This is a genomic window from Bacillota bacterium (genome assembly GCA_030705925.1).
Lineage (GTDB): Bacteria > Bacillota > Clostridia > Oscillospirales > Feifaniaceae > JAUZPM01.
Genome location: JAUZPM010000004.1, coordinates 1 through 57671, shown reverse-complemented (window position 1 = coordinate 57671; position 57671 = coordinate 1). Strand labels below are relative to the sequence as shown.

Genomic DNA, 57671 nt, shown 5'->3' with positions numbered 1-57671 from the left:
TTTGTAGATTCAAGATTAAGAACTACAGTTCTTTTATCATTGAGATGATCCGCAATACTAACAGCGTCATCAAAGCGCTCTGGTTTAACAAGCACTACCTGAAGCTGTGCTGTAGTATGTATGTTTAATACTTTACCGCTCTTCTTTTCGTTTGAATTGTATATAGCCTTATCGTCAAAACTTTTTTGTTTATCTTTCTTGTCTTCTGTTTTAGCAATAATATCCATATCGTCCTGTTCAAGTTCATAACTTTCGTCATCTGATCCAATAAATTCTTTGATTTTCCCTAATAATCCCATATTATGACCTCCGATCTTATATATATATTCTTTCTCCAAACAGTCTGGTCCCGATGCGAACCATGGTGGCGCCCGCTTCAATAGCAAGCGGGAAATCAGCACTCATGCCCATGGATAAATGCTTTATATCTGTGCCTGGAATATTGCGTTCACGAAGAACATCAAACATTTTTCTCATTCTTCTAAAGTAGTCACAAAGCTCGTCTTGTGTTGCATTAAGTGGCGGAATTGCCATAAGCCCGCAAAGGCGTATATTTTTAAGAAAGGAAATATCGGATATCAGCTTGTCCAGCCCGTCCGGAGAGATACCGCTTTTCGACTCTTCTCCTCCAATATTTACCTCTATTAGTATATCCATTATACGACCGATTTTTGCGGACTGCCTGTCAATTTCCTTTGCGAGCGCAATATTGTCAACAGACTGAATCAAAGAAACTTTATCAACAATATATTTTACCTTATTTCTTTGCAAATGTCCAATAAAATGAAAATTTATTTTATTAGTATTACTTATTTTAGGATATTTATCGCAAAATTCCTGCACATAATTTTCACCTATATCAGTAATCCCTAGATTTACAGCTTCATCGATAAGCTCTGCCGGTTTCGTCTTTGACACGCCGACGATCGTAATATCCTCTTTTTTTCTTCCGCTCTTTTTCGCCGCTTTCTCGATTTCACCCATTATTTCATCTATTTTTTCCTGCACGCTAGTTTACCACCTTGCCGTCATATAAATTCTTACCTGCAACTATAACCTGATCATATAATTTTACACCGTTGTTAGAGTCATCAGCTTTTATTATGATGTATTGGTCCTTGTTTACCAAAATATCAACAGGCTCAAACTGTATCACTGAACCGCGCCGGACGAATACACCAGTTTTATTATTTTGCACTCGCAAGGCTCCGCCAGGTACACGCAGCCCATCATATGAACTTTTTACGATTTGGACGGTTTGATTACGAATAGTATTAATCTCGTTTAGTACATATGAACTGCTTATTATAACGAGACATTTGTCCCCGTCTTCCGAAACCGATTTTATAGTAGCGGGAACAAGTATATCAAGTGCGAATGGGAAGCGCAGATTGACTGCACTTCCCTCTTTCAAATCGCCTAAATCCTTTTTATTCAGAACAGTTGCAAAATACCATTCATATCCAACGACAAGTTTGCCTATAACTGAAGATGTATCCTCTTTTTTAAATTGAAGTTTTGGAAGTGCTTCAATATCATTTACAGTCAGCTTGTCTACGACATCAGGAGTAAGCTTGTCCTCAAGTCCGTCAACAGTATTTACAAAGCATCCGGGTTCAGAAGCATATATCGCGCTTACAGTTCCAGAAAGAGCCAACTTTTTTTTGTCGTATTCAGCTTGAAGACTATTAAGTGCAGCCTTCACCGTATCTTCATTGCCTGTAATTGCTTGCTTTCTGTTAAGATACATAGAAAGGTCGCTTTCTTCATTATATATTTTCATGCCGTCTCCGTCAGATGCCTGAGAAGATATGTTTTTATACATATCATTTATTTTTTGATCAATCTCCGCAATTTCCGACGTGCCATATGAAAGATTATCCAGACTTCTCTGGTAAATATCTATTTTTTCAGCAAGCTTATTAACCTCAAGCCTTTTTTCAAGTTCTTCTTCGCTGCTGTAAACAGATGCAATACGGCCTCCCTTTGCTACTCTTTCTCCGCTGGCCCTGTCAACTGCAAGCACTCCCTTATATGATTGCTTGAGCACCATTTCATCACGAATAATATAACCGTTCGCAGAAATATCATCATAGGCAGTTCCCATGTACGCCGTCTGGACAGTATAATCAGGCTGAAAGAAACCGCTGAGCTGAAAGATAAAATACGCGGTCACTAAAACCACCGACACCACACCTATTAACCTTACCGCGCGTTTTTCCACCTAATTCACCGCCATTTTTAATCTAAGCCGTCTCCTGCTCTCCTATCCCTCCACCTGTAAGTATATTAACCGCACGGGCTGGGATTATAGTTGAGATAGCATGTTTATATACAGCATTCTGCATTCCGCAGTTCTCGACAATAACTAAAAAACTATCAAATCCGCGTACTGTTCCGACAATTTTAACGCCGTTCATCAAATACATAGTAACCGGGATTTTTTCTTTTCTTACCTGATTTAAAAAAATGTCCTGTAAATTTAAATTTGTTTTCATATTTTTTATTCCTCCTTTTATGTTGTCAACAGTATATCACATTAAGAAGGAATTTTCTACCATTATTTTACTTTTACTATAAATTTCTTCAAAGTTTTCCTTATCTGTAAAAAACCAGTGTATCTTATCGTTTCTTCTAAACCATGTAAGCTGACGTTTTGCATATCTGCGTGATTCCATTTTTACGATCTCAACTGCTTCAGTAATACTGCCGCCAGTTTTAAGTGCGATTGCGATCTCTTTATATCCTATAGCCTGCATGGCCGTCGTGTCAAGAGGAATACCTTTATTTAAAAGATTTTTTACCTCATCCACAAGCCCCTGTTCTATCATTGTGTCAACTCTGATATTTATCCGGTCATATAATAATTGCCTGTTTTCGCAGGTTAATCCTATATAAAGCGGCTCATATGGGCTTTCATTGACTGAACGCCGCTCCCACTCACTCATAGTTACACCTGTGGTAAAATAAATCTCAAGTGCCCGTATCAGTCGTTTCTTGTCGTTTTCATGAAGTCTGTCCGCCACGGCGGGATCTATTTTTAAAAGCTTCTCTTTAAGTTCCAAGCCGCTAAACTCTGAAAGCTCGCCCCGGATTTTTTCATCATATTTAATCTCACCAAAACGTGTACCTGAAACAAGTGTATCAATATATAACCCTGTCCCTCCGGCAAGAATCGGAATCTTACCTTTTTGTGCTATATCAGATATGACTTGCCCCGCTTTACTGACATAATCCGAAACGCTGTATCGCCTATCGGGATATACTATATCGATCATATAATGTGGAATGCCGTTCATTTCATTCTCAGTCGGTTTAGCTGTCCCAATGTCCATCCCTTTATATATCTGCATCGAGTCTGCCGAAACAACCGCGGTATCAAAAGCCTTCGCAAGCATCACCGCAAGTTTGGTTTTCCCCGAAGCAGTAGGTCCGCAAACAACTATAAGCGGTATTTTATTACTCATTGCTGCCTCTTAAACTGTTTTTCAAAATAAGACTTTGTAAGCTCTAAAACCACAGGCCTTCCATGCGGGCAATGCTTGATATCGGGCTGAGCCAACAGCTCTTTTACTAGATTCAAAATATCTTCATATGCGTTATGCTGACCGCCCTTTATGGCGGCTTTGCAAGCTATCGAGTGGAGTATGTCGTCGTAAACCTCTGGTCGTGGGTCGCGTTTTCCACTCTGAAGCTGTGAAGCTATATCAATTATAAGGCCATTGATATCAGCCCAGCTGAGTTCTGTCGGCACCCCTCTTACCAAAAGCTCGTTTGTTCCGAATATTTCAGCCTCGAAACCGAGTTTCTCTAAAAACTTCATATTTTCTGCTATTTGTGCAAGCTCGTTTGGCGTAAGGCTTACAACTACTGGTTGAAGCAACGCTTGTGTCGAAGCGGTATGCTCTCTAGTTTTTAGCTTTTCATAAAGCATACGTTCCTGAGCTGCGTGTTTATCTATAAATAATACTTTATCATCAAATTCCGCTATTATATATGTATTAAAAAGCTCTCCTGCAATCCTGAATTTTTCTTCTTCTGCAAGAGTCTCCTGCTTGATCTCATTTTCGCAAAACGTTACTTCTTCATTTTCCTGTGTATTATCGGCCTCTATTCTTCCCTGTTCTTCCTGCTTTCCTGTTTCTGCTGGATCAGGAATTACAGGTTTAAGCGTTTTGCCTACTTCCGACGAATAATTAAGCATAAATTTTGCGGCGTCGGCTGGCTCTGATGCGCAAACTTTTAGGCTGCCCGAAATATCCGGATAACTCCAATCTGCAGCGCTGATATCGATGTTGGCAGACGGCTTACTTATTTTTGGTGCTGTTTCTTGAACAAATTCATTCTTCGGATTCTGAATATCCACCGTTTTTTCATCTGATGTCTTTATCGGAAGGCGCATTTCTTGCCTTTTATTATCATTTGCCAATGTCTCTCTTACCGCAAAGAATATAGCGTCATACATAGATCGCTCGTCAGAAAATTTGACCTCAATCTTTGACGGGTGCACATTGACGTCTACAGCACCAAAATCTATTTCAGCATTTAAAACACAGATTGGATATTTTCCAACCATTATGCTGTGTTTCATTGATTCTTCAAGTGCAATTGAAAGCACGCGAGATTTTACCATACGGGAGTTGACTGAAAAATGCTGCATATTGCGATTGGGTCTAGCCGTTTCGGGTTTCCCTACAAATCCTGTTACATGGATACCTTCACTGCTGAAATCGACCGGAAGCATCAATGATGATGTTTCCTTGCCAAAGCATGCGTAAACAGCCGCTGACAGTCCCGTTCCTGGTGAAAACAAGGTTTCCCTTCCATCTCTGATAAATCTGATTTGTATAAAAGGATTACAAAGCGCAATATTTTGAACAAGGCCGGCAATAGAAGCCGATTCGGTAACATCTTTTTTTAGAAACTTCCTGCGTGCAGGCGTATTGAAAAACAAGTCTCTAACTATTATAGTTGTCCCGGCGGGTGCGCCCGTTTCCTCTGTAATTTTTAGCTCTCCGCCTTCAACCACAACGCGTGTGCCGGATGTTGAATCTTTTTCACAGGTAATAAGTTCAGTCTTTGATACAGATGCTATAGCCGCAAGCGCTTCTCCCCGAAATCCCAGCGTCTTTATTGCAGAGAGATCCTCGGCTCTTGAAATCTTGCTTGTGGCATGTCTTAAAAAAGCCTTTGCCGCGTCTTCGCTGTTCATGCCGCAGCCGTCATCCGTAATCCTGATGTAAGTTGAACCGCCATTCTTAATTTCAATAGTGACCGATTTGCTTCCCGCGTCGATTGCATTCTCGATCAGTTCCTTGACAACAGAGGAAGGGCGGTCAACAACTTCTCCCGCGGCGATAAGATTAGCAACCTGTTTGCTTAAAAGCTGTATCCTGTTCAACATATCACCTCTTATCTAGCACACAATTATTTTCTCTGCTCTCTTTTTTAATTCATAGAGTTTGTTCATACCCTCGATAGGCGTTAGAGTATTGAGATCAATATCAATGATTTCCTTAAGAAGCGCATTTTGAGATTCCCCGGTTATATTAAGCTGAAAATCATCTTCAGCTTCGCTTTGTACAATGTTTTTTCTTGTAAACGTTTCTTTTCCGCCGTCAAGATCTTTAAGAATATGCTTTGCACGTTCAATAACAGTATCCGGCACGCCCGCAAGCTTCGCAACCTCGATGCCATAGCTTTCGTCGGCGCCTCCCCTTACAATTCTCCGTAAAAACGTTATATCGTCTCCCCGTTTTTTAACAGCGATATTGTAATTTTTAACGCCTTCAAACTGACCCTCAAGTTCAGTAAGCTCATGATAATGAGTTGCAAAAAGTGTTTTTGCCCCAAGTTTCTTTTTATCTGCTGCAAATTCCAACACAGCACGTGCAATGCTCATACCATCGAATGTGCTTGTCCCACGTCCGATCTCGTCAAATATGATCAGACTGTTTTTTGTCGCATTTTTAAGTATGTATGCAACCTCGCTCATTTCAACCATAAAGGTTGATCGGCCTGTTGATAAATCATCAGAGGCTCCCACACGGGTAAAAATCTTATCCGCAACTGGAATTTTGGCGCTTTTTGCGGGAACAAAGCTGCCAACCTGAGCCATAAGCACGATTATCGCAACCTGGCGCATATAAGTCGATTTGCCCGCCATATTCGGCCCCGTAATTATTGCAAGCCTGTTATCTCCGCAATCGAGCAGTGTATCGTTAGGGACGAACATCGTATCATTAAGCATATCTTCCACAACAGGATGACGTCCCTCCTTTATGTCTATTGCCCCGGAGGTTATTATTTCAGGCATTGTATACCTATTTTTTCTAGCAGCCTCGGCAAAACCACAAAGCACATCAAGCGCAGCAAGAGATTGAGCCGCACTCTGGATTCTGTCGGAAGCCGCCATTACTTTATCGCGGACGGAAAGAAACAGCTCATACTCAAGTGTTTTTACATGCTCGCTAGCACTTAAAACCTTTTCCTCGATAGTTTTGAGTTCTTCCGTTATAAACCGCTCACAGTTAGTAAGCGTCTGTTTTCTTATGTATCTTTCAGGAACCATCGAAAGGTATGAATTTGTAACTTCAATAAAATATCCAAAGACTTTATTATAGGCTATGCGCAAGTTTTTAATGCCTGTTTCTTCACGTTCCCTGTTTTCGATCCCAGCAAGCAGGGAACGGCTGTCAGTCATCAGCATTCTAAGCTCATCTACGGTTTCATTATAGCCTTTTTTAATAAGTCCTCCCTCACGCACTGAAAACGGCGGCTCATCTTCAATTGCCTTGGCAATAAGCTGCCTAATATCATCAAGATCATCTATTTCGTCGGCAAGACGCGTAAGATAACCGTTTTGAGCCTCAAGCGCCGCGGCTTTTACCGCCGGAAGCTTAGAAAGCGTTGCTTCAAGAGATTTCAGGTCACGGCAGTTTGCCGTTCCGAAAACAACTCTCGAAATAATACGTTCAATATCATATACGCCCTTTAGATTTTCTGAAAGCGTATCACGCACTGCATCTTTGGCATATAGAGCATCAACAGCGGTTAGCCTGTTATTTATATGTACTGCGCTGCACAGCGGCTGTTCTATCCATCTTCTTAATAGTCTGCCGCCCATTGACGTTTTTGTCCTGTCAAGGACGCCTAAAAGCGAACCTCTTTTCTCTCCCTTACGCATTGTCTCAGTAAGTTCGAGATTGCGCCTTGTTGCGGCGTCAAGCTCCATATACTCGCTCTGCTTATAAAACTCAATACTGCTTATGTTTATAAGATTTTTTTTTTGAGTATCCAGTAAATAATTGATAAGAGCTCCTGATGCGGATACTACAAGCTTGAAATCCAAAATTTCGCGTGAAATATCCTTTGGAAACTTATTATTAATTATTTCAAGACACTCATCATAATCAAAATGACGCTGCTCATACGGTGTCAGCAGCGCCTCAAGTTTTTCGCTTATAAATGCCATAAGCTCACGGCTTACATTTGCGTCACCGTTTAAAAGTATCTCACGCGGATTAAATTTCGCAAGCTCATTTATCAGCCTTTGGGTCAGATTCCCGCCGCTGTCAAGCATAGTTGCGGATAGCGCACCTGTAGATACATCTGCAAAAGCTATGCCCGCAACTTCACCCTCAGCACATATGGAAGCAATATAATTATTTTTACGCTCGTCGAGCATACTGTTGTCAGTCACCGTTCCAGGAGTTATTATGCGGACTATATCACGTTTAACAAGACCTTTTGCAAGTTTCGGGTCTTCCATCTGCTCGCATATTGCAACCTTATATCCTCTGCTTACAAGCCTTGCAATATAGCTTTCACAGCTGTGATAAGGGACGCCGCACATCGGCGCCCTTTCTTCCTGCCCGCAGTCACGGCCAGTAAGTGTCAAATCCAACTCTTTAGAGGCTAATTTTGCATCGTCATAAAACATCTCATAGAAATCGCCAAGCCGATAGAATAATATACAGTCCTCAGTTTGCTTTTTTATCTCGAAGTACTGCTGCATCATTGGTGTTGTCTCTGCCACTTTCTCACCCCTTCCATGCTGTCTCTTTTTTAATGGCAGCCACTACAGCCGCTGCACTTATCGGGAGAACAGCCGCCTTCCTCTCCGGTTATATAAAAGTCAATGATAGAATTAACTTCATTCATAAGCTTTTCCATCTCATTTTTAGCGTTTAAAAAGGACAGCATATTTTCATTTTTGATTATTTGGTCATAAAGAACCTGCATCGCATTTGATAAATTTTCAAGCTTAGCATTATCCTTAATACCTTTCTGATTTTCTGTAACAAGATCATTTCTAATTGTGTCATAACGAACAAGCATTGCCTGAAGTTCCTCATCGTTATCATGAATTAAGCGGGCTTTTTCGTAGGAAATATATCTTTCGTCCTCTATAATTGCCTGTCCAAGTTCTTTTGCTTTATCTTCTACGCTCATCTTTGTGCTCCTTTAATATTTATTTCATAAGCTCGCCCGTTGTTGACCATGCGCGTGCTTCAATGATCTTAACATTTGCGAATGTTCCAGTCAGATCCTCATCTGTCTTAAAATGTACAAGTCGCCCCCCGCTGGTTCTTCCCGTCATAAAATCGCTGTCTGTCTTGCTGACGCCTTCAACCAGCACCCTCTGTATAGAACCTAAAAGGTGTTCGCCACGAGCCTTGGATATTTCATTTTGGGTTTCCATAAGTCTGCTAAGTCTGTCCTGTTTTTCCTTTTGAGGCACCTGCCCTTCCATTTCAGCCGCCGGTGTGCGGCGTCTTTTGGAATAAATAAATGTGAAAAGTCCGTCGTATTCAACCTCTTTGATAAGTGAAACGGTATCCATAAAGTCTTCTTCAGTTTCACCGGGAAATCCGACAATTATATCACTTGTAAAAGCGATATCCGGCATTACTGAACGTGCATATTTTACAAGTTCCAAATATTGTTCTCTTGTATATCTTCTGTTCATTGCCTTAAGAATCCGGTTGCTTCCCGATTGAATCGGCAGATGAAGGTGATTTTCAACTTTTTCACAGGATGCCATTGTATCCATAAGCTTTTTAGTCGCATCTTTCGGATGACTCGTCATAAATCTGATAATAAAATCCCCAGGAAGAGCGTTTAGGGCAGTCAGCAGGTCCGAAAAATCTTTTCCTTCGTCAAGATCCTTGCCGTAAGAATTTACATTCTGTCCAAGAAGGGTAATTTCTTTATACCCCTGACTGGCAAGAGTTTTCACTTCTTCCACAATGCTGTCAAAATGTCTGCTTCGTTCCCTTCCGCGGACATATGGCACAACGCAGTATGAGCAAAAATTGTTGCAGCCATACATTACAGTAACCCAAGCCTGAAAAGAGCTTTCACGTCTTACCGGCATATCCTCTATTATTGGCGTTGCGGTTTCAGTTATTTCAACATGGCGATCCCTGTTTGTTAATACATCATAAAGCATCTCTGGCAGCTTATAGAATGTGTGCGTCCCGAAAACCATATCTATATGCGGATACTTTTTCATGATTTCATCAATTCTATGTTGCTGCTGCATCATACATCCGCATAGCACGATCACAAGCTCAGGGCGTTTGTTTTTCAAATGTTTCAAAGCGCCGATGTTGCCGAATACCTTTAGTTCCGCATGTTCTCTGACCGCACATGTATTAAACAGAATAACGTCAGCTTTTTCCCGCTCGTCCGTCATTTCAAAACCCATATTTGTAAGCATGCCGCGCATCCTGTCACTGTCAGCTTCATTTTGCTGGCAGCCATAAGTCTGTATCATAGCAAACCTGGTTTCACCGGCACTTAACGCTTTGACCTTTTCAATAAATTGATGCTGTTTTCCAAGTTCTTCCTCTGTAATATTGTGCAGGACCTCTCTCATTTATCTTCTCCGGAAAGTAATATTTTTAAACCCTTCCTAAAGAAAGGCTCTATATAACGTGGTACTTCTTTGAGTTATATAGATTTAATTATACTTCCGCGGCAGGCTCATGTCAATTCTGGAAATTTATTTGCAGGTTTTATCGTGGTTCAACAGTCTCCGGTTTTCTTGCTATAAAAGTAAGTGTTTTTCTCGGCTGTTTTAACGCAAGTGATAATAGCTTAGATGCTTCTGCCCTTGACAAGGCAATTTGTGGCCTGAAAGTACCGTTAGGGTATCCGCCTATAACGCTTGCAATCGAAAGTCTGACTATCGCGCTTGATGACCAAATGTTAGAAGACACATCACTATAAAATGTTTGGTTATAATCTACAGTGGTTGGAAGATTTAAAATTCTGTCAAGCATAACGGCAAATTGCTCTCTAGAAGTTGGTGCATCTGGCTTAAAAGTACCGTCAGGGAAACCATCTATAATACCATAAGCAGCAGCGGTTCTAATATATTCTTCAGCCCAGTGCCCTGGGGTATCTTTAAATCCTTCAGATTGAACATTTATTGAAAGACCTAATGCCCTTACAAGCATAGCCGCAGCCTGACCGCGCGTAAGCTGCCCATCAGGGTTGAATGTGTCATCTTCTACGCCTTTTAAAACCCCTGCGCTGTTAAGTTCGATTATATACTGCTGCGCCCAATGTCTTGATATATCCCAGAACGGAAGTCCTGTAAGCCATTCACGGTATACTTCCCAAATAGTCTGTGATTCCTGCCCGAGCGCCCAGCTTCCGACACCTGCTAAGCCGTATGCTTTAACAAGCGAAACTTTTTTTCTAAGTGATCTCTCATTTTCATACCAAATATCATAAGTGCCGGCTTTAAGCTGTTTGCCGCCCCATAAACCCATACTTACATTGGTCTGAGAAATATAGATTGTTGCCCTTGCGCACTCATTTTTCAGATCATACCATTTAGCAGTACCATACTCTGAAACAAGGCCCTCAATATCAGACATTGTAAGTGCCTTTCCCGCAACACTTCCGTCTTTTGACCAATATCGTCCGTAAAAAGGTATCCCTAAAACTACTTTTTCTGGAGGAACATATAGAAGTGCATATTTTATAGACCCCTCGACAAATGAGATTCCCGCAACTGGTCCCGCAATGCCTCCACTGTAATGTTCATCGTAAGCCATTACAAATATTCTGTCTGCATACTGCGAAAGAGCGCCGTAATCATAAGCGCCCTGCCAGCCAGTGCTAAGGCTCCAGGGATTAGGCGCGACACAAACAGACAGAATTGATCCTGTTGGCAAATCAGTTGCAAGCAGCTTAATAAAATCAGTAAAATTGTCTCTGTCACTTTCATTTATATTTTCAATATCTATATTTACACCATCATACCCATACTGTATAACAGCTGTTGCTATTTCGGCTGCCAGATTTTTTCTGTTTGTAAGTCCCGCTCTTGCAATATCCCTATCCCAGTGGTTGCTGAGAAAGGGAAGGACCTTTATATTACTGGCTTTCATTTCATCAACAAAAGTAGTGTCTGCTGAAGAACTGATTTTAAGGCGCCCGTCTGTATCAAGATCGAAATAATCCGGACACACTACATTAAGATTTCCGTTTGTTCTTTTCACGTTGTTAGAGTATACAGCCGTGTTACCGGCATATAAAAAGCCGATACTGTCATAACCGGGATCCTGAACTGAGGATGAAGAAAGCGATGCAGCAATGCTTGCAGCCAGCAAAGCTGCAATAGACCTTAACATATTGGAAAAAAATGCGTTGAACATCGCTTTCATGATATCACTCCAAATCACAATTATTTTCTGCTTTTTAAAAAGAATATAAAACAGGAAAACAAAAATAAAAAAGGTGCTTTCAACCTGTGAAAGCACCTTCATACTTTTTTAACTTTATTTAACAGTTTCCTTAAGATTTTTTAGAGTAAAGAACAAAAATCCTCCTGTTGTAAGCGCCGCACTGATATCCGCAAATGGCGCAGCGTAAACAATACCGTCCAGTCCAAATAAATAACCCAGTATCAAAATTGCCGGTATAAGGAATATAATTTGTCTTGTCATACTAAGCAGAATAGCTGTTTTTGCCTTTCCGACTGTTTGAAAAAAGTTCGAACCAACAATCTGAAAGCCAACTACCGGAAGAGCAATAAACCAGCATACTAAAGCATGTGACCCTAATTTTACAAGATCCGGATCGCTGTTGAACATTTTTATCATAGCTTCCGGGAAAAGTCTTGTTATAATATAACCAACTAAAACAACACAAGTTGCGAATATAATGCCCCCCGCAAGAGTCTTTTTTACCCGGTCATATTTACGGGCACCATAATTATATCCAACTATCGGCTGAATCCCCTGAGCTATGCCAACTTCAGGCATTATCATTAACGTTGCAATACTGTTTACTGTTCCCATAGCTGCAATTGCCAGATCCCCGCCATATTTTACAAGGCTGACGTTTAAAACCAGATTCATTATTCCGTTCGCAACCTGAATAATAAAAGATGGGAAACCGAAAGATGCAATCATAATCAGAAACTTAAAAGTGATTTTAATCTTTTTAAAATCTATCGGAACAGAGCATCTCTTGCCTGTAAAATGAAGAACAATCCATACTGCGCTTGCAGATTGCCCTAAAATTGTGGCGAGGGCGGCCCCAGCCATACCCCAATGAAACCAGTATAAGAAAATAGGTGCAAGGACAATATTTATTGCAACTCCTATCATTAAAGTAGTCATTGCAATTTTAGGATGTCCGTCTGCTCTGACAAGATTATTGAGTCCTAGACTCATGCTTTGAAAAATTGAGCCAAGGAGAAAAACCTGCAGATATTGGCGGGCAAATGGCAGGACTGTTCCGGTTGCACCGAAAATTTTAAGCAATGGGTCTGTGAATACCAAACCTAATGTCATGCTTATAATTCCGCTCGTAAGTAACACGATAAAAATAGAAGATAAAATCTCCTGTGCATCTTCCCGCTTTTTTTCTCCAAGCTTGATCGAGAAAAGGATAGTGCCTCCCTGTCCAAATAAGAAAAATATAGCCATTAAAACGATTATGACAGGGAAAGCAACTGTAATCCCTGCAATTCCATCTTTACCAAGTTCGGGGCAGTTTCCGATAAAAATCCTGTCTATTATATTATAGACTGAGCTTATGATCATTCCAGTAATTGCGGGAATAGAATAAGCAAAAATAAGTTTTGAGATTTTCTGTGTTTCAAGTTCCTTTGTTCTATCCATTTTTTATTCCTTTATCTAAATCTGAACTTATATTTTATCAAAAGCTCAATATAATGTCAAATTAATTAACGCTCAATAAAATAGTCAATTGTTTTTGGAAATTATGTGTAGTATAATACAGTAAAAATTTATCGGAGGCTGCCATGTCAATTCGTCCATCAAGTGAAAACTATCTTGAAGTTATTTATAACCTTTCTGACAACACGGATAAAACTGTTCGCTCGGTGGATATTGCTCGGAAGCTGAATATCAGCAGGGCAAGCGTAAATAAAGCAATAGGTGTTCTAAAGGCTCAGGGTCTGGTAGATCATGAGCACTATGGTGATATAAGGCTGACTGAAAACGGTCTTGAAAGCGCAAAAAAAGTGCTTTCAAGACATAAATTACTTAAAAGCTTTTTAATTAACGTCCTCCATGTTGCCGAAGGAACCGCTGAAAACGATGCATGTCTGATGGAACACGTCTTAAGTGAAGAAACGATATCTAAATGGGAAAATTATATGAAACAATTTGATAATAACCATCAATAAGAGGAGGAGCCAATGCTCCTCCTCTATACAAATCTATCTTTATTCGTTCATCAACTATTTGGGCTGGCTTTTTGCCTTGTCAATCATATTCTTAACCATTCTGCCTCCAACAGCACCTGCATCCTTTGCTTTGATGTTATCATCATTCAAATCGACACCAACCTGTTTTGCGGCTTCGGCTTTATATTGGTTAAGCGTATTTTTTTGTTTAATGTTCGACTTGTTGTTTGCCATTTTAAGACCCCCCATTTGCTGTGAACTTGGATCAAAAGTGATCCGATTTTATTTTATAGCAAAGACTATTTATTATGTATTCCAATTTGTGATCAAAATTATATTAAAAATTGTATTGATTAATGTTATCATAATTCTGTAAAAAAGGATTTTTGAAAGGTGAATATTATGTTTTCAAAAGAAATGTATGAACTAGGGAATACACGCTCCGCTATTAGAGAGCTGTTCGAATATGGCAAACTGCGTGCAGATATAGTCGGAAAAGAAAATGTTTTTGATTTTAGTATCGGTAATCCCTCAGTACCTGCCCCTGAATGTATACACGGTGCAATAGAAGAAATATTTCAAAATGAAGATTCCTGTTCTATCCATGGCTATACTTCAGCGCAAGGAGATTTGTCTGTTCGTCAGGGGCTTGCAGACTATATGAGCAGTAAATATTCAGTACAGCTTAGAGCAGATAATTTTTATATGACTTGTGGCGCCGCGGCATCACTTAGCATCTGCTTTCGCGCCCTGACTGAAAGCAAAAAAGATGAATTTATCTCGATAGCCCCTTATTTTCCTGAATATAAAGTATTTGTTGAGGCTGCGGGAGCAGGCTTTAGAGTAGTGCCACCAGATATGCGGCAATTCCAAATCAATTTTTCAGAGCTCGAAAAAACAATTAATGAAAACACAAAAGCTATAATTATTAATTCACCGAATAATCCGTCCGGTGCTGTTTACTCAGCGGCAACAATTCAAAATCTCTGTGATTTACTCAAATTAAAATCAAGTGAATACAAGCATCCTATATTCATAATCTCCGATGAACCATACAGGGAAATAGTGTATGACAGAGTTGTCGTCCCATTTATCCCGAAATATTATGACAATACTATCGTCTGTTATTCCTACAGTAAAGCGCTGTCCCTGCCTGGTGAGCGCATAGGTTATATATTAGTTCCGGACAAAGCTGAAAAAAGCCGTGAAATTTACTTAGCTGTCTGCGGTGCCGGGCGGGCGTTAGGCTACGTATGCGCGCCAAGCTTATTCCAAAAGGTTATATTAAAGTGTATTGGTAAAACATCGAATATGGATGTTTACAGGACAAACCGGGATCTATTATATAATAAGCTTACTTCGCTTGGATATGACTGTGTAAAACCTGAGGGTGCTTTTTATCTGTTTGTTAAAGCGTTAGAATCCGATGCAGTGGCATTTTGCGAAAAAGCAAAACAGCTTGATCTCCTACTAGTGCCAGGCGATGGCTTCGGCTGTCCCGGCTATGTCCGCATCTCATACTGCGTCGCAAAAGCCATGATCGAACGTTCATTTAAGGCATTTGAAAAATTGAAGGACGCGTATATAAAAGAATAATATAGCAAAAAGCGGAGAGGAAATTGATGAACTGAACAGTACCAATAAAAACGGGTATTGAAATAAAAAGCCTCTTGGAGGAGTCAGCGTAAATAAGTCATTTTCTCCAATTGGCTTTTATTTTTTTGCGTCTATTGTCCTTGGTGCGACTATTCAACCATGAATACTCAAAGACTTCTGATGGGACTACTCTGAGTGCAGATTTTGAATTTTTATTACTCAGTTAACATATCGTAAAATACTCTCTCTGAAATTATTTCAATATCCATTCCGGATAATTTTAACTGTTCAGCTTTCTTTTGTTTATTGCTTTTACCATCTTTAATCGAAGTACAATACTCATTATTTGCTAGTATAAGATAATTTGTTTTTTTATTAACGTTATCTTCGCAAAAGCCTCCTTTGTTAACAACCAGTTGCATTGCTTCCCTTCTGGTCATTCGCTCTAATGCCCCGGTAAAAACAAAAGTTTTCCCGAAAATAGGACTACTTTCATCAAAAGCTCCAGCTGTTGCGCATATATCTCTTGCTAACAAATTGCTTCTATGAGGATACAATAAATTAATATCGATTGAATTAGCTGTTATGTAATTAAGCATATACTGATAGCACTCATGTGTTTGATGAGCATCATTTAAAGCGCGATGCTCAATTGTTGGGCCAATACCGAAGCGCATAACTAAATCGGACAAGCGATGATGCGTTTCCTTTTTAAATAGCCTTCGGCTTAGCCTCATAGTATCTATAAAATTGTTTTTAAACAGCATATCAAAATTTCTACTGCAATTATCATAAAGAAAATTTATATCAAAATTGGCATTATGTCCAACAACAATTGAGTCACCAATAAAATCTATAAATTGCTTCAATACGTCTTGAATATGAGGTGCTTTTGAAAGCATTTCATTTGTTATACCTGTCAAATTTGAAATAAATTCACTAATTTTATAACCTGGATTTACAAGGCTTTGATATTGTCCTACAATTTCGTTATTTTCAATCCGCAAAGCCGCAACTTCAATAATATCATCATAACTTGGGTCAAGTCCGGTAGTTTCTAAATCTAATACTACATAATTTTCGCATACTTCTAGTAAACTTATTCCCTTTTTAGAACGGCTTTCAGTTTTTATATCGTTTCCAATTAAAATTGTAATCATCGTTATGGCTCCTTATTGTATAACGCTTAATTAATTTATTTACTAATTTTTTATAACTTCTCATCAGGGTACCCAAAGACTTCAACTAAAGCTTTACTTCTAACAGCCTCGTATTTAATATCTGTTACGTCAAAAATAGTTGAGGAATCAGCAAACCAATCATTTATATTAAACAGCGCTAAGTTGATTCCAGATTTTATACTCTATTCCATCAAAGTTTGCATTTTTCAAATATTCAGCAATAACTTGGGTCGGTAAATACTCAATATCATTTTGACCATTTAAAGGCAATGAAAATAAGGCCCCAATAAAAATAACCATTCTATTTTCAAATAGGCTTTGACCACTCCAAGGTTCTCCAGTAAAAGAGGCAACTGTTACATCTCTGGACAATACGCCTTTTCCTATTGCAACTGTGCAGCCAATGGGAGGCCGTGCTTCTGCTAAAGCGCAACGCCGTGTTTTTGCAAGATATAAATATGGCACCCCCTTGGGGTTGATTCGTCCATCTTTGGCTTTATATTTTGGGGGTGCTCCCAATTCATCTTTTGAATAAGCTTCAAAAGGCCCATCTTGAAAAGAATATTGATTTATTATCCCGTCATCTATTCGTGCACGATAAAATATTTCACCTGATTTATGATTTGTTTTTAGATAAGGCAATATCTTATCTAATTCTTTTAAGAAGGGTGCTACATCCAGATTATCATGGCCAAAGAAAAAACGGCCATTTTGCTCATATATTTCTCAAATCCATAATAATAACCTATTACATCATAATCTGCTTCTTCTTCAGGCATTAGCTCGGGGTTTCTTTTTTTTTTTCATATGACACATCCTTTATATCTCTTTGGACAAATTCAACTTGCTATTTTCTTACATAATAATCCCATTTTTTACATTCGTCAATTATTAGTTGATTGTTATATTTAATTCCAAACACCAAAAAGCGGGGATTTCTCCCCGCTGTTGCTATTCGATTCCTTTAGTATGCTGCCTTACGTTTGTTTTTTGGCTGGCGCCCGGTTTGGGTTCTGTCTTTGCCCCTGTTTTGGGTTGTTTTTCTGTGCCCGTATCAGGCTGTGAATTCGTCTGTCCTGTACTTGGCATCGGAGTTTTTGTCTAACTCTGAAACGGTGAGCGCCATCTTTATTTTATTCTTATTTCTAGCTGTTGTTTTGATACATTCAATCAAATCGCTATTTCACTTTAATTTCCAGTAAGTATATGATATAATAGTTAAAAATTGAGACTTGGATGTGATGTTATGAATACAGAGGAACTACTGCCGGTAGACATCCTTAATAAAGCTTTTAAGCCTGGGCTTGAATACGCTTGGAAATTCGAGGATATTCCTTCTGTAGTAGCGGAATGTGAAAAGCTTGGTTTAGCAGTAACAGGCGGTGAGGTTCAATTCTTTGTGCAAAAATCGACTTGTGATTTATATTGGCTTAGTGCAGGCCCTAAAGACAAAACTCCGGAAGAAAACTGGGCAACATTCTGCAAACGTAGTTATCGAGAGTTTTTGGAGTCTTTCAATGACATCATCACTAATACTGATTTTGAGCAGGAAGGGATTAAGTCATTTCATATCCTTTATGATTTAAAGCGTGAAGGTGTTGATATCTGCCAATACCTTTGCTTTACTTTGCGCGCTATTACGGAGAATGAATATTATAAATTAAAGGCAGAGTATGCCGCATACTTAAGCCGCCATAAAAATGATTAATTAAATACTTAAAGTAAAAAAAACGGCTCACCGTTCCGCTTCCGAAACAATGAGCCGCCATCATTATTATTCTTTTTTATTCCCATGCTCTTCGATTAAGGTCTTTCTCGGTCCTGTGTTCCTTATTTGGGATATACTCAATCAAATCTCCCAAAGGCAGCCCAGCGCTTCGCATTTTCTTCTAGGTGTTCAAGGCTAACCCTTTCCGGATTTCATAGTACCATTCATTTAAAGTTTCTGTCGCGGTGCCAAATGGAATATGGCTCATTTTAGTCAATTATTGCTATGTTAGCCGCTGCTTAAAGAAAAAATAAAAGCTTCAGCCGTAATTAAGTCTTACGGCTAAAGCTTTTTTTATAAGTTTTATCGACAGGTCATCAGAATTTAAATGCATTTAGTTTGCTGTCTCACATTTGTCTTTTGACTGATATCTGATTCAGTTTCTTTCTTTGCCGATAAATCTGATTGTGATTTCTTATCCGCATTTTTTTGCGGAGAAACTGCATCCTTTTCAGAATCAGCTTGATTTTCAGTTTTTGTCTGCTTTTCATCAGACTGATCTTTTTTAGTCTCAGACGAAGCTGTGCCAGTTTGACCGGCAGCGGGGGCTTTCTGGAACTGCTCGCCGGCATGATCGATGTCGTAATTGTCCTTATATATTAAATCGGATATTTTGACAAATTGGTACCCCTCGCTCTGCAGCTTTTCGAGAATGGCGGGCAATGCCGCAGGAGTATTTATTGCAGCGTTGTGGAACAGCACAATCGAGCCGCCCTTGACCTTTGATGTTACTCTTGCAACAATATCAGAGGAAGGGGGATTCTTCCAATCGAGACTGTCAACATCCCATTGGATCGTGTACATTCCAATCTCTTTCATTGTGTCTACAGTTAAATTGCTATAATCCCCAAATGGAGGTCTGAATAATATCGGACGAACCCCTGTGACCTTTTCTATCTTGTCATTACAATTTTGCACCTCAGAAATCATTTTATCTTTAGAAAGCTGCGGCATATGAGGATGGGTACTAGAATGATTCATTACGTCGTGTCCGGCATCATGCAGAGCTTTCACGCTTTCAGGATACTTATCTACCCAGCTGCCCACAACGAAAAACGTTGCCTTTACATTATATTTTCCTAGAATATCAATCAAAGTCTGTGTGTCTTCATTTCCCCATGCTGCATCAAAGCTAATTGCTATTCTTTTATCATTAGTCCGAACCCTATAAATTGGCAAACTGCGATGTACAGATCCGGTGCTAACAAAAGTTGCAACATTGTCAAAATTAACCCCGATAAGCAAAATGGCAAAGACCAGACATAAAATAATTGCGTAAACATTCTTCTTTGTTAGAACATACATCCTCATGGCAAATGCTCCTTTCCCACAATAATATCCTATTCTTGGCCAGATTGTCCCTATTCATGTATAATGTGGTTTTTTTGTCTAAAACAGCTTGCTTTTTTCAAATTATGCATTTAATATATATATGATATATTATTTTTGAGGTGGCAAATGGTTAGTAAACAATATCTTTCTGAGAAATTTGAAAATGTATTTGGCAAAGGCAGCGGCGAACTTCGCTTTTTTTTTCGCGCCTGCACGTGTTAACCTGATTGGTGAACATATAGATTATAACGGCGGACATGTTTTCCCTGCTGCACTTACCCTTATGAATGTTGTCGCTGTTCGTAAGCGCGGCGACCGTATAATACGTCTTGCTGCAGATGATTTAGCAGGACTTTTAGTTACAGCTTCACTTGACAATCTTGATAAATATAAAGGCAAAGAATGGGGATCATACCAGCTAGGCGTTGCTGATGAACTAATTAAAGCCGGTTATAATGTTCCTGGCTGTGATATGTTGTTCTGGGGAAACGTTCCGTTTGGTTCCGGTCTGTCCTCGTCAGCGTCTATAGAGGTCGCAACTGCAGTGGCTCTCTCAACGTTAGGGCTTGAGGAACAAGGCAATGCAGTAAATCTTGATATGACAGAAATGGCCGTTATTTCACAGCGTGCCGAAAACAATTACGTCGGGGTCAATTGCGGTGTTATGGATCAGTTCGCTTCAGCGAACGGTAAGAAAGACCACGCGATCTTTCTTGATTGCCGTTCACTTGACTTTTCACTTGTCCCAATAAAAATGGAAGGTTGCTCAATAGTTATTTCAAATACAAAAAAGCCGCGTTCTCTTGCCGACAGTAAGTATAACGAAAGGCGCGCTCAGTGTGAACAAGGACTGGCTTTACTCAAGCCTGCGCTTCCGGGGATAAATTATCTCTGCGAAATAACACCTGAACAGCTTGAGGAAAATATTCACCTAATAAAAGATGAAGTGATCGCAAAGAGAGTTCGTCACTGCGTATATGAAGAGGATCGTGTAAGAAAGTCAATGGAAGTTCTGCATAGTGGAGATATCGAAGCATTTGGGAAGCTTCTTTGCGCATCTCATGATTCTTTGCGTGATTTATATGAAGTAACCGGAAAAGAACTTGATACGTTGGTTGAGGCGGCATTGAAAGTCGACGGAACTCTTGGGTCTCGTATGACAGGCGCAGGATTCGGCGGATGCACAGTAAGCATTGTTAAAAATGAAGCACTTGAGACCTTTAGAAGTAAAGTTTCTACATACTACACCTCGAAAACAGGACTTTTCCCTGAGTTTTATGTTAGTGAGATTGGTGACGGAGCAGGAATTTTTTAATTATTATTGACTTATGTTATAACTTAAAATATACATAAAGTGAGGAGTATAGCAATGAAACGAAGCGAAGCAAAGGAAGTAAAAAAACCAAAGTTAAGTCTAAAAACTCTGATGGTTTCTTATTTCACTCTAATCATGATGGTAATATGCATTCTGTTATCGATTGTTATTTACAATTTATCACTTTCGGCTTTGGGAAGTTCGGCAGATGCTTCTGTAAAACAGGCGCTTTCCGGAAATATGACAACTGGACTAATAATAGTAAATATTGTTATGTTCTTTGTAAGTATTTTGGTTGCCTTTGTCTTTTCAACTTTTTATACTAGCCCCATTAAAAAAATTACAGAGTTTACAAAAAGCGCATCCAACGGTAATCTAAAAGTTCAGCTCGATTTTTATAACAAATCAAAAGAAGTCGGTGAATTAGTCAGTGCTATAATAGCCTTAAAAGATCATGTCAATGAACTTGTTGTAAGCATTAGCTCAGCGACCGGACAAGTTTCAAAAGAATCAAAGCAAGTTGCGACAACAAGTGAAGAATTGTCAAGAGGTGCGTCTGATCAATCCAGTGCTGTTGAAGAATTAACTTCATCAGTTGAAGAAATTTACTCGCAGACAACTCAAAGCGCCGAAAATGCGTCTTCTGCAAACGCGCTTATTGAACAGTCACGTGAGAGTGCAGAAACCAGCCGTTTGCGCATGAATGATTCTGTCGAAACAATGGAAGAAATTAAAGTATCATCAGATAATATTGCAAAGATTATAAAACTAATAGATGAAATTGCAATGCAGACGAACTTGCTTTCTATAAATGCTTCCGTTGAAGCCGCAAGGGCCGGTGAGTACGGAAGAGGATTCTCTGTTGTTGCTGAGGAAATAAGAGAGCTTTCGACCAAAGTATCGTCAGCCGCTAAAGAGACTTCTATTCTGGTTAAAAACTCGCTCGATAAGGTTCGTAAAGGCAGTAAGGCTGTAAATGAAAGTTCAGACGCTTTAAACGACATTATTGATAAAGTTGAACAAACTACATTATTGCTTAACAATATAGCAGAGTCTTCAAAAGAACAGGAACTTGGCATTGCGCAAATCCGTCAGGGACTCATTCAAGTTTCAAACATTGTACAAACAAATGTCTCTGCTGCTGAGAAAAACTCCACTTCTAGTCAGCGCATGTCATCTCAGATAGAGTCTTTAAAACTTCAAATTAATCAATACTCAGCATAATTGTTTTATAAAAATGCGTCTTTAAACGAAGACAAAGTATCAAAAATGGTACTTTGTCTTTTTTAATTAAAAATCACCGTCTGAATTTTGAAACCCAGACGGTGATTTATCTACATAATTAAACTTCCTACTTAGCAGCTTTAAATGCCTGCTCCATATCCGCAATTATATCGTCAACATTTTCAATTCCCACAGAGAACCGTATAAACCCTGGATTAATGCCGGCTGCAATAAGCTGTTCGTCAGAAAGCTGACGATGAGTTGTACTTGCAGGATGTAATACTCCTGTTCTCACATCGGCAACATGAACAACAATAGCAGCCAGTTTTAGGCTGTCCATAAATTTCATTGCCTTTTCCCTGCCGTCTTTCATTGTAAATGAAACCACTCCGCTTGCTCCAAGAGGAAGGTATTTATCAGCCAAATCCTTATAAGTATCACCGTCTAATTTAGGATAACGAACTTCAGAAACTTCAGGCTTTGTCTTTAAATACTCCGCCACTTTCAAAGCATTGGAAGAATGCCTGTCCATACGCAGTGCAAGTGTTTCCATGCCTAGATTTAAAAGAAACGCACCGTTTGGAGTCTGAATAGCACCTGTATCACGGATAAGCTGAACTCTTAATTTCGTAATATAAGCTGATCTACCAAATGTATTTGAATAAATAATACCATGGTAAGATTCGTCTGGTTCTGTAAATTCATTAAACTTTCCGTTTGTCCAATCGAAAGTTCCACCATCAACAATCGCACCGCCAAGCTGAACTGCATGACCATCCAAATATTTTGTTGTTGAATGAACTACTATATCAGCGCCGTGTTCAAGCGGGCGACAAAGATATGGAGTTGCAAAGGTATTATCAATAATAAGTGGAACACCATTTCTATGAGCGATTTTTGCTATCTTTTCAATATCCATCACTGCAAGTGATGGATTTGCTATTGTCTCACCGAAAAACGCCTTTGTATTTGGTTTAAAGGCCTTTTGTATTGTTTCCTCATCGTCGCCCGGGTTGACAAACGAAACTTCAATCCCAAATTTTTTAAGCGTAACGGCAAATAGATTAAGCGTTCCGCCGTAAATTGCAGACATGCTTACGAAATGATCGCCAGAGCCCATTATATTTAATAATGAAAGCATAGATGCCGTTTGTCCGGAAGAAACCAGCGCCGCGCCAACGCCGCCTTCCAGCATTGCAAGTTTTTCTTCAACAATAGCAACTGTGGGATTAGCTAGACGAGTGTAAAAGAACCCATCCTTTTCAAGATCGAAAAGCTTTCCAACTTCTTCACTTGAATCATATTTGTATGTAGTGCTCTGTACAATTGGCAGAACCCGAGGTTCGCCATTTTTGGGCTTGTACGCGCCCTGAACGCATTTTGTTTCAATCTTCATTTCTATCACCCTCATTTATTCAAAAATTTTTTCATCTATATTATAAAAAGCCAGTCTTGTATATTTTGCAAAAGAATCCTTCATAGATGGTATTTCATTTTGACAAGCCTTGACAATAAATTCTGGATTAAGGTTTTCAGAACTTCCGGCAGCCAAAACCGTTGAAATAATAACCCCGTTGCCGCCATCCTGCGCATAAAAAGCGTGGATTAGCGGAACAATATTCACTTTTTTTACTCCTGCTTTTCCTTTTTTGTCTAGTTCTATTGTATCTCTCGAAAATAACTGCTTGATTTCTTCTGCAGATGTCTCTGTTTCTATATCTATCCGATACTTTGCCATTGCAATTTCGCTCTGCCGCATGATCTGCTCAGTAACCGCACGCACCCAAAGTCCCTTCGGCATAACGGCATTGAGCCTATCTTTGATTTCGTTTGCTTCAATATCATCTTTGATTTCAGCATCACATAATTCACAAACGCTTTCATGCCCAAGTGACAGAGGATTTCCAAAAACCAGGTGAGGATGAGGATTAAATCCCTCTGTATATTTAACGCTAATTCCTGCTCTTCTAAGTGCGCGCATCATTGTCCTCATAAGGTCAAGATGTGATATATAGCGTGCATTGCCGGTTTTTTCAAACCTTATTCTAATTTTTTGCATCGCAAAATCCTCCGCAAAGGCGGTTCGCCCCGCACCCTCTGCAGTTCGTTCTGCAGTCGGGAGTCGTTATTACTTCTTCTGCCCTTTCAGCCTCTAGGCGCAGATGCTTTTCTGTTACGCCAATATCGATAAACGACCACGGAAGTATCTCCTCATAAGGGCGCTTTCGATTTGCATAAAACTCAGGAGATAAACCATGGATTTTTAACGCATCCATCCATACATCAAATTTCAGGTGCTCGTCCCAATTGTCAAATTTCGCGCCGTTTTCATAGGCTGTTTCAATTACATCTGCAAGACGGCGGTCACCCCTTGCGAACACAGCTTCAAGAAAGCTGATTTTCCGTTCATGCCAGGAAAGCGAAATGTGTTTGTTTTTAATTGAAGATCTAAGTTCCTGCTGCTTTTCCTCAAGGAGTTCCATAGTATCCTGGGCCGCCCACTGAAACGGCGTAAACGGCTTTGGAACAAATGAAGAAACACTGACAGTTACCTTTATTCCTCTAGCTCCTTTACGGTACTCGCCAAGCCTGATACCTTCAAAATAATTATCAATAACACGCTCGGCAAGACTGGCAATACCTTCAACATCTTCCATTGTTTCATGTGGGAGACCGATCATAAAATAAAGCTTGATTGTATGCCATCCGCCGCTGAAAGCAATGCGGCAGGTATGCATCAGCTGTTCCTCAGTTACATTTTTATTAACAATGTCGCGCATTCGCTGGGTACCAGCTTCAGGGGCAAAAGTAAGTCCAGTTTTTCGAACTTTCTGAGCCCTTTCCATAAGCTCTGTTGAAAAATTATCAACACGAAGCGAAGGAAGCGACAGGCTTATCATATCCTGTTCACACCAGTCGAGAAGCGTGTCAGTTAAAGGTTCTAATTTAGTATAATCACTAGTGCTCAGTGAAGTCAGTGATATTTCGTCATAGCCCGAACTTGAAATAAGCTTTTTAGCCTGTTCATTCAAAACCTCAGGGCTTTTTTCACGAATTGGCCGGTAAATGTTTCCGGCCTGGCAAAAGCGGCAGCCGCGAATACACCCTCTAAATACCTCGAGCATTATGCGGTCGTGTATGATTTCACCGAAAGGTACAATAAAACTTTCAGGATAAAACATTGTATTGAGGTCTTTTACAACACGCTTTTGAACAACAGCAGGTATTCCTTCTTGAGTAACACGGCGGTTTTTTATTGTGCCATCCTCGTTATAATCAACTTCATAAAATTTAGGGACATAAATTCCGCCTATTTGCGCTGCTTCTTTCAAAAGCTTGTCCTTAGTCCATCCCTCTCGTTTTGAGAGGATAACAAGATCCGCAAGCTCTAATAAGACTTCTTCACCTTCGCCAAGCACGAATAAGTCAAAAAAGCTGTAAAGCGGCTCTGGATTATATGCGCAAGGGCCGCCTGCTATAATCAAAGGATAATCCTCATTCCTATCGGTACTTTTAAGAGGAATATTAGATAAACGCAGCATATGAAGTATATTAGTATAAGATAATTCAGTTTGAAGCGTAAAACCTAAAATATCAAAATAAGAAAGAGAATCACGGCTTTCAAGTCCATAAAGCGGCAATCCCGCTTTTTTCATCTCTTCTTCCATATCCTCATACGGGCAAAAGGCCCGTTCGCACCAAACGTCGGGCCTGGAATTTAAAAGACTGTATATTATTTTCATGCCAAGATGGGACATCCCGACCTCATAAACATCAGGAAAACAAAACGCAAATCGTAGAGAAATATCCTCTTTATTTTTTACAACACTGTTCAGTTCTCCACCCGTATATCTGGATGGCTTTTGGACATTGAACAATATCTTTTCAAAAACTGTCAATCAAAACTCCCTTTCAAAAATGATCATAATATATTATTATAACGTTTTTATCTAATAAATTCAATTTGATTTTATAACAAGGCAAATCAGCAGGTAAAAACCGATTATTAAAAGTGAAAAATTATGGCCAGTTTTATATAAAAGAATGCCCCCAATGTATAAAATGGGCGTTAGACACGCTATTGAAATAAGAAAACATATCTTATCAGCAGTCGACGGTTCTAATTTCATTAAAAGAAGATTTTTGATGATACGCCCACCATCAAGCTGATATATCGGAAGCATGTTTACACCCGCCAGAGCGAAATTTATCAGTGAAATAAACATACCTGCTTCAGAATAATATATGAACTTATTTATTAATAAAAAAATGGTGGCAACCGCAAGATTTACCAAGGGACCCGCTAAAGAAATAAGTATTTCTCTTTTATAGGATAAAATATGATCTTCTTTTAATATTATGTTAACGCCAAACGGTTTCATATCTATTGATTTAACGCCTTCCCCGCTGCGTTTAATCATCCAAATATGAGCCGCCTCATGAAGCAGTGCCGACAAAATTATGTAAACAATATATATCGTTCCGTCTGCAAGTATATAGAACCCCGTAATGCCAAAAAAAAGAGGGCTTATATGAAGTTTTGCCTTCATCTTCTGCACCCCCGCCTAGGAAGCATTGAGCTGTGGATTTATGTACTTATCTTTATACCTGATTTCAAAATGCAGATGCGGGCCTGTTGAAATACCTGTGCTTCCAACTTTCGCGATTTTAGTTGAAAAAGAAACCTTTGCTCCTTTTTTTACAAGCACCTCACTGCAGTGCCCATAAAAAGTATATAGGTCATCGTTATGTTTTATAAGCACGTAATTGCCGTAACTCTTATTTGTGCCTGTATCTTCAATGGTGCCTTTACCCGCAGCATGTATAATGGTTCCTGTATTTGCAGCAATATCAAGTCCATAATGAAATAACTCAACCTTTGCTGTAGGGTGTATTCGATAACCGAAAGGAGATGTTATTGTTCCAGTAATAGGCATTTTTAGTTTCAGCCCTGTATTGACTTTAGTTGTAACTACATTAGCGGGGATAGCAGGAGCGGCAGGTGCCTGTGTCTCAGGTGACGCCGCTGCAGGCGGCGACGGCGAGGCTGGTGGTGGCTGTTCAGCCTGTTTCGTTTGACCCGCATCTATATTAAGATACTGCATATACCCGCCTGTGTCCGTAGCACCGCCCATACCTTCCGCCGATGTTGGAACAGCCTGGGCCCCATCTTTAGTCACCGGCGGCATTTGCTCAGTTGTTTCACTGCCTTCGGGATCAAAAGCTTGTTCATCTGCATTAGAATCATCCTTTTTCTTGTTGCTAAAAACAGTTACGGCAGATTCCCCGAAAATATCTTTTATTACTGGTGTTTTATTAACAAAATCGTTAACCGCCGTACTGACGTCAGACAAATCCATGCTTTTAGTAAGGCTATTTGCAAAAACTGCTTTTACCTGTTCCGACTTTCCGTGATGTATAAGAAATCCGGCGATAATAAGAAGCAAGCTCAGAAACATTTGAAGCCAAAAAAGCCCGCCTTTTTGAGCCGTTTCCGGCACTTTGCCGCGGCGGTGTCTTACCTCGGCACCGCGCGAAAATCGCTCTCTTTCCACCGTTTTAGACCTCCGTATCCTAATCTCTATACAGTATATTGAGAGCAAGTAAAAAAAAGAACGGGACACGCACTTTAAATATGCGAAACAAACTGTAAATTTTTTAGTTTCAAAATGTTAATGTACCCGAAACCATGTAATTTAATTTGAAATAAAAATAAGCAAATACAGCAATGGTTAAAAAGATTGTTAAAACAGCGTCAACCCAGTTTCTTTTTATAACTGCTTTAAAAATAAAATATAGGCAGATAAGAGTCCCCGCGATGCCTGTATAGCTTTTGAAATTAGGGATGGGGCGCATAACAAACAATCCATAATTGTGGAAAAGAGCAGACATTCCACTGTAAAAACGAGCTATTAAATAGAGTATAGCAGGCAGGACAACATCGATATAAAAAAGCATAGAGAAAGAAGGAAAACGCTCAGAAAACTTTTTAAGAACTTCTTTCATTTTTAACCCTCCGAACCTGTGGCTCCTCCAAGTTTTTTCATTATTTTTTTCATCCCGTCAGTTGCTTTAATGCTGTCATCTTTCATGACCCAGCAAGCCTCGACCCCGGGTATTGATTGGACAAGTTTAAGGCCGTCTTCATAGTCCAAAATAAAAAGGCATGTAGATAAGGCATCTGCTAGACCCGAATCTGCCGTAACTACCGAGACTGCTCTGAATTTATCAGCCGACATCAATGTATCCGGATCAATGATATGGTTATATCTTTTCCCATCGACTATATAATACCGCTGATAATCCCCGCTTGTAACAACGGAGCTGTCTTTTACAAAAACCGTATCAAGAAGATTCTGAGTTCCGTTAATCTCGGCTTTTGGATCCTGTAAACCGATTCCCCAGCGTTTACGAACACCATCAGAAGGATGTCCTATGACCCTTACATTTCCTCCAACGCTGATTACTCCAGATGTAAAACCTTCAGCTTCAATTTCCTTTGCAACAATCTCAACAGCATATCCTTTTGCTATCGCACCTACATCAAGACTCATCTCAGGATCACGCAGAAATACTGTGTCATTAGTCTCATCAATAACAACGTCATTAATATTTGTGTGTTTATTTGCATCCTCAAGTTTGTCCATCGGCGGCAACTTTGCATTCTTTGGGTCACTTATCCCCGCCTCACGATAATCATGCCAAATTGATAACACTGCGCCAAGCGCAATATTAACACGGCCTTCTGTCAAGGCATATTTATCCCTACTGAACTTAAGCATATTTATTATATCTTTATCAACATGTACAGGCTGCTTCCCGGCATTGTCGTTTATCGTTTTGAGATTGCTTATTCCCTCGTAAGTATTATAAATATCATAAAGTTTAGTTAGATCCTGAAGCCTTTTTTCTATTTTATTGCTGAAATAATCAAATTTTGACTGGCTTTCAGCATAGCCTATTACCTGAGTGACAGTATCAAAAACCCCGAAAAACTCAACAGAGTACTTCTTGGGTCCGCCCAACCGGCATCCGGATGATGAAATTAAAATAACAAATATTAAGATAAATGCAAGCAGTCGTTTCATTTTATCACCATAAATAAGCGGGCGGCCTTTGACCGCCCGCCAGTTATATTATTTTGCGTTAGCCGCTGCCTTGGCAATTGCTTTCTGGAAGTCACCTACTGAGATTGTTACGCTTGAAGTTAATTCAGCAACATCTGGAACAGCTGTATGCTGGGCATCTGTTTGTTTAACCTTAAGTTTATTAACCTCGTCAACAGTCTTACCTGTCGCCCAGCTTTCAAACGCCTCCGCCTGCTGATACCACTCTTTTCCGATTTTCGACGCTTTTACCATGCCGTAACCTGTACCTATTTCCTTCTTTGTCTTAACCTCGGATGTTTTATCTGTTGTCAGTAAGCCAGTTGCGTTAAATCCTATTTTAGTTTGGGCACTGTCAAGATAAACCTTTGCAAGCTTCCCGTCTGCGTCAAGAGTTACAGCAGCTATAACCGAGTCAACCTGCGCATTTCCGTCTTTACCGGCAGTAGCATCTGTTGAACTCTCAATTGAAGTTATCACACCAAGTCCGGTCTTTATATTTGCCGATTTCTTGTTAGACGCTGATGCACAACCTGCTAAAAGCAACAGTGCAAGTGTAGTCGCTACAAATTTTTTCATTTTAAAACTCCTCTCAAGCTCATCCCCATAACAGGGTCATATTAATAAAATATCTCTATTAGTATATAACATTTACAATATCAGCAAGAATATTCCTAGCTTTGCTTTCAGGCATCATGTTAAGTCTCTTTTTTGCTCGGATTACATATTTTTCAAGTATGCCCTGCATTTTCAAAGCACCGCCAGCCTCTATTACATCCTTTAATATGCTGTCAGCAAATGCATCATCTCTCGAACCGAAAAACTGCTCTATTTCCGACCTGATCTTTTTATTGTCCCTAGCAGTCAGGATAAGCGGGAGTGTAATGACTCCGTCCTTTAAATCTTTCAAAACGGGTTTTCCAGTATCATTTTTATTTGATGAAAGATCCAGCATATCGTCTCTAAGCTGAAAAGCAGTTCCGAAATTCAGGCCAAAATGCGCGGCATTTTTTATCGTTTCATCAGAAAGCCCTGACAATCTGGCTCCAAGAGTCGCTGACACTGAAAACAGCAAAGCGGTTTTCTTTATGATTCTCTTAAGATAACTATATACAGTCGTTATCTTATATTTTTGATAATACTGATCGACCTCTCCAAGGCAAACTGCTTCCATCCCTTTAGCTGCCGTATTCAAATACTCTATATCAAGCCCAGACTTAGAAAGCAAAAGCATTGTCTGCACCAGTAAGAAATCCCCTGTATAAACAGCCATACTTGTACCGTAACTACATGAAACAGTCGGTTTCCCGCGCCGTGTATCAGCGCTGTCGATAATATCATCATGTATTAAAGTCGCGGTATGCAAAATCTCGATTGCAGCAGCAGTATGAAAAACACGTTCTTTGTATTCTTTATCAGTGAAGATGTCTTTTTCACCCATCATTGAAAACAGGATAGTAAATGCCGGCCGAAGGCGTTTTCCTCCAGATTGTATTACTTTTTTAGAAACCTCACTTAAAAAACCGCCTTTTTGCGGCAATTGCTTCTCTAAAAAGCATTCGAACTCATTTATCAGTTCGGCAAATTCACTGTCAATCTGTCGCCACAAGGGTATCACTCCGTTACATTACGTATTTACAGCAGTTCGTCAAAATTAGAATGTCGATCAAAAGCCCTCGGGATAGAGAGAGAGAATTTCCCGCCCTTGATCCATCTTTCCCAAACATTATTGAGATAAGGCATTATATAGTAATCAAGCCCAAAAGCTCGTCCCGCGCCCCCCATCAATGCGAATAATGCAACTGGGAACCACCAAACACTTAAATATAAACCGGTGGTAGCCATAAAATTGATATTCAGCAAAATGCTTATGCCTGATGCAATAAAGGTAAATGCACCGGCTATGATGGCAAGCCCTAACAGGATTTCGATTATTATAATCATTCGTTGGAAAAATAGAGTGGATGCATCGCTTCCTAGTATCCAATGGGTTGTTACCCAATTTAGCGGAGCAAAATCAAGTTTAGAAAACGTTTCTCCAAGTTTATCTGACACAGCAGACGCGGCCGCCGTAACCGCTGTCGTTGCCGATGATGTTGCAGCAGGAGCATTTGAAACAGCAGCTGCAACCGCGCTTGTAGTTGCTGTTGTTGCGCTGCTTGCGGTATCAGGAGCTGCCGGGGCAAGCTTTTCAGCATAAACTCCCCATCTGAATATTCCGAGATTAATTCTATAGAATACTTGAGTCGTTGGTAAATCCCCAATATTCAGAGTGCTTTTCATAAAGCCCATAACAGGCTTATCCATCCAGCCTTCACCGATCTTTTTAACAGCTTCGTATATCCAATAACCACCTGTAAATAGCCTCAGAGGAAGCAGCCACCATGCCTGCATTTTCTCAGACCAGTGTCTTTCAAGGAAAATCCTTCTTTGTCGTCTTTCGACAGATTCATGGTAGAGATACTTTGCCACTCCCCAAAATCCGGCGACCGTCAGCATGTGATTAGAGTTAACAAAATATTTTGCAAACATGCCTATCCAACCAGGAAAGCGTTTGCCCATCATTTCATTAAGATAAAAATAATTGCCGATACTTAACATATACCCGCGCATGTTAACTTCAGTCTTCTTAAGTCCTTCACCGCGAATATCACGTAATATATTGAGAGCTGCCTGATGCCCGGTGTGGTGGGCATGTTCAACCATAGCAGGATACATTTTGCCCTCTTTATCAAGCGTACCTGCCATGTCTCCTACAGAGTATACATTTCTGTACTTTGGGAGTCTGTTGTACTCGTCAACTTTCGTTCGAGCACTCCGATTTACAACTTCAACTCCCATCCCATCTACTTCATCAGAGGCTCTGATCCCTGCGCACCATATCAGAGTTCTCGTAGGAATGAATTGATCCCCAAATCTGAATCCTTCGGAGGTAGCCTCTTTGACAGGTGATCCCAGCATTACTTCAACGCCTTTTTTCTTAAGATACCTGAGCGCACGCTCCTGATTATCCTTGCAAGCCTGTGCCAAAACATTTGGCAGCGCGTCACATAGTATAAGGCGAAATTCTTTTTTGTTCAGATTATAAGTTGATGATAGTGTTCTTATCCAGTGAATAAGCTCACCGATCATTTCAATTCCTGTGAAACCGGCACCTGCAACCGCAAATGTCAGCAGTGAGCGGCGCCTCGCTTCATCTTCTTCCCCACGGGCACGTTCACAGCACATCTTTATATGTTCCCGAATTCTAACTGCGTCATCATAAGACCAAAGAGAAAATGAATTTTCTTTTAACCCGGGGATACCATAATAATTAGTCTGGCTGCCAAGAGCTAAAATCAAATAATCGTATTTATATTCTTTTTCGGCCCCTTTTACAACATTTGCTTCAAAGTCAAACGATTTGATATCATCACTATAATGTTTAATATCTGTATACTGAAATACCCTATTAAGAGGAACCTTAATTGCATCCTGTTCAACTCGGTTACCAGCAACTTCGTGAAGTTCGGTCATCAATGTCTGATAATTATTTCTATCGATAACAGTCACATCAACATCAGTATTTTTCTTGCGTTTGCTGAATGTAAGTGCAGCGGAAATACCGGCATAACCTGCTCCAACTATCAAAACCTTCTTAGACATAGTTATTCCTCCCTCAAAATAGTTTGTACATCTCCCTGGATAATTATAAATAATGTTCTTTAATCCCCTTAAAATAAGGAATATGCATTAGCTTTCCGTCGACCATAGCATACAATGATCCCGTTATAATTCCAGTTACGATTGAGCCTAGCAGGAGTAACGGTAAATATGCGAATATATTAAACGACTGTAAAAAAAATGAAGCTACAAGAACTTGTCCAAGATTATGGCTGGCTGCACCAGCGATGCTGATTCCAATATAGGAAACATATCTGTTCTGCAAACTTTTTAAAAGTCTCATGATTAAAAGCGCACATAATCCGCCAGCAAGTGAAAAAGCAAAAACAGTAACTCCTCCAAAAAATCCTGCTGCGATAATGCAGCGAAGAACGACTATAATAAAAGCCGATAAAGTGTCGAGATAAAAGATTGCAAACAAAGTCATAATATTCGGAAGCCCGATTTTTATGCCGGGAACAGGCACGATAGGGGGAAACATTCGTTCAACCACCGATAAAACAAGAGCCATTGAAATCAAAACTGCTATAATCGCAATTTTTTGGGGAGATAGTGCAGATTTAAAGCTCTTACTATTTGACAACAGCATCAACCTCCCCGTCTCCGCTTTTGTTTACTATTTTTATTATAATATGATTGGGAACACAGGCTATAACCTGTCCAACTTGTCCAATATACCCTGTTTTCACGCAAATCTGGTTAGGACATTTTATGTGAACGATAGCAATTTTTTGATCTTTTATACTTATATCGAAAGATAGGTCGCCATATTCAACTTTCTTTTCAGAATCGCTTGCTCCCGTAAGCTGAATATCCTCAACTTTTTTACCATTTATCAATATCTCAGCATATGAATCCCCTTGGTGGGGTCTAAATGCAATTGCGGTAAAAAGTGCTGAAAAAAGAACAATTGCGATAATTATAATGTCTCCAACTTTAAATCTCATATTATTCCTTTAAACTTATACAAAAAAATCCACCTAATTTATTCGCTTTGAAAATTTTTAATAATTCTTTTCAGAAGTTACCTAGTTTTTTATATATCTTTCAGGGCAAAATAAAACTGCAAAGGAGAGATAAAGATGGATGAGAAAGCAATAAAAAAACTACAACAGCTTCTTCGCAGTGTTGAATTAGGCGTTGAAAATTATGATAGATTTGTTAAGGATACATCAAAACCCGAATTAAAAGAAAAGTTTGAGCAATTTAAAAAAGATTATACCAATAGTTCTGATCAGATCGCCCAAAAAATTAAAGATCTTGGCGGTCAGCCTCTTAAGGGCAGCGGAATGGCAGGCATAATGCAGGATATTTCATATACAGCGCGCAAAATGGCCGGACACACGCCAATAGGAATCTTAAAAAGCGCACATTTAGGAGAAACAATAAATATCGAGTCTGCTCAAAAAGTATTATATGATGGCATTGAAAAGGACAGCTATAATCTCGTTGAAAATCACATGAGCCAATCACGCAATCATATGCATGAACTCCAAAGCTTAATCAGAAAGTACGAAATAGATCCCAAAGATTAATATTTCTATATAACTATTTAGTGATTGCAAAATACAAATAATTTATAAAATATTATAATATTTTCAAAGCAATTTCCACCATATCCGAAAAAGTTTTTTCACGCTCATTTGATGTTGTTTCGTTACCGGTCACCAAACTATCACTGACAGTAAGGATGGAGAGTGCGTTTGCTTTATACTTTGCGGCATATGTGTATAGAGCCGCTGTCTCCATCTCCACTGCCAACACTCCGTAATCTCTCCAAATCTTCCACATATCAGGATCGGGCTGATAAAAAGTATCAGTTGATAATATTGTCCCCACCGAAAAGCACTTTTCAGAATTTTCAGCAATTTCCGCGGCTTTTTTTAGCAAACTAAAACTTGCTGTCGGTGCGTAATCTAATCCCTTAAAAATTCGTTTACATAGTGAACTGTCTGTACAGCATGACATTGCAAGAACGATGTCCCGAGGATTTAGCTTTTCTGAGAAAGCTCCGCAGGTGCCAACTCGGATTATAGTGTTCACTTTATACTCGGATAACAGCTCATTTACATAGATCGAGATAGACGGCATTCCCATACCGCTTCCCTGAACCGATACGCGTTTTCCATGATAAACACCGCTGAAGCCCAACATTCCCCTAACATTATTGTAACAAATTATATCAGATAAAAAATTTTCAGCGATATATTTAGCCCTCATAGGATCTCCAGGCATCAATACTGATTCCACAATTTCTCCTTTTTTAGCTTCAATATGAGTACTCATATTATTTCACCTTCAAAACTTTCAACGATTTTTACACCTGCGCTGGTTCCTATTCTATTTGCTCCCGACTTAATCATTAAAATTGCATCCTGAGCTGAGCGAATACCTCCTGAAGCTTTTACTCCAAAGTCTGACCCAACCGTTTTGCGCATTAGTAAAATATCCTCAGGAGTAGCACCTCCTGTCGAAAATCCTGTTGATGTCTTTACAAAATCCGCCCCAGCTTTCTTGGCAGCTAAACAGGCTGATACTTTTTCCTCATCTGTTAAAAGGCACGTTTCTATTATTACTTTTACAGTTCTCCCGTCCGCAGCAAGAACAACTGCCCTAATTTCTTCTTCAACTTGTCCTAAATTTCCTGATTTAAGTGCCCCTATATTAATAACCATGTCGAGTTCTTGAGCTCCGTTATCAACCGCATCTGCGGCTTCAAACGCTTTTGACGCCGCTGTGCCCGCTCCAAGAGGGAATCCAATTACTGTGCAGACTTTTACATCGCTATTTTTAAGAAGTTCTGCTGCAAGAGCTACATACACTGGATTGATGCAAACAGAAGCAAAGTTATATTTTCCCGCTTCGCTGCATAGCCTTTCTATATCCGAAGGAAGCGCCTCGGCATGCAGATTCGTATGATCTATAAATTTCGCCAACTCGAATTTAGTCACAGTTACTTTCTCCTTATTTCATTTAAAAAGCTCTTCGCTCCGAAACTCTTGTTTAAGTCCAGATACTCTGAAATCGTTTCCGCTATATCTGAAAATGTTTTTCTAGTCCCTATATTAACTCCGCTTTTAACATTTTTGCCGAAGATTAGAAGAGGAATATATTCTCTGCTGTGATCAGTGCTCGGGGTTGTTGGATCACAGCCATGATCCGCCGTTATAAGAAGGATGTCGTCATCTTCTAAAGACTTTGTTAATTCAGGAATTCGCGAATCAAAATATTCAAGGGCATTTTTATACCCTACAACATCGTTCCTATGCCCATACAGCATATCAAAGTCAACAAGATTTGTAAATATAATTCCGTCACGTGACGTCTTCATATATTCTAAAGTTGCGTCAATACATGCGCTATTCCCAGATATATGGTTTGATTTAGTAATACCCTTGCCGGCAAATATATCTTCGATTTTACCGACAGCGCAGACGGAGTATCCCTTTTCAACTGCAGCATCAAGCACTGTAGGTGCAATTGGATTAAGTGAAAAATCTCTCCTATTTTTAGTTCTGGTATAAGAACCGCTCGTTCCAGTAAAAGGTCGTGCAATTATTCTGCCAACTGCATGTTCTCCAGTCATTATACTTCTAGCTTTTCGGCACAGGTCATAAAGCTTTTCAGGAGGATATATGTCCTCATGTGCTGCTATCTGCAAAACACTGTCGGCAGAAGTATAAACAATTGGATAGCCTGTTTTGACATGTTCATCGCCAAGCCGGGCAATAATTTCAGTGCCGGATGCAACACTGTTGCACAAAATATTTGTTTCAAATGCATTCTGCAAAGCATTTACTATATCAGGAGGAAATCCGTTTGGATAGGTCGGAAATGCTTTTTCGAGCTTAATCCCCGCAATTTCCCAATGTCCTGTAGTAGTATCCTTTCCGGAAGATACCTCTGCAAGTTTACCATATGCTCCAATAGGCTCAGGCACTTTTTCAAGACCTATTTCCGCTTCTATATTAGCAAGACCCAGCATCCTCATATTTGGCACATTTAAGCCTAATGTTTTTGCAATATGACCAATCGTATTGCTTCCTTCATCTTTGTACTTACAAGCATCCGGCAGTGCCCCGATACCTACGCTGTCAAGAACAATTAATACAACTCTTTTTATACCGCTCACTTCCAAACATTTTGCTATTTATATCCTTATTATAAACAACTATATAAGGAAAATAAACGTTGTTTTTCATGGTATTTTCGTATATACTTGATTATATATTATCTATATAATTATTTGTGTAAAATGGAGGTATTTTATGTTTTGCAGAGTCTGTGGGTTGGATATTGGCGATATGAATGTATGCCCCAGGTGTAGGGCTTCACGCGGTTTTGGCAATAATTATTGTAATAACTGCGGTAAAGAAGTTCGCCCAACTGATGCAGTCTGCACAAGCTGTGGTCAGGTTTTCACGCATTCTCAGACATCTCCTTTTGATACTGAGCCAAAATCACGGCTCGCTGCTGGTCTTTTCGGTATCTTTTTGGGTGGTTTTGGTGTCCATAATTTTTATTTAGGGTTTACAAACCGTGCTGTCTGGCAGATTATAATAACAATTATTACATGCGGAATAGGATCGATCTGGGGATTTATTGAGGGAATCTTGATTCTTGCAAAGGAAATAAACGTTGATTCAAACGGTATTCCGCTAAAGGATTTTTAAACTATTCCTCGGGGTGATTGGTTGAAAAAAGCTGTTTCATACTTTCTAACGGTATGTTTATTTTGCTCGCTGTTGACTATTACGCCTTCAGCTGATACAACCATGCCTTTTATTAAAAATGATGACATTGTATACCTCCCTTCAAATGAACAGCCAATAATTATTGATGATGAGGTTTTCTTCCCTGTTCAGACTGTCCTAGCAGTTGTCGGGGGCAACTATAAATACGACGAAGTTACAGATACTCTAACTGTATATAAAGGTACGGTGTCTATAAGTTTTTATCGTGAAAATAACATTGCAGTTACCTATGATAATAGATTCTATGAAAAAAAAGTTCCGATTCAGAATGGTATAACATATATACCCGCGTTGTTCGTTGTAAGTGAGCTTGGGGGGATATTCAGTGAGCCGTCACCAGGAATATATCGGATAAAGACAAGAACATCACAGATTTCAGACAGTGATATAGAACGGCTTATGCATAATATGCCATCTGATTTTAATAACAAAACTGATAATCCTAATTTTTACCTCTGTATAATCGGCACGTCTCAGTATACCCAAACACAGCTTAAGATTCTGCGCAATTCAAACTGTAAAGCGGTATTCTTTTTTACAGGCGACCAGATTCAAAGCAACGCTTCCCTTATGCGTCAGCTTGTAATAGAGGGGCAGGATATCGGTCTTATGCTCTCGCCGGATTTTGAAGCAAAACAGGGGTTAACGTCAGCTCAAATCGCTGATGAATTCAACCGCTTAAATGATATCCTGCAAAAACTCACATACACCCGATCACGTCTTGTTATGCTGCGGCATGGATCTCAGTATAATACCGACAGTGTTAATGCCGATCTCGTTAAAAGCGGCTATAGAACATGGAAGTATAATATTGAATTTACAGAAGCCCGATTCGGTGATGTAGAACCTTCCACCCAGCTTTTGATGACACAGCGCAACCTTGAAAGAATTAAATGGAATTCGGTTATTTTAGTAAATAATACAAATACAGCTACGATAATACTTCCGGGACTTATTACTTATATGCAGAACGCTGGTTATCACCTGCGCCCGCTTTATGAAACAACTAAGCCAGTTAATTTCCCTTTATTAATGGAATAGAATATTAGACAGTATATTGGAAAGGATGAACCTTTTGTCAGATTGTATCGGAATATTTGACAGCGGCGTGGGAGGGCTTACTGCCGTTCATGCTGCTGAAAAATATTTACCCAATGAACATATCATATATTTCGGCGATACTGAACATATGCCTTATGGAGGGCGTTCTTTTGACACAATCGAAAAATTCGCATCTTCGGATTTTAATTTTCTTTTAAGCTTTGATGTAAAAATTATTATAGCTGCTTGCGGTACAGTTTCTTCTGTAGTACTGCCCCATATAAAAAACAAGTATCCTGTTCCTATTATTGGGGTTGTAGAACCTGGCTCGGCAGCCGCTGTCAGCAAAACTAGAAACGGTCGTATCGGTGTTTTAGCCACTGCTGCTGCTATTAAGTCAGGCGCATATAATGATGCCATAACACGGAAAGATTCTTCAGTGCAGGTATTTCCCATGCCTGCTCCACTTTTTGTGCCACTTGTTGAGAATGGCCGCTTCCATAAAGGCGACAGGGTTGCCAAGCTTGTCGCCCAGGAATACCTTGAACCACTTTTGAAAGAAAATATCGACACCCTTGTTCTTGGGTGTACGCATTATCCTTTCCTTTCAGAAATCATTCAAAGCGTTTGCGGAGATTCTGTGACCCTTGTTAATCCGGCAGAAGAAGCAGTAAAAACTGCACACGATGTTCTTAAAGACAGAGGTTCGCTTTCAGACAACTGTAAAGGAAATCCCGATTTTTATGTATCTTCAGATATAGATTCTTTTAAACATATAGCTGAAATATTTTTGGGAAAAGCCTATACTATTCGTCCCTCGCTTGTTAACATAGATAAATACTGATAAAGGAGAAACAGCATGGACGAAGCAATAATTACTATAAACAGTGAACAGCTCTTCGACGACGGAAATAATGACAGCATTAAATTCGTGACAAGCGGAGAATTTTCAAAAATTGACAGTCATTACTATATATGTTACAATGAATCTCAAATAACAGGTCTTGAGGGCGTTATTACATCGCTAGATATCGAAAATAGCCGTATAGTTCTTACCCGTAAGGGATCTGTAAACCATGAAATGGTTTTTCAAAAAGGTGAAAGAAATCACTGTATGTACGATACAGGAGAAGGATACATCACGATTTGTGTCAGTACCATTGACATCGACTTAAAACTAGGCGAAAATGGCGGCTCTCTTTATATTGAATATACTCTTGATATGAGCAGTGCGCTGCTCAGTCGTAATAGAATAAATATTTTGATCGAAACAAAAGAATGAAGAAATCATCAGGAGGAGTAAAATTGTTTTCAAACCCGATACTGCAAGCGGTCAGTCACATCAAAACGCTTATTGAAACAGCTATAAAGCAATGCGGCTATGATATTGAAACCGAGATTGAGGTTTCCGAACCAAAAGATAAATCACACGGTGATTTTTCAACAAATGTTGCTCTAAAGGCGGCAGGCTTGCTTAAAATGAACCCGCGAACTGTCGCGTCGGCGATAGTTGAACATATCGATACCTCTGATTCTCTTGTTAACAAGGTTGAAGTTGCAGGCCCTGGATTTATTAATTTTTATTTATCAGACAGCTACTTTTCCGGTGTTGTAACAAGCATAATCAGTAATGGAATCGATTACGGCAAAAGCAATATTGGAGAAGGCAAAAAAGTAATGGTAGAGTTTGTATCAGCGAACCCTACCGGGCCAATGCACATGGGAAATGCGCGCGGCGGAGTTGTAGGAGATACTCTTGCTACAATTCTTTCATGGTCTGGCTATGATGTCTCACGTGAATTTTATGTTAATGACGCCGGAAATCAGGTGGACGTGCTGTCACGTTCGCTTTCAGTTCGTTATATACAGTATTTTAAAGGAGAAGATGCTGCTGAGTTTCCAGAAGACGGTTATCATGGAGACGACGTTCGTGAAAGAGCGGCTGAATGCGCAAAAATATATGGCGACAGTTTATTGAGCAAACCAGAAGATGAGAGAAGAAAAATTCTGGTCGAATATACTCTGAAGAAAAATATAGAAAAAATGCAGAAAGACCTTGAAAATTATCGAATTAAGTATGATCGGTGGTTTTTTGAAAGTGAACTGCATAAGAGCGGATATGTTGAAGATACTGTTAAAATGCTTTCTGACGCAGGTTATGTTTATGAGCAGGACGGAGCTCTGTGGTTCAGGACAACACAGTTTGGCTGTGAAAAAGATGAAGTACTTAAAAAGTCAAACGGTTTTTATACTTATTACGCTGTAGACATTGCATATCATCGTAACAAATTTTTGGAACGCCATTTTGACAAGGTAATCGACGTTTTCGGTGCTGACCACCATGGACATACATTGCGTTTTAAGGCAGGCGTCGCAGCTCTAGGTTTACAACCTGACTGCCTCCAGTTTGTACTTATTCAGCTTGTTAGACTGATGCGTGGCGGCGAAATCGTACGCATGTCAAAACGCACTGGTAAAACCATTTCTCTTGCAGACCTCTTACATGAGATCCCGGTAGATGCGGCACGATTTTTCTTTGACTTTAAATTAAGCGACAGCGCGATGGACTTTGATCTTGACCTTGCAGTTAAACAGAGCAGCGATAATCCAGTTTTTTACGTTCAATATGCGCACGCTCGTATATGCAGTATATTAAAAAATCTGTCTGCTGAAGGAATTACACCCAAAAATACTGATGAAGTAAATCTTTCACGGTTAACAGCGCCGGAAGAACGTGATCTTATACGCCTTCTTGCTGTCTTCCCTGAGGAAATACGCTGTGCAGCTGAAAATCTCGAGCCTACAAAAATGACACGTTTTGCCGTAGAAATTTCTAGTGCCTTTCATAAATTCTATAATGCATGCTATGTGCGCTGCAAGGATGAAGAACTTATGTATGCGCGTCTTTCCTTATGCCAGGCTGCTAGACAAGTAATTAATAATGCTCTACGCATAATTAATATCGAAGCTCCAGAAAAAATGTAAAGGAGACTACATAATGAAAAGGTACGTATCAAAATTCATATCACTTTTCTTAGCATTATCCTTGATTTTATCTTTCAGCGCAACCACTTTTGCCGAAGAAGCAACCAAGGCCGCAGCTACGCCAAACAGCGCGTCCACAAGCAGTAATACTCCATCGTATGACGACTTTCTAAAGTTCTTAGCGGAAGCGCAGCAGAAAGCCGAAGATGATAAAGGCAGCGCGCTTACCGGTGATGAAGCTGTTAAATTGTTTTATGAGGTCCTGAAGACTTATCTTGATGTATCAAATGATGAGGATGTTACTGAGCAGGAACTTCTCGAGGGATTAGTATACAATCTTTTGATGAATTACCCTGATATGATGCCTGCGTTTGTCAATATGATGCTGCAGTCTCACAATCAATTCAATGCCTATTTAACAGCTGAAGAATGGGATTCTTTTATTAACCAAAAATCATTGACTGGTTTAGGTATAAAATATTTGTATCAAGACGGCATTGCTAAGGTTATTCGTGTGTACGATAACACTCCGGCTGCTAAGGCTGGTATTTGTGAAGGCGATATATTCTACACAATTAATGGCCAAAGGCTTTATGGAAATGGAGATCCATCATCTATATTAGCCGCTGCCGGTGATAAGAATATCACGGCTTCTCTTTACAGACCATCTGATCATATATTATATACCACAAAGCTTTCAAAGGAAGCATTTACTGCCAACGTCGTATTTTGGGAAAAACATACGGACGGAAAGGTTCCTTATGCAGTTGTTCGCATAGATGATTTTATGGGAACTATTGAAGAATATAACGCTGCGATTGATGACATATATAATTCAGGAATTAAAAGGATCGTATTTGACTTGCGTGATAACCCTGGCGGGGAACTTGAAAATGCAGCGGCATACATCGACAAACTTATCCCGACTAAAGGAAAATTGCTTTTTAAAACCAACTTTAAAAAGGGTGTTGATGTCGATACAAGCTATTATTCTACCGGGATCGGCAAAGCTTTTGATAAAGTCGCAATATTGATTAATAAGAACTCCTACTCTGCCGCAGAAGTAATGACAATTTCACTTCGCGAGTTACTGGGAGCACAAATCATTGGTCAAACGTCGTACGGTAAAGGCGTAGGAATGCAGGGGTTCCCAATGTCAGACAACTCCGTCCTTCTCGCTGTTGATTTTGAGATTACATCACCAAAGGGTAATCACTATAACGGAGTCGGAATAGTTCCCGATCAAGTAATAACCAATCCTGACCCGACATACCCAGGTTATCAGTTCAAGCCCCTAAATCACGACAATTATACGAGTGTTAAAGAAGGCTTATTAAGTGATACTGTAATAGCTCTGGAACAGCGTCTTAAAATTGTCGGAGTACTTGACAGTGTTGATAACCTTTTTGATGATAAAACAACTGAAGCAATAAAGAAGTTCCAGACAAACGCAGGCATTCCTGTTACCGGCGTTTTAGATCTTCAGACATTTAACATGTTGACTGATGTTGTTAACCTTGCTAAAAACATTTCAACACAGCAGGATGCTCAGATGGAATATGCACTTAAATATATTCAGGAATAGGATTGAAATTGTTTAAGGAGTTTGTTATTATAATAACATAACAAGTTTTCTTAATGTTTGATTACTATTTAAGGAGGTTTTATATAATGGCATATGTAATTTCTGATGAATGCATCAGTTGTGGAACATGTGAGCCGGAATGCCCGGTGAGCTGCATATCTTCCGGTGACGATAAATACGTTATCGATGAGAGCGCTTGTATCGAATGCGGTACTTGTGCTTCTGTATGTCCGGTATCTGCGCCACAACCTAAATAAGAGTTGCAGTACATATAAAACAGGGTTAACACCCTGTTTTATTTTTATATTTTATGATAAACTAAACCTTGGGGTGAAATTAATGGTGCATGATGACGAAACAGTTGATGATTTACAGATTGCAGGCTTAAATATCATACAGAAAAAAAAAGGCGTCAAGTTCGGTCTTGATGCCGTCCTTCTCGCTGATTTTGCGCGAATTAAAAAGAACGCGAGAGTATGCGATCTTGGAACAGGAAGTGGGATAATACCTCTCTTGCTTCATGAGCACTATTCCCCTTCCCATATCGATGCTGTTGAACTTTTAGATGAATATGCCGATATGGCATCCAGAAGTGTAAAATTAAATAAATTGGAACAGGTTATAACCGTTCATAATTTTGATATTAAAAACATTAATGCCCTGCTAAAATCCAACGACTATAATGCTATCATCAGTAATCCGCCTTATAAAAAATTTGAAACTGGTCTATCAAGTACTAATAATGATTTTTTAACTGCCCATCACGAGGTGCATGCTACTATCAATGATATTGCAAAAGCTGCTGCTTACCTTCTTTGCGATCACGGCAAAGTTTTTATCGTTCACAGGCCTGAAAGACTTTGCGACGTAATAATCGCATTCAATTCATATAATATTCCCGTAAAAAGGATCAGATTTGTACATTCAAAACAATATAGTTCCCCTAATCTTGTGCTGATTGAGGGGCTTAAAAACGGGCGAGATGGTCTTCTTGTTTTGCCCCCACTTTATATTTATGACGAAAATGGAAACGAAACAGAAGAAACACGCCGAATATACCGGCGGGAGGTAAAGTAATGATAGTTAAAAAAGGAGCTCTTTATCTTGTGGGAACTCCTCTTGGAAATTTGGAGGATATGTCGCCTCGCGCACAGTTTATACTTCGTGAATGTGATTTTATTGCGGCCGAAGATACCCGGGTTACTGCTAAACTTTTATCAGTATTTAACATAAAAAAGCCTCTTATAAGTTATTATGAGCATAATATAAGAGAACGCGGAGAAGAAATATGCGCGCGACTGGAAAAAAACGAATGCTGTGCTCTCGTGACAGATGCAGGAATGCCTGCAATTTCTGATCCCGGCGAGGATATTGTTAGGCTTTGCGGAGAAAGAGGCATAGAAGTATTTGCTGTTCCAGGTCCATCAGCCGTTGTCACCGCACTCGCTTTATCCGGCTTGCCAACTGGACGTTTTACATTTGAGGGCTTTCTTACGAAAGCTCATAAAAATCGTATGCAGCATTTGAATGATATTAAAGAAGAAACAAGAACTATGGTTTTCTATGAAGCTCCTCATAAACTAAAAGAAACATTGCGCGATCTTTATGATACGCTTGGAGACCGTAAAATCAGTATAGCTAGAGAAATGACAAAATTGCATGAAGAAGTCATAAGAACAACTCTATCACAAGCCATACAGATATATGAGGAAAAACCTCCGAAAGGAGAATTTGTTTTAGTTATCGATGGAATGCCCAAAAAAGCACCTGAGCATCCTGATTTAAATGACATCAGCTTAAAAGATAAATTGATTGCCGACATCGATATGAATATTAAATTAGGACTTCCCAAAAATGCAGCCGTCAAAAAAACTGCTGATACGTTTAATTTGTCTCGAAATGAAGTTTATAAAATCTGTTTTACAGATTGATAAATAATATAAAAAACGCAAACACTATTTATAAAAGAGGTGTTTGCGTTTTTTATGAATAGTCGATTTATATCAGGAGACGATGATGCAGAGGATACCCCTAATAAGGAAGAAATGCAGCGCACGCAGGAATTTGGCAGTATAACGTCCAAATCCAGTCGTGGGATTATACACTGCATAACTATAATCGGGCAAATCGAAGGCCATTATATTCTTCCTCCCCAAAATAAAACAACTAAATATGAACATGTTTTACCTCAGTTAGTTGCAGTCGAAGACAGTGATGAAATAGAAGGATTGCTGCTTATTCTTAATACTATGGGCGGAGATGTTGAGGCAGGGCTCGCAATTTCTGAAATGGTGTCTGGAATGAAAAAGCCAACTGTCTCTCTTGTATTAGGAGGGGGACATTCGATTGGAGTTCCTCTAGCTGTATCATCTAAAAAATCATTTATTGTCCCGTCTGCGACAATGACTATACATCCTGTACGTATGAACGGATTAGTGATTGGAGTGCACCAGACATTCGAATACTTTCAGCGAATGCAGTCCCGTATATCTAATTTTATTATTTCAAACTCACACATAAGTGAGCAGAAACTCCGGGACTATATGTATAGAACTGATGAACTCGTAAACGATGTGGGAACAGTAATAGATGGAAAAACAGCCGTTGAAGTAGGTCTTATCGATGAATTAGGTGGATTGTCAGACGCTCTCGATTCATTATATTCTATGATTCAATCACGTCGCTCCCCGCAAAATTCGGACTAGGAAATATACAGCTTCGGAGATGGTATAGTAAACTTTTACAAGATAAACATGACGAAAAGCAGTTTATTATACCATCTCCAGTTTATATTATTTTTAAATCTATCCAAATAATTAATTACTAATTTTATAGTTTCCCCGGCTTTTCCGTGTCTTTATTGTTAGCAATTCTCTCTTTACTGGCTGCACCTAATGGTGCGGATGCAGTCTCTAATCGAAGAAGTGTTGCAACCTGTCACCACGGTTTTATATTCTTTAAGTGTCATTTAGTCTTCTCCTAATGGTAATCTTACTTTACTATTGCGTTTTCATTCTTTCCTGTTGAATCATATCATTCGACCAAAATCTATGCCTCATTAAATATATACCTTTTCTATTTGGAAAAATATAGTTCCTAGCACTAATCTTCCGCATTATTTTAGCCAGCATATGAATGCAGCCGCCTATGCCAACTATTGTATTATTTATGCATTTTCTATCAAACAATACCCTTGGATTTTTCCTGTTTCCGCTTTCATTCTTACATATACTACTCCCTTCTTTTGCTAAAATAAATACAGTTTTTATCGGCATATTGGTTTTTTTATATCTAAAAAATCTTAATGCCATCAGCACAGTTGGTGGCGCTTTCGCAAAAATTGCAATGCAAAAATATTGACGCTGTTGCAAAACAGCCCGCAAAAAAGTCGGAGCAATCATCCCGAAAGGGTTGGTTGCCCCGACTTTTTGCTTTAGAATTAAGTTGTGAAACAAATTCAAAAGCACTTAGATCATAACAAATTTGAGTAGGATTTTCAACAGTTGACGTTCCCAATGAATATGGAAATTACCGCTGAATGACCCGGTACGGCTTCAAGTGTCCAGTCTGAGAACTTGATTACAGGAAACTATATCGCGCCTATTCTTTAAAAGAAAGAAAACCGATAACCAACCCCCGGATTATCTTTCAGGTGTTGGTAAATGGCTACATGTGCGACATCTACTCGACGCGCAAACTGGAGGAAGCCCGCCGGAAGCGTTTGGAGTTCATGTGGCTGCTGCAGGGGGAACCAGTGCCAGACTACAGCACCTTTGCCGGGTTAGCACCGGGCACACCAAAGATACTGAGGAAGGCCTGTCTTATCAGTTCACCCGTCGTCTGGAGAAGCTGGGCGAAACAGAACGCGACGAGGTATTCGACGGCACCAACTGGAAAGCCGCGCGAGACGATATTCATTCGCCTGGTCCAAAACGACAGGAAAATATCCGACCAAGGCGTAGAAAGCCGTACGGCAGGAATTTGAACGGCGTGAGATTTTCGGTAAAGTGCCTCTGAAAAAGTTCTTCGGGTTAGTGGATTCGGAGAAAGCGCCGGGATTAAGTTTGCGCGTGAAATCGGTCGCCGCAAGCCATCGGTGCAGCACGTATATGAGACGCTCTGCACCCTGTTGGGAAAATGTATGCTTATAAGAAAAAGCTGTTTATGACGGGAAACACCAGCAACATCTACACCGAAACAGACCCGGACGCCACCTTTACGCACATGAAAAAAGACTATATGCGCAACGGGCAGCTCAAGCCGTGATACAATGTGCATATCGCTGTGAACAACGATTACGCCACAGGTGTCGCGATCTTTCACAATCGGACAGAAATAGAGGCTGTTGCAAAACTTTCGTTTTGCAACAGCCTCCTTATTTTTATTTGGGTTTAAATTTAAGAAGATTTTTTTGAGAAATAATTGTACAGCATCTGCGCTGTTTCTGCTCTTGTTGCTGTGCCTGTCGGATTTATCTTTCCATCTGTTCCATTTATAAAACCATTCGCAGCAAGAAGTAGAATGTCATTCTTTGCATAATCTGCTATGCTGTCTGAATCACTGAACGAAACCTTAGAGATATCTACCTTTTCGTCTAGCAAGTTGAATGCTCTAAGTGTCCTTGCAAACAATACGAACATATCCTCTCTTGTCACATTCGCTGTTGGGTTAAATGACCCATCTGATCCTGTCGCAATGCCAAGATCTTTTGCTACTGCAACTGCACTTGCATAATATGCATTTGCATCTACATCATTGAATGTGCCTGATCCAGTCTTATCTCCGGCAAACGCCCTCATCAGCATAAGCGTAAAGTCACCACGGTTCACTGTTGCGTCAGGTTTAAATGTTCCGTCTTCATAGCCTTTGATGATTCCTTTGCCCGCAATATAGGTAATCGCACTATTAGCCCAATGATTAGAAGTATCAGAGAATGTTGTTGTAGTAGTTGTGCTGCCATCTGTCGGATTTGTTGTATCGGTTCCGCCTGATGTATCAGTACCGCCAGAACTGCTTCCACCGCTTGAACTTCCCGAGCTGCCATTATCTGAACCTACATTAATCTCACCGGAACCAACAGTTACTGTGTATGTCGCCTTTAATTCATTGCTGCTGTAATAAATCTCGATTAGAGCAGTTGCACCAGTGGTCTTACTCAGTGTCAACGTCGTTAAGCCCTGACCGCTATACTGTTCAACACCGTTAACTTTAACCTTTAATGAAGGATCTTTCGTCACCGGTATAACTGTAACATTTGTTGTCCCTTCAGGAACAGATACACGGTAACTCGTATTTTTATCCGTCAAATTAACTTTAACGGTTCCACTATTAGTCTGCAGAGACAAAGCGCTTAAGCTATAGTCTGATGTAATAAACGGAACCTGCTCATCTAAAACAGTTCCTGGAGTCGGTTTTGCATTGTTTGCAATCTTGGTTTCCCTAATTGTTCCATCAACAGAATAACTGAACGTTAAAGCCTTATTTCCGACAGCATCTTTCTGCCAAGATTCGCCTTCGTTGAATATTGCTTTTGAAATCGTTGTTCCGCTCGGATTATTCAAATCAAAGTGAGACCAGTTAATGTAGTATAACCCGAGTTTGCTCATTAGATAAACCATTGCATTTGGATCTGGAGTACCTTTCACTGGATTTGCAAGTGTGTAATTTGTTCCATAGAATTTGTTAAAATCATCAATGGTAAGATTATTTGTGCCACCTATAGATGAAGAGGAATTATCTTTAATCCAAATAATTTTTGCACTGCGCGGCTTGACATAAAAGTCATTGGTTATTGTGTATGACGTAGCATTGGCAGTATCGTTACCCCAACTTTCTCTTCTTGCAACAGTATAATTTTTGAGGTTTACTGTGTTGTTACTATTATTATAAATTTCAAGATATTCAAATGGGTGTTTAGTATATACTCCATTTATAGTAACAGGATTAGAGTTTGATACAATTTCAGTAATCAATAAATCTGACAATGTTACATAACCTACAGCTACGTAATTTTTGCCATCAACATTTGCTCTTACAATTGAATAAATACGTCTGTTTGCATCAGTTGCAAAATCCATTCCGGACTGCACAGTTTCATGCGGATTTACTGTATCAAAAGTTCTCTTTGCAATAGGTGTAATCGCTGGTGTAGTTTGGAGATTTGTTGAAAGAGTAAAACCATTGTCATTACTTCTATAGTAATCAACTTCTACATTTGACAATGTTTTATCTGTCGTGTTTTGGAAGCTGGTAACTACAGTGTTAGGAGTATCACTTGATGAGTTCAACCCAATCTTAGTATCAGTTATTTTAACGACAGGGTCATCTTTTTCAACCCATACCGGCGCTGTTATTGAATAATAGCCAGCACTGTCTATAAAGCGGACATAATAATACTTGTATTCAGCAGGTAGTGTAAGATCATTTATATGAACAACCTTATTCTTATTACCATACTTGTCGCTTTGTACTAAATCACCCGCTGCAAATGTCTTTTGATAAACAACAATGTTGTCTTCAGTTATGATGCTCAATGTACCGGTTTCATCTTTGGATGTATCTGCAACTGTTATGTCAAAATTAAGATCAGAAGGATTCTTAAGTCTCGATCCCATCCATTGTCCGTTAACTTTATAATCAACGAATGTTGTAGTTGATGCAGCCTCATAACCTCTGTTCATCCTGTAAGCTTCTATAAGATTATCTTTGGTAAGTCCGCCCATTATAACTTTTCCGCATTCTGGTCTAGCAGAGCCCCAGGCTTTACTATGGTTATCCTCGTTGAACGAAGGATTAACATGCCAGCCTTTAGACAATGCACGTGCATATTCATTTTGATAATCAGATACTGGATTTTGGAATTCGCATAGGTCAAGTACTTTGTCGGTTGCCTCAGAGTAATAATCGTAATCATTGAAGTCGCCCCAGTAATCTCCAGGGTGGTTAAACTGAAGAACAACATTAGGATTACCTTGATACTTCTCGTAAAACTCAGGAAGCTCATCTGATGAATCAAAATCAAAATCCGAATCCTGTGTGCAATTTGCAACAGTCATATGACCGTTAAGTCCTCCATTTGAACCCGACCAAGTCATTTCATAACCGCCCATTGCAAGATATCCGCCCGGGCCTGGTTTATAATATTTTGCTGCAATTTTCGGTAAGTCCATGACATCCCAGTAGAAACGTTCACCTTCGACACGGCTGTGGTCTGAGAGCTCAAATATGTCAAGTTTTGCTTGATCACGAGCCCATGTATAAGCCTCATCAGGCGTACCTGTACCGTCAGAATAGTTTGAATGCGAATGAACTTCAGCTGAATAGTGGTTAAGATTATCGCTGTCGCCCATGCTGAACTCTGATTTTTGGTCAGTCTGGTTATGTGCTGAGGATTTATCAGAAACTAAAAATTCAATGTTATGTTTACCTGCTGAAAGCGCTGTAGTCGGTGAATATTTGAGTACATTTCCTCGACTATCACTCGTAAGTCCAGCTTCTGATGTGACATCCTTTCCGTCTATTAAAAGCTTCACTGAAGATGTATCTATCCCAGAGACATCCTCAAACTTTATTTGAATATTCGGAATATACACATTTTCATAATAGTAATATGGTTCTGGCTTGAAATATGTTATTTGAGGTCCCTGTGTATCTGTATACTTAATAGCAAACGGTTCACCGTTACTATCTTTTAAAGTAACTGTATGCAACCCATCAGATGCTTCAATATAATACTGAAGCTGATCTGCATACTTAACCGCATCATAGGGTATTGTGCAGGTATAATAATTTTCTTTTCCATTCTCAGCTGTAAGTTTAGTCTTCACATACCCGTCAGTATTAAACGACTTATAGTATAAGTATTCACTTCTAAGTTCGGTATCATCTACAATCTGAACCTCAATGTTAACATCCCCGTTAGCGTTTATGGCCGCTGTTTGGGTGTTTTCATATAATATATATGGAGATGTTTTATCGGCCATATTAAACGATCTTTGTTCAGGTGCTACATATCCAGGCGAATAATTAGTATTTGTAGCTATTTTCTTGAGAACTGTAGGATCAGCATCGTTTTCAGGCAGACCATATTGAACACTTTTACCGATAATAGAGTCGTTAATTCCCTGTGACATAGTATCATTATAAGTAACTTTACAGATTGCAGTACCTGGAGCCATATCATTTTTCGCTATCATAACAGTTCTTGTTCCGGTTGAATTCATATGGAATAGATTACTGTTAGCGGTATCGCAAGCTTTTAACCTAATTAGCTTTGTGTTAGCTGCTAAAGGTGTATTAGGATCAAACTCATTTGCATTATTCCTATACTGCCTGTATGTTGAAAGATCCCATTGGTCACCATACTCGAACTGGTCAAAAAGTGCCACTGCACACTCACCCGGTGCAAGAATAAACTGTTTGTTACCTTTTGAATCATAAGATATTGCTGATGGAGAAAACTCCCAACTATCAGAAATCTTGATTGATTTTACCAGAGATGGATTTGATATCGGACTAGGTTGATAATCAAGTCTATAATCCATCAGGTCAATATCACTATTTGAGGAATTATAAATTTCAACATAATCGAAATGTCCACTTGCCTCTGGGTTAGATGATAACTCTGTAATCATAAGATCAGGAATATTGAATTTATTGCGAATCTCAACATTGTAGCAACTACCATTTTCACTGGGGATTTGCTTATTTGTTGTTCCTGAAGATACAATTGTATAGCCTATTTTAGAATGTCCCATAAGTTGATCTTTCGGTATCGTTGCTTCATAATATGAAACATACTGAGAATCGGACTTTTTAGAGCTCAAATTTGTATTTTTAGTCATATTCACACTTTTGCCGGATGACACGCCATCAAAGCCGTAATTAACAGTAAGTGAGTTACTATCGGAAACATCAGATACAACAGCTGAAATAATCAAATCCTGACTTGTCGACACCCATGTCAACGGTGAATGAATAATATTGCCGACTCCTGAAAGCGAATCGTCTATCTTACCAAGAGTAAATGTCATGTGACGAGTAGAAATATGCTGATTCGGATACTTTCCGTCTACAGACCCACCATACTCATCACCAACTGTAAGATCAATGTTATAAACCTTTAAATCAGAAAGAATACCTGGGTTATAGGTAACAGTATTATTTGAGTATGATATTTTATCAGTTACATCTTTACCGTCAAAAGTCATTTTTAATGAACTTGGATCAACCCCTGCAATATCTGAAAGCTTAAGGGTAATCCCTGTTGAGAAACATCCTGTATGAAGAGTCGTTCGATCAACCGGCGTTGATGAAATTACTCTTGGTCCCTCGGTGTCTTTACATAATTCATGATAGGGATTAAATACATCTGTTGGCAATGTTGTTATGTTTGCACCGTCAGTTGCAATAAAGTAATACTTGATCTCTTCAGAAGCCTTTAAATTGGCCAGCGGAATAGATGCTACGTACTCATTATCATGCTGCAGATCTTTTGTCATATTCACAACCGAGAAATCATTATCATTTTCTAATTTGTAATACAAATAGACATTTTGAATATCATTGTCCTGATCAGTAATTTTAACTCTAAAATCATTCTCGTCTGGTTGCCGATACTCTGAATGAGAATATTGGTCAAAGACTGGTGAATTCGGAGATGACTTCGGTTGCTGATAATCTTCTAAATGGTAAGGATTCGCTGTTACTCCAACAGCTGAAATAAGCATCTTTCCAACAACTGCGCCAAATTTTGGAGCGTATGAAAATTCCAAAGTCTTGTTAGAAGTAACTTGAGTTGAATCTTTGTTATATTCCGCCTGGCATATTGCGGTAGCTGTAGAATTGGTACAATCCATAACTGAAAGTACCGCATGCGCTGAATTTGGCAGATTAAATCCATTGTAGGTAACACCATTTATAGTTGTTGTTCTTAATGTAGAACTGTTCCCGCTATTGTATTCCACTGCTAATACTCTATTTTCTTTGGGGATATTAGGGCAACCATAAAATTTAATGAAATCAGACCAAATCCTTTGCATATCGTTGTCTGTTCCCCACAAATATGGTGTATCAACAGTAGTCATTATATCAGTATTATATAGGCAGCAAACAAGCGGCGTATTAGCTTTCCAAGAGTTCCCTGTTACTGTGCTCTCGCGTACAAGATCATTTGCATAACTACTAGTAGCACCGGTTGCAGAGTCGTACGTTGTTAGCATAAGTTTGAATTTCGTTGGATCTAAATCCTTTCCGCTCAAATTTACAAGCTCAACAAATTCAAATACATTACCGTCGCTGCCCTGTTTTGCTGCGCCTTGAGGAAATGCGCCGTATTCGGTTACTGCAACTTCCGGGTATGAAAGTGTGCCGGTTGTCTTTTGAACATCAACTGTATAAGGGTTGGATGCATTTGCAGGGAGTGTTGTTATATTTAAGCCCGCGTCAGCTACCGCAAAATAATATTGAAGTTTATTCATATATGCTATTTGCGTAGCCGGTATTGTAAATGTACCTGTTGCCGACTTAACACTACCTGTTGTTGAAGATGATGCACAATCGTAAGTCAGTTCTTTATAACTTAATTCATCTTCTGATTTGTAGTATAGTTTGATGTAACGTATATCATTATTATCAGATGCGGATACAGAAAGGCTTAAATCTGCTAATCCAATTGAAGTTGGTGGTGTATAATTTGAAAACGATGGTGCAACATTATCTGTAAAATCCCAAGGCTTTTGATCGTATGAATAGAACGATGTCATTTTTGTGGCATTACCAGATATTGAAGCATAAGGTTCTGTTATTCCTTTTGAGTCATTCCACTTGTATTCAATTGTGACCCCATTAGTAAGGTAAGTAGAATTCCCACCCGTAAAATTCAGTGCAGGTGTAGTGTTGTCTTCATAATTATTAACTGTAGCATCTTTTTTTGCAAGGATTAAATTAAAACATTGTGATGATGTTTGCAAATTCTCAAGAAAGAAGTTTCCACCCTCAACTCCTTGTTCTGGTGTCCCATCACTGTAATTAAAGCTTTCTGCCATGCACACTTTATCAAGAGGAACTTTAGGTGAGTATTTATTTACAAAATCAGTTCTTGTAAGATTTTCCATCGCACTTCTTGGCGCATTCTGCTTGATCCACAAAATCCGGTAATCATTTGGCGCAACATTTATACTATCTGGTTCAACAAGCCCTTCACACGGTGTATATTGACTTATATTATTAAACCATATTCCCTTTTTGATACTTCCAGCATACCACTCGTATCCAAGTTTATAATCTTTTAAATTAATATATCTGCTTGAAGCATTATAAACCTTTACAAATTCCCAAGCATCATAACCAGTATTGTCTACAACCACGTTATCAGCATTTACGCAAAGTTCCGTCATAATCAGATCAGTAGTCTGTTGAGCAAATGTTGAATATGTAGGTGTTTTTAAGTCTCCGGATGAGATATAATATTCGATTTTATTTAAATTCTTTAGATCTTTATATGCTATTTTTGCAGTAAATTTCTGCGCATTCAGGCTTCCGGCTTGTCTTGCACTGCCCTTTGTCATAGCAATTGTAGAAAACGAATCATTCGTTCCGAATTTTCTGTAATTAAGAACTGCGCCATCATTAGAAGAACTTGCAACTTCGGCATTAAATATTGCGTCCTCTTTATACCCTGCGTAGTCTAGCGGAGCATATGATATCTGTGGTGTTGTATAGTCTTTTACAACTATTGAAACTTTAGCAGCAGAAGCATTACCATTCTTATCCTTAGCTTCAACCGTCACTTCATGTGTCCCTACACCTAGCTGTGCCTTAGCAAACGAATAAGTCATTACACCAGAATTGTAATTTGATGCTGGAACGGCTATAGTGTTGCCATCATACTCGATTTTCAATGAAGTTGCGTCAATTCCGAATTCATCACTAATTGAAGCAATTAATTTATCATAATAATTTCCTTCAACTGTAATTCCATCAGTTGGGGATGTTATACTAATATCCGGTCCCTCATTATCAATGACCTGGATTTTGTTGGGGGCATTTGAGCTTGCTGAAAGTGTAGTATTATTATTACCATCAGTTGCCTCAATATAATAATCTATCTCGTTTGTACCAGTGATATCGGCAGCTGGTATTGTAAACTTAAATGTCTTTTCAGTTGAATAACCCGGGTTTTCAAATATAAAGTCTTCAGTATACGCTTTCCATGAACCGCCGCTCTTCTTATAGTGTAAAGTTGCAGATCTTACATCCGTATTATCGGTAATATCAGCTGTAACAAGCAAATTATTAATTTGTGTAAAATCAACGGAAGTAATTGGCGTATGGTTAATTGTTGGCGCAATAGTATCATTTATATCAAGTGGTTTCTGCCCTGCGAATATCTTACCAGGGGTAGAAATTGCCTTTTGTTGAAATATAGCTGAATTAACTCCGTCAGTCCCTTGTTTATACGTCGCACTTTTACCTGAAGAACAATCCACTGAGTATGAATATGTAGAAGTTGCAATATTTTTTTGTTTCGATAAAGAATAAAAACTAATTGCATTATTTGTTCCGCTGTTATGAAGGTTAGCCCTTCCATTTACATTCTTCAAAGTATCTAGTGAAAACATAGGAGCAATAATCCTATGGGCTACATCTGGAACTAAACCGCTAGTTTCACAAGTGCTGAAATCAGCATTGCTTGCAAAGAATTTCCAGAAACTTGCTTTCTGCTCATCTGTAGTATACTTATAGCCTGCCTTATAATCATTATCCAAATATAATGCAAAAACATAGACTTCTCCAGGCTTAAGCTCAGTAGGCCCACCTGTTTCTGTTAAGAATTCTGGGTCACTCCCACCATAGCTAAAGTCTATTCTTAAATCTGAAAGTGGTATAGATTCAGTTCCTGAAACATATGCCTCAATAAACTCAGTCGCATCCGACTGTTCACTCGGATCTGCATCAATTTCAGTAATAATCAGACCATTGTCAGTAACAGATTGAATGGTTGCACTCTCATTAGACTGAGTAGCTGCATTTGTATCAGTTGGGGTAGCTGTGTCAGTTTGTGTTGTTACATCTGTATTACTTTGAGTTGTGGTCTTATCATCAGCATTGGTACTATTCTCGGTTGCGGAACTATCTGTTGAACCGCTCGCACCAGTCTGGTTTTCATTAGGTTGCGATATACTGTCGTTGGTTACTGGCGTATTGGCATCATCTGCGGCGTATATACCAGCTGGAAATACGCTTAAAATCATGCTAAATGCCAACAGTGCAGACAGCACTGTTCGAAATGTCTTGCTCATGTAATTCCCCCTAAATTAATTTGTCTAAATCACAACTTGATCTGATATCTCGCAATTCAGGACATCAGATTCCCTATAACTTACTATATACACTATATAGCTTGATTTCAATATGTGTAAAGTTAGCGGATATGTATATAGTTCAATTTCCGTTAAAACAAATCTCCTGCGCTTATTACATATTTAGTGCTCATACAAAACAACTAATAACAGCAAAAAAACTAGTGTAAATACTAATTTTTTGCCCATATTTAGCTACTCATTAATGACATATTTGAAGTCAAATTATTTTAAATTATTCAATAAAATGTATCTTAATCACCAAATTTGTAACAAGCATATGCTCACTTACTTCCAGACCTCTTTTAGATTTTAAATATTTTATCAATTGCTTCTATTTTAACACTCCTTGCATTAAAAAGACAAAGTATCAATTTCTGGTACTTTGTCCTAAATCTGAGTCTATTGCATATAGGGGGGGTAATAGCACAATAATTTCTACCTAAATTTGCAACCTTAGTCTAATTAAATTCTTACTTTGATCTTACGAAAATAGCATATAACATCTGTGCTGTTTCTGCTTTTGTTAATTACCAGTTGGATAAATTATTTCATCTGTTCAATATCATCTAACAGAGTTGGCGCTCAGATCCATTAAAACAATACGAACATATCCTATATCACATTTGTTGCTGATGCTGAACAATTCCAAATCGTTTTCAGTCATATTCACATTTGTAGAATTATTGATTTACAACTATATTAATACCTGTCCGGTTTTATCCACCGCAAAGATGCCACCACGAGTCAGCATCAGAAGCATTGCATATCAGTTGCACTCGGTTGGCATTTGAATCTTTTAATTAGATGTAATGTAACATTAGTTAACCTAAAATTTTCATCGTTATAATTTTAGGAGTGACTGAAGACTTCACTGATACTGGTTGTTAAACAATAAAAGTAAAAGGTGCCTTCCGGCACCTTTTACTTTGTTATGGAGATTATTTTTTAAAGAAGTTTGTCAGCATCTGAGCTGTTTCGCCTCTTGTTGCTGTGCCGGTTGGGTTGATCATGCCGTCAGTGCCGTTGATGTAACCGTTTGCGGCTAACAGCAGGATGTCATCTCTTGCATAGTCGGATAC

At 39.2% G+C, this 57671-nt stretch carries 50 protein-coding genes (1 of these 50 running past the window's edge); 16 read left to right on the top strand and 34 right to left on the bottom strand.

Going from position 1 to position 57671, the window contains the following annotated elements:
- From Q8865_01505 to Q8865_01455, 11 genes are all read right to left on the bottom strand, one after another.
- Positions 1-299, bottom strand: the 5' portion of a protein-coding gene (locus Q8865_01505) for a cell division protein SepF (GenBank protein ID MDP4152106.1). 166 nt of this gene lie to the left of the window's left edge; only the first 299 of its 465 coding nucleotides appear in the window; it begins with the start codon at positions 297-299; the stop codon falls past the left edge of the window.
- A 16-nt stretch (positions 300-315) separates the two neighbouring features.
- Positions 316-1008, bottom strand: a complete 693-nt coding sequence (locus Q8865_01500) for a YggS family pyridoxal phosphate-dependent enzyme (protein ID MDP4152105.1) — start codon at positions 1006-1008, stop codon at positions 316-318.
- A 1-nt stretch (position 1009) separates the two neighbouring features.
- Positions 1010-2224: an HlyD family efflux transporter periplasmic adaptor subunit gene (locus tag Q8865_01495; protein MDP4152104.1), complete on the bottom strand. Its 1215-nt coding sequence runs from the start codon at positions 2222-2224 to the stop codon at positions 1010-1012.
- A gap of 22 nt (positions 2225-2246) precedes the next feature.
- Entirely contained in the window at positions 2247-2498 is a 252-nt protein-coding gene (gene hfq, locus Q8865_01490) for an RNA chaperone Hfq (protein ID MDP4152103.1), read from the bottom strand.
- 36 nt (positions 2499-2534) lie between these two features.
- Complete coding sequence (miaA, locus tag Q8865_01485) at positions 2535-3467, bottom strand: tRNA (adenosine(37)-N6)-dimethylallyltransferase MiaA (protein ID MDP4152102.1); 933 nt, start codon at positions 3465-3467, stop codon at positions 2535-2537.
- Positions 3464-5401 carry a DNA mismatch repair endonuclease MutL gene (mutL, locus tag Q8865_01480; GenBank protein MDP4152101.1) on the bottom strand — a complete coding sequence of 646 codons (1938 nt, stop codon included), beginning with the start codon at positions 5399-5401 and terminating at the stop codon, positions 3464-3466. The genes miaA and mutL overlap by 4 nt, the downstream gene beginning before the upstream one ends.
- A gap of 15 nt (positions 5402-5416) precedes the next feature.
- Entirely contained in the window at positions 5417-8038 is a 2622-nt protein-coding gene (mutS, locus tag Q8865_01475) for a DNA mismatch repair protein MutS (protein ID MDP4152100.1), read from the bottom strand.
- A gap of 29 nt (positions 8039-8067) precedes the next feature.
- The gene (locus tag Q8865_01470; GenBank protein MDP4152099.1) at positions 8068-8454 is read right to left on the bottom strand and encodes a YlbF family regulator; all 387 of its coding nucleotides are present in this window, start codon (positions 8452-8454) and stop codon (positions 8068-8070) included.
- A gap of 19 nt (positions 8455-8473) precedes the next feature.
- Complete coding sequence (miaB, locus tag Q8865_01465; GenBank protein MDP4152098.1) at positions 8474-9883, bottom strand: tRNA (N6-isopentenyl adenosine(37)-C2)-methylthiotransferase MiaB; 1410 nt, start codon at positions 9881-9883, stop codon at positions 8474-8476.
- A gap of 139 nt (positions 9884-10022) precedes the next feature.
- A complete protein-coding gene (locus Q8865_01460; protein MDP4152097.1) occupies positions 10023-11684 on the bottom strand; it encodes an S-layer homology domain-containing protein in 1662 nt (553 codons plus the stop codon).
- A 114-nt stretch (positions 11685-11798) separates the two neighbouring features.
- On the bottom strand, positions 11799-13148 hold the full coding sequence (locus Q8865_01455) for an MATE family efflux transporter (GenBank protein MDP4152096.1): 1350 nt from the start codon (positions 13146-13148) through the stop codon (positions 11799-11801).
- Between the two features lie 143 nt (positions 13149-13291).
- Here Q8865_01455 and Q8865_01450 point away from each other — a divergent pair, with 143 nt between their 5' ends.
- Positions 13292-13678 (top strand): metal-dependent transcriptional regulator, encoded by a 387-nt coding sequence (locus Q8865_01450; protein MDP4152095.1) that lies wholly within the window; start codon positions 13292-13294, stop codon positions 13676-13678.
- 54 nt (positions 13679-13732) lie between these two features.
- Here Q8865_01450 and Q8865_01445 read toward each other — a convergent pair whose 3' ends face one another.
- Positions 13733-13912 (bottom strand): small, acid-soluble spore protein, alpha/beta type, encoded by a 180-nt coding sequence (locus Q8865_01445; GenBank protein MDP4152094.1) that lies wholly within the window; start codon positions 13910-13912, stop codon positions 13733-13735.
- Between the two features lie 168 nt (positions 13913-14080).
- Here Q8865_01445 and Q8865_01440 point away from each other — a divergent pair, with 168 nt between their 5' ends.
- Positions 14081-15274: a pyridoxal phosphate-dependent aminotransferase gene (locus tag Q8865_01440; protein ID MDP4152093.1), complete on the top strand. Its 1194-nt coding sequence runs from the start codon at positions 14081-14083 to the stop codon at positions 15272-15274.
- A 215-nt stretch (positions 15275-15489) separates the two neighbouring features.
- Here Q8865_01440 and Q8865_01435 read toward each other — a convergent pair whose 3' ends face one another.
- The 3 genes from Q8865_01435 to Q8865_01425 all read right to left on the bottom strand — a co-directional run bounded on the left by Q8865_01435 (position 15490) and on the right by Q8865_01425 (position 17544).
- A complete protein-coding gene (locus Q8865_01435; protein MDP4152092.1) occupies positions 15490-16434 on the bottom strand; it encodes an exonuclease domain-containing protein in 945 nt (314 codons plus the stop codon).
- Positions 16435-16602: 168 nt separating this feature from the next.
- On the bottom strand, positions 16603-17097 hold the full coding sequence (locus tag Q8865_01430) for an RES family NAD+ phosphorylase (protein ID MDP4152091.1): 495 nt from the start codon (positions 17095-17097) through the stop codon (positions 16603-16605).
- Between the two features lie 309 nt (positions 17098-17406).
- Complete coding sequence (locus Q8865_01425) at positions 17407-17544, bottom strand: hypothetical protein (GenBank protein ID MDP4152090.1); 138 nt, start codon at positions 17542-17544, stop codon at positions 17407-17409.
- 157 nt (positions 17545-17701) lie between these two features.
- Between Q8865_01425 and Q8865_01420 the strand changes: the two genes are divergently transcribed.
- A complete protein-coding gene (locus tag Q8865_01420) occupies positions 17702-18163 on the top strand; it encodes a hypothetical protein (GenBank protein ID MDP4152089.1) in 462 nt (153 codons plus the stop codon).
- 384 nt (positions 18164-18547) lie between these two features.
- On the opposite strand, the gene Q8865_01415 is transcribed toward Q8865_01420, so the two are convergent.
- On the bottom strand, positions 18548-19534 hold the full coding sequence (locus tag Q8865_01415; protein ID MDP4152088.1) for a polysaccharide deacetylase family protein: 987 nt from the start codon (positions 19532-19534) through the stop codon (positions 18548-18550).
- A gap of 184 nt (positions 19535-19718) precedes the next feature.
- Between Q8865_01415 and Q8865_01410 the strand changes: the two genes are divergently transcribed.
- Positions 19719-20870, top strand: coding sequence for a galactokinase (locus tag Q8865_01410; protein ID MDP4152087.1), 1152 nt, complete (start codon positions 19719-19721; stop codon positions 20868-20870).
- Between the two features lie 54 nt (positions 20871-20924).
- Positions 20925-22094, top strand: a complete 1170-nt coding sequence (locus tag Q8865_01405) for a methyl-accepting chemotaxis protein (GenBank protein ID MDP4152086.1) — start codon at positions 20925-20927, stop codon at positions 22092-22094.
- A 127-nt stretch (positions 22095-22221) separates the two neighbouring features.
- On the opposite strand, the gene Q8865_01400 is transcribed toward Q8865_01405, so the two are convergent.
- From Q8865_01400 to Q8865_01345, 12 genes are all read right to left on the bottom strand, one after another.
- The gene (locus Q8865_01400; GenBank protein MDP4152085.1) at positions 22222-23490 is read right to left on the bottom strand and encodes an O-acetylhomoserine aminocarboxypropyltransferase/cysteine synthase; all 1269 of its coding nucleotides are present in this window, start codon (positions 23488-23490) and stop codon (positions 22222-22224) included.
- A gap of 15 nt (positions 23491-23505) precedes the next feature.
- Entirely contained in the window at positions 23506-24153 is a 648-nt protein-coding gene (locus Q8865_01395; protein MDP4152084.1) for a TIGR03936 family radical SAM-associated protein, read from the bottom strand.
- Positions 24140-25993, bottom strand: a complete 1854-nt coding sequence (locus Q8865_01390; GenBank protein MDP4152083.1) for a TIGR03960 family B12-binding radical SAM protein — start codon at positions 25991-25993, stop codon at positions 24140-24142. The genes Q8865_01395 and Q8865_01390 overlap by 14 nt, the downstream gene beginning before the upstream one ends.
- Positions 25994-26053: 60 nt before the next feature.
- The gene (locus Q8865_01385) at positions 26054-26644 is read right to left on the bottom strand and encodes a site-2 protease family protein (protein MDP4152082.1); all 591 of its coding nucleotides are present in this window, start codon (positions 26642-26644) and stop codon (positions 26054-26056) included.
- 15 nt (positions 26645-26659) lie between these two features.
- Entirely contained in the window at positions 26660-27649 is a 990-nt protein-coding gene (locus tag Q8865_01380) for a M23 family metallopeptidase (GenBank protein ID MDP4152081.1), read from the bottom strand.
- A 109-nt stretch (positions 27650-27758) separates the two neighbouring features.
- Entirely contained in the window at positions 27759-28100 is a 342-nt protein-coding gene (locus tag Q8865_01375; protein MDP4152080.1) for a hypothetical protein, read from the bottom strand.
- Between the two features lie 2 nt (positions 28101-28102).
- Positions 28103-29182 carry an FAD:protein FMN transferase gene (locus Q8865_01370; GenBank protein ID MDP4152079.1) on the bottom strand — a complete coding sequence of 360 codons (1080 nt, stop codon included), beginning with the start codon at positions 29180-29182 and terminating at the stop codon, positions 28103-28105.
- Between the two features lie 48 nt (positions 29183-29230).
- Complete coding sequence (locus tag Q8865_01365; GenBank protein MDP4152078.1) at positions 29231-29779, bottom strand: hypothetical protein; 549 nt, start codon at positions 29777-29779, stop codon at positions 29231-29233.
- Between the two features lie 58 nt (positions 29780-29837).
- Positions 29838-30809: a polyprenyl synthetase family protein gene (locus tag Q8865_01360; protein MDP4152077.1), complete on the bottom strand. Its 972-nt coding sequence runs from the start codon at positions 30807-30809 to the stop codon at positions 29838-29840.
- A gap of 26 nt (positions 30810-30835) precedes the next feature.
- On the bottom strand, positions 30836-32845 hold the full coding sequence (locus Q8865_01355; GenBank protein MDP4152076.1) for an NAD(P)/FAD-dependent oxidoreductase: 2010 nt from the start codon (positions 32843-32845) through the stop codon (positions 30836-30838).
- A gap of 43 nt (positions 32846-32888) precedes the next feature.
- Positions 32889-33446, bottom strand: coding sequence for a Gx transporter family protein (locus tag Q8865_01350; protein ID MDP4152075.1), 558 nt, complete (start codon positions 33444-33446; stop codon positions 32889-32891).
- A complete protein-coding gene (locus tag Q8865_01345; GenBank protein ID MDP4152074.1) occupies positions 33436-33810 on the bottom strand; it encodes a NusG domain II-containing protein in 375 nt (124 codons plus the stop codon). Before Q8865_01345 ends, Q8865_01350 begins: the two co-directional genes overlap by 11 nt.
- Positions 33811-33945: 135 nt before the next feature.
- Here Q8865_01345 and Q8865_01340 point away from each other — a divergent pair, with 135 nt between their 5' ends.
- Positions 33946-34398: a DUF2383 domain-containing protein gene (locus tag Q8865_01340; protein ID MDP4152073.1), complete on the top strand. Its 453-nt coding sequence runs from the start codon at positions 33946-33948 to the stop codon at positions 34396-34398.
- A 52-nt stretch (positions 34399-34450) separates the two neighbouring features.
- Here the strand turns inward: Q8865_01340 and deoD are convergent, their stop codons facing one another.
- Genes deoD through Q8865_01325 form a run of 3 tightly spaced genes read right to left on the bottom strand, consistent with a single transcriptional unit; the run spans position 34451 to position 36986 of the window.
- Positions 34451-35149: a purine-nucleoside phosphorylase gene (gene deoD, locus Q8865_01335; protein ID MDP4152072.1), complete on the bottom strand. Its 699-nt coding sequence runs from the start codon at positions 35147-35149 to the stop codon at positions 34451-34453.
- Positions 35146-35814, bottom strand: a complete 669-nt coding sequence (deoC, locus tag Q8865_01330) for a deoxyribose-phosphate aldolase (GenBank protein MDP4152071.1) — start codon at positions 35812-35814, stop codon at positions 35146-35148. The genes deoD and deoC overlap by 4 nt, the downstream gene beginning before the upstream one ends.
- A 2-nt stretch (positions 35815-35816) precedes the next feature.
- A complete protein-coding gene (locus Q8865_01325) occupies positions 35817-36986 on the bottom strand; it encodes a phosphopentomutase (protein ID MDP4152070.1) in 1170 nt (389 codons plus the stop codon).
- Positions 36987-37131: 145 nt separating this feature from the next.
- On the opposite strand from Q8865_01325, the gene Q8865_01320 reads away from it, so the two are divergent.
- The 10 genes from Q8865_01320 (at position 37132) to Q8865_01275 (ending at position 45933) form a co-directional block, all read left to right on the top strand.
- Positions 37132-37536: an NINE protein gene (locus Q8865_01320; GenBank protein ID MDP4152069.1), complete on the top strand. Its 405-nt coding sequence runs from the start codon at positions 37132-37134 to the stop codon at positions 37534-37536.
- Between the two features lie 21 nt (positions 37537-37557).
- On the top strand, positions 37558-38658 hold the full coding sequence (locus Q8865_01315) for a polysaccharide deacetylase family protein (protein ID MDP4152068.1): 1101 nt from the start codon (positions 37558-37560) through the stop codon (positions 38656-38658).
- Positions 38659-38683: 25 nt separating this feature from the next.
- Positions 38684-39502: a glutamate racemase gene (gene murI / locus Q8865_01310; GenBank protein ID MDP4152067.1), complete on the top strand. Its 819-nt coding sequence runs from the start codon at positions 38684-38686 to the stop codon at positions 39500-39502.
- A gap of 15 nt (positions 39503-39517) precedes the next feature.
- Positions 39518-39940: a DUF1934 domain-containing protein gene (locus Q8865_01305; protein ID MDP4152066.1), complete on the top strand. Its 423-nt coding sequence runs from the start codon at positions 39518-39520 to the stop codon at positions 39938-39940.
- Positions 39937-41643, top strand: a complete 1707-nt coding sequence (argS, locus tag Q8865_01300; GenBank protein MDP4152065.1) for an arginine--tRNA ligase — start codon at positions 39937-39939, stop codon at positions 41641-41643. Before Q8865_01305 ends, argS begins: the two co-directional genes overlap by 4 nt.
- Before the next feature lie 13 nt (positions 41644-41656).
- Entirely contained in the window at positions 41657-43228 is a 1572-nt protein-coding gene (locus Q8865_01295) for a S41 family peptidase (GenBank protein MDP4152064.1), read from the top strand.
- Positions 43229-43314: 86 nt separating this feature from the next.
- Positions 43315-43485, top strand: coding sequence for a 4Fe-4S binding protein (locus tag Q8865_01290; protein MDP4152063.1), 171 nt, complete (start codon positions 43315-43317; stop codon positions 43483-43485).
- A gap of 82 nt (positions 43486-43567) precedes the next feature.
- Positions 43568-44305: a tRNA1(Val) (adenine(37)-N6)-methyltransferase gene (locus tag Q8865_01285; GenBank protein MDP4152062.1), complete on the top strand. Its 738-nt coding sequence runs from the start codon at positions 43568-43570 to the stop codon at positions 44303-44305.
- A complete protein-coding gene (rsmI, locus tag Q8865_01280) occupies positions 44305-45159 on the top strand; it encodes a 16S rRNA (cytidine(1402)-2'-O)-methyltransferase (GenBank protein MDP4152061.1) in 855 nt (284 codons plus the stop codon). Before Q8865_01285 ends, rsmI begins: the two co-directional genes overlap by 1 nt.
- A 114-nt stretch (positions 45160-45273) precedes the next feature.
- On the top strand, positions 45274-45933 hold the full coding sequence (locus Q8865_01275; GenBank protein ID MDP4152060.1) for an ATP-dependent Clp protease proteolytic subunit: 660 nt from the start codon (positions 45274-45276) through the stop codon (positions 45931-45933).
- A gap of 294 nt (positions 45934-46227) precedes the next feature.
- Here the strand turns inward: Q8865_01275 and Q8865_01270 are convergent, their stop codons facing one another.
- The 3 genes from Q8865_01270 to Q8865_01260 form a co-directional block, all read right to left on the bottom strand.
- On the bottom strand, positions 46228-46629 hold the full coding sequence (locus Q8865_01270; protein MDP4152059.1) for a hypothetical protein: 402 nt from the start codon (positions 46627-46629) through the stop codon (positions 46228-46230).
- Between the two features lie 361 nt (positions 46630-46990).
- Entirely contained in the window at positions 46991-47551 is a 561-nt protein-coding gene (locus Q8865_01265) for a hypothetical protein (GenBank protein ID MDP4152058.1), read from the bottom strand.
- Between the two features lie 74 nt (positions 47552-47625).
- The gene (locus Q8865_01260; GenBank protein ID MDP4152057.1) at positions 47626-56529 is read right to left on the bottom strand and encodes an S-layer homology domain-containing protein; all 8904 of its coding nucleotides are present in this window, start codon (positions 56527-56529) and stop codon (positions 47626-47628) included.
- Between the last annotated feature and the right edge of the window lie 1142 nt (positions 56530-57671).

Excerpts from the sequence above, each read along its gene's own strand:
- Q8865_01340 (MDP4152073.1), top strand. The coding sequence starts at position 33,946 with ATGGATGAGAAAGCAATAAAAAAACTACAACAGCTTCTTCGCAGTGTT.
- Q8865_01305 (MDP4152066.1), top strand. The coding sequence starts at position 39,518 with ATGGACGAAGCAATAATTACTATAAACAGTGAACAGCTCTTCGACGAC.
- Q8865_01365 (MDP4152078.1), bottom strand. The coding sequence starts at position 29,779 with ATGAAAAAATTTGTAGCGACTACACTTGCACTGTTGCTTTTAGCAGGT.
- deoD (MDP4152072.1), bottom strand. The coding sequence starts at position 35,149 with ATGAGTACTCATATTGAAGCTAAAAAAGGAGAAATTGTGGAATCAGTA.
- Q8865_01445 (MDP4152094.1), bottom strand. The coding sequence starts at position 13,912 with ATGGCAAACAACAAGTCGAACATTAAACAAAAAAATACGCTTAACCAA.
- Q8865_01410 (MDP4152087.1), top strand. The coding sequence starts at position 19,719 with ATGTATTTGGCAAAGGCAGCGGCGAACTTCGCTTTTTTTTTCGCGCCT.
- Q8865_01355 (MDP4152076.1), bottom strand. The coding sequence starts at position 32,845 with ATGTCTAAGAAGGTTTTGATAGTTGGAGCAGGTTATGCCGGTATTTCC.
- Q8865_01425 (MDP4152090.1), bottom strand. The coding sequence starts at position 17,544 with ATGCCAAGTACAGGACAGACGAATTCACAGCCTGATACGGGCACAGAA.
- Q8865_01275 (MDP4152060.1), top strand. The coding sequence starts at position 45,274 with ATGCAGCGCACGCAGGAATTTGGCAGTATAACGTCCAAATCCAGTCGT.
- Q8865_01370 (MDP4152079.1), bottom strand. The coding sequence starts at position 29,182 with ATGAAACGACTGCTTGCATTTATCTTAATATTTGTTATTTTAATTTCA.
- rsmI (MDP4152061.1), top strand. The coding sequence starts at position 44,305 with ATGATAGTTAAAAAAGGAGCTCTTTATCTTGTGGGAACTCCTCTTGGA.
- Q8865_01470 (MDP4152099.1), bottom strand. The coding sequence starts at position 8,454 with ATGAGCGTAGAAGATAAAGCAAAAGAACTTGGACAGGCAATTATAGAG.
- Q8865_01375 (MDP4152080.1), bottom strand. The coding sequence starts at position 28,100 with ATGAAAGAAGTTCTTAAAAAGTTTTCTGAGCGTTTTCCTTCTTTCTCT.
- Q8865_01395 (MDP4152084.1), bottom strand. The coding sequence starts at position 24,153 with ATGCAAAAAATTAGAATAAGGTTTGAAAAAACCGGCAATGCACGCTAT.
- Q8865_01420 (MDP4152089.1), top strand. The coding sequence starts at position 17,702 with ATGAATACAGAGGAACTACTGCCGGTAGACATCCTTAATAAAGCTTTT.
- hfq (MDP4152103.1), bottom strand. The coding sequence starts at position 2,498 with ATGAAAACAAATTTAAATTTACAGGACATTTTTTTAAATCAGGTAAGA.
- Q8865_01290 (MDP4152063.1), top strand. The coding sequence starts at position 43,315 with ATGGCATATGTAATTTCTGATGAATGCATCAGTTGTGGAACATGTGAG.
- argS (MDP4152065.1), top strand. The coding sequence starts at position 39,937 with ATGAAGAAATCATCAGGAGGAGTAAAATTGTTTTCAAACCCGATACTG.
- Q8865_01400 (MDP4152085.1), bottom strand. The coding sequence starts at position 23,490 with ATGAAGATTGAAACAAAATGCGTTCAGGGCGCGTACAAGCCCAAAAAT.
- Q8865_01455 (MDP4152096.1), bottom strand. The coding sequence starts at position 13,148 with ATGGATAGAACAAAGGAACTTGAAACACAGAAAATCTCAAAACTTATT.
- Q8865_01295 (MDP4152064.1), top strand. The coding sequence starts at position 41,657 with ATGAAAAGGTACGTATCAAAATTCATATCACTTTTCTTAGCATTATCC.
- miaB (MDP4152098.1), bottom strand. The coding sequence starts at position 9,883 with ATGAGAGAGGTCCTGCACAATATTACAGAGGAAGAACTTGGAAAACAG.
- Q8865_01345 (MDP4152074.1), bottom strand. The coding sequence starts at position 33,810 with ATGAGATTTAAAGTTGGAGACATTATAATTATCGCAATTGTTCTTTTT.
- Q8865_01460 (MDP4152097.1), bottom strand. The coding sequence starts at position 11,684 with ATGAAAGCGATGTTCAACGCATTTTTTTCCAATATGTTAAGGTCTATT.
- Q8865_01450 (MDP4152095.1), top strand. The coding sequence starts at position 13,292 with ATGTCAATTCGTCCATCAAGTGAAAACTATCTTGAAGTTATTTATAAC.
- Q8865_01405 (MDP4152086.1), top strand. The coding sequence starts at position 20,925 with ATGAAACGAAGCGAAGCAAAGGAAGTAAAAAAACCAAAGTTAAGTCTA.
- Q8865_01285 (MDP4152062.1), top strand. The coding sequence starts at position 43,568 with ATGGTGCATGATGACGAAACAGTTGATGATTTACAGATTGCAGGCTTA.
- Q8865_01320 (MDP4152069.1), top strand. The coding sequence starts at position 37,132 with ATGTTTTGCAGAGTCTGTGGGTTGGATATTGGCGATATGAATGTATGC.
- Q8865_01385 (MDP4152082.1), bottom strand. The coding sequence starts at position 26,644 with ATGAAGGCAAAACTTCATATAAGCCCTCTTTTTTTTGGCATTACGGGG.
- Q8865_01415 (MDP4152088.1), bottom strand. The coding sequence starts at position 19,534 with ATGAGGATGTATGTTCTAACAAAGAAGAATGTTTACGCAATTATTTTA.
- murI (MDP4152067.1), top strand. The coding sequence starts at position 38,684 with ATGAACCTTTTGTCAGATTGTATCGGAATATTTGACAGCGGCGTGGGA.
- Q8865_01435 (MDP4152092.1), bottom strand. The coding sequence starts at position 16,434 with ATGATTACAATTTTAATTGGAAACGATATAAAAACTGAAAGCCGTTCT.
- Q8865_01260 (MDP4152057.1), bottom strand. The coding sequence starts at position 56,529 with ATGAGCAAGACATTTCGAACAGTGCTGTCTGCACTGTTGGCATTTAGC.
- Q8865_01440 (MDP4152093.1), top strand. The coding sequence starts at position 14,081 with ATGTTTTCAAAAGAAATGTATGAACTAGGGAATACACGCTCCGCTATT.
- Q8865_01270 (MDP4152059.1), bottom strand. The coding sequence starts at position 46,629 with ATGATTGCTCCGACTTTTTTGCGGGCTGTTTTGCAACAGCGTCAATAT.
- miaA (MDP4152102.1), bottom strand. The coding sequence starts at position 3,467 with ATGAGTAATAAAATACCGCTTATAGTTGTTTGCGGACCTACTGCTTCG.